Origin of the sequence: Butyrivibrio sp. VCB2001, assembly GCF_000423965.1 — a bacterium.
GTDB lineage: Bacteria > Bacillota > Clostridia > Lachnospirales > Lachnospiraceae > Butyrivibrio.
The window spans coordinates 57,672-115,342 of record NZ_AUIZ01000002.1; the positions used below are offsets into that span (position 1 = coordinate 57,672).

The window sequence follows — 57,671 nt, forward strand, 5'->3', positions numbered from 1 at the left end:
GTCCCCGAAGAGTTCGGTTGTGGGATGAATCGCTTTACTCGAACCTTTGTTCGTGATAGAATAAGCATATCGGACGTTGAAAACTGTATATATGAGGTTGCACCACGAATCTAATAAACCAAGAACCTGTGGTGCGTAAAATATACAAGGTGTTTAGTTCCCAAGCGCCACAAGCGCATATATAACACTTAAAGTATGCCGAAGGGATTTCCCGACGGAGTAGCGGCACCGTGAATGTGCCTTACTATACCGTAAGGTATTGTAGAAACCATTTCCGATAACATCGGTGATGGTAGTTCATTTAGTTAGTAAGCATACCACTTCTGAGCCTCTCGTGAATGGGAACATATCCACGGGAACAGCTCTTTTAACCTTGTATCCTCCCTTGGTAATGAGCTTAAGATCATTGGCCAGCGAATCCGGGCTGCAGGATATGTACACTACCTTCTTGGGAGAAAGAGCTATCAGCGACCTGATAAACTCCGGCGTAGATCCTGACCTTGGAGGATCCATGAACACGAGGTCGACTTTATCTCCGGATTCTGCCATCTGTTGCATAAATACAGTGGCATCATTCTGATAGAATGTAATGTTCTTTACTTCATTGATCTTAGCATTGAGGATTGCATCTTTTACTGCATCCTTGTTAAGTTCAACACTGATGACCTCTTTTACATGAGGACTTGCTATAAGGCCGATGGTTCCAACTCCGCTGTAGCAGTCCATGGCAACTTCATCACCTGATAGATCAGCCATTTCGATTGCAGTCTTGTACAGCACTTCCTGCTGAATAGGATTAACCTGGTAAAAAGACTTCGGTGATATCTTGAACTTCATACCACAGCAAATGTCATAGATGAATCCCGGTCCATAGATAGGCTTTTCCTTATCTCCAAGGATCATGCTGGTCTGCTTATCATTTACATTAAGAACGATCGTGGTGATCTCCGGATGCTCTTTTCTAAGAGCCTTAACAAAGTTATTCTTGGACGGGAATACAGGTGACACGGTAACCAGTACAACCATGATTTCTCCCGTGTTCTTACCTATCCTTATCAGCACATGGCGAAGAAGACCGTATCCGTTGTCCTCATCAAAAGTCTTGATCTTGAAGGACTTAAGCATTCCTCGTATAGTTGCAATGATCGCATCGGCTTTCTGGTCTTCCAAAAGGCAGCTATCAACAGGCACAACCTCGTGGGAGCCTTCTCTGTATATTCCGGTTATAGGATTGCCCTTTCTGTCATGGTCAAAGACCGCATGAACCTTGCACCTGTAGTGCTCGGGACTCTCCATGCCCATGAAGGACTCCACCTTGCAGTATGGCTTTAAAAGCTCCGCAACATGTGCATGCTTTTTACGAAGCTGTGTCTCATAAGGAGTGTCGATCATCTGACATGCTCCGCACTTCTTAAACACAGGGCATCTGCTCTTAGTTGTTTTTTTCTCTGCCATATTTTCTCCTTTACGCAAAGAATAAGCAGGAGAAATAAATCCCCTGCTCTATTTTAAAATTTCTCGTTATCTTCAGTATCGCCGATCTTGTTCTCGAATCTGAGCTCCGGCATTTCAAGACCTGTGCCCTCTTCCTTAACCGCTTCGCTTCTTCTGCGGATGCGCTCTGTATTCTTGAGTTCGCCGTAATCCTTGTACTTGATACCCTCGATTCCCTGAGAAAGCTCTTTGGCCCTCAAAAGGTCACCCTTATTGATCCTGAAGGTGCAGACTATCTTGCTGCCCTTTCTGTCGAAGAGCCTCTGAAGAATTGATTTGTCCTGCCACTCGATAAAGTAAGAGATACGATGTGCCAAAAACCTCTCTTCGAGCTGCTTCTTGCTCTCTACGCTATATACCCTGCAGAAGGGTACTTCATTATTAAAGACCTGATTGTTCTGGATAATAGAAGACATATAAACCTCACTTTATTTTCTAACTAATATTAGATTATAACCCAGAAAGCGCATTCTTTCAAGAAACACAAGCAGTTTATGCTATACTTATTTTATCAAAAACATGGAGAAAACCTTATGTTCACTTTTGAAAAAACACTTCCCGAAAATGTCGGGATGTCCTCTAAAGCCATAAAAAATGTTCTTGAAAGACTGGATCAGAAGGACGTTCCGATGCACAGCCTCCTTATCATGAAGGACGATAAGCTGATCTTTGAAAAGTACTATGCTCCTTATACAGCTGATACTCTTCACAGGCTCTTTTCCGTAAGTAAGAGTATAACAGCCATGGCGATAGCGCTACTGCAGGAGGAGGGCAAGCTTTCCTTCGATGCTTCAATAACGGACTATTTCCCCGAATATACGGACGAGAACACTCATCCCTGGATCAGGCAGACCACAATAAGGAACATGCTCCAGATGCGCACCTGCCACGCTTCCACCACCTACAAGGTTGATATGAAATCCGACTGGGTGGAGAGCTTTTTTAAAGTTGCACCGACGCATAAGCCCGGGACCATTTTCCACTACGACACCTCCGCAGCCCACACACTGTGCGCACTTACAGAGAAGCTCACGGGAATGCCCATGCTTGATTATCTGAAGGAAAAGGCTTTTAACTATCTTGATTTTTCCGCGGATTCTTATATGGTAAAAGACCCTTTTGGAGTATCCATGGGCGGAAGCGGCCTTATGGCAACTCCTATGGATCTTCTTAAGATCCTGTATCTGCTTCACAAAGGCGGAACTGTTGTATGTAGCGATGGCGTAACGAGATCTCTTTTGCCAAAAGAGTTTGCTCAGGAAGCCACTGCAAACATCAGCGATTCTCTTCCCACAGCGCCTATCCCAAGTGAAGCACAAGGCTATGGCATGCAGATCTGGCAGAATGAGAAGGGCGGATTTGTGCTCTACGGAATGGGCGGTCAGCTCGGCATCAGTCTTCCTAAAGAGAACATGCTGATCGTGACCACTGCCGACACTCAGGGAATGGCCGGTGGAAATCAGGTTATCTACGATGCGCTTTATGAGAATCTCCTTGGAAGCAGCGCCGTAACCGATGATGGTAAAAGAGCTTACGAAGACCTGTTATCTTACGCAGAGAGCCTTAGAATTGCGCCGCCAAGGCTTCCTGAAAACTACGGCTATACTCATACAGGAGAAGATGCTCCTGCTGGTTATGGCGATCTTAACAGGGTGTATAAGCTTGCAGAAAATCCTCAGGGATTTGATACCCTAGAGGTCAGCTTAAATTCGGATGGTCCTTCGTTCCTGACTTTTACTTACAAGGATAAAAAAAAGGCATCCTCGCTTCCCGAGAATGCCCTTAAGCTCTACTTTGGTATAAATGATATGGCAGATGGCACTTTCCCCATCTACGACTGCAAATACACAGCCGGAGCCTTATGGTTTAGAAGAAATGTCCTATATATCAGGTTCCACCTCATAGGAGAATCGGTGGGTTCTGTCCGCTTTGAACTTTACTTTGGAAATGACGACCTCACTGTCTTTATGAAAAAAGTTGAGGAGACATATTTCAAAGAATTCGATGGCCACCTCTACGGCTGCTGATCAGAATCCCATGTAGACGCCGGGGATGTCGTCTTCCGTCAGATGGAAGTCGCTTCTGCCGGTGTCATTATCTGCAGTTTCCATCTTAACTACGTTTACATATCCGTCGTTGATCATATCCACCATGAACGGGACAATGTTTGGATCAAACTGTGTTCCTGAACCTTGCTGGATTTCCTCTATTATCTCATCTTTGTTAAGGTGCCTTCTATATACTCTGTTACTGGACATGGCGTCATAGGAGTCTGCAACGCCGACAATCCTTGCATAAAGCGGAATGGTATCACCTTTTAGGCCCTCAGGATAACCGGTTCCGTCATATCTCTCGTGATGGTAAAGAGCTGTCTCTCTGATTCCTCGAAGCGATGACATCTGCTTAAGCATCTTTCCACCGGCCACAGTATGGTCTTGAATGAGCTTTCTCTCTTCGTCTGTGAGCTTTCCGGGCTTATTTAGCACTGCATCGGGAACGCTAAGTTTTCCTGCGTCGTGGAGGAGTCCTGCATAGTAAATGTTCTGTACTTCATCCTCAGACAGACGCATTCTCTTTGCGATCTCCGCAGCATACATGGCCACTCTTCTGGAATGTCCCCTGGTGTAAGGGTCTTTTGCATCAATGAAACTGATGAAGGTATTCATTGACTGAAGGATGATACGCACGTCATTCTTCTGCTTCTCGCGGTAGTTCTTAAGATTGAAGTTTGATACAAAGAATCCTACAAACAGAGCTGCCCAGATAATGAAAGCTCCATAGATTATCTTGCTGAATACACCTCCTGAATTTCCGCTCTTATAGCCCCTGAAGCTGATCTGTTCCGGATAAAAGCTCTTCTGGGTGTTTAGTACTACTCCAAAGCTTAAGCTGTCCCCCTTGGAAAAAGAGAGATTATAAAACTCAGGGGTAAATATGAGCCTTCCTTTTTCTATGTTGGCCTCAACTCCCCAGAAATTGGTTATCTCAGTGTCCTTTGGAACTGTTATGTATGCAGCCCAGTTGCTGATATTGACATTGCTATCGTTATGAATCTCAAACTCATACTTAGCGATATAGCGGTTTCTGGTTAGATTTTCCTCGGATTTGGCCACAGAAGCATAGACACCATCAGAAAGCCTTGCTCCCGTAAGGCTCATATCGATGGCGTACTCTGAAGATACATTATTGTCTGCACATACCTGTTCAACCAAATATGCAGTTATCAGCGTGACAAACACTGCAAGAAATACCAGCAGTGTCTCTGTAGTCTTGTCCAGTTTCATAAAAACCTCGCATTCTTCTGCATATTAAATTATACAAAAAAAGCGCCTCTGTGTGAAATACAGATGACGCTTTTTAATGTTTTTTTAATTTTTATTTTGATTATCTCTGGATACGTCCTGAGCCGTCTCCGCCTGCAAGCTTCTTAACCTCATCAACTGTTACAAGGTTGAAGTCGCCCTCGATGGAGTGCTTAAGAGCTGAAGCAGCTACAGCAAACTCGATTGTCTCCTGAGGTCCGAATCCGTTTACGCAGCTGTAGATAAGTCCGCCGCCGAAGGAATCTCCGCCACCTACACGGTCAACAATGTGAAGTGCATACTTCTTGGAGAAGTAAGCCTCTCCGTCTGTATAGAGCATTGCGCTCCAGTTGTTGTCATTAGCTGAGATGGACTCACGAAGTGTGATAGCAACCTTCTTGAAGCCGAATCTCTCTGTAAGCTTCTGAGCAACCTCGATATAGCCCTCTCTGTTGAGCTTACCTGTTGTAACATCTGTTGAAGAAGCTGCGATACCGAATACATCGTTAGCATCCTCTTCGTTAGCGATGCAAACATCTACATACTTGCAGAGCTCTCCCATAACCTTGCCTGCCTTCTCCTTGCTCCAGAGCTTACCTCTGTAGTTAAGGTCGCAGGATACTGTAAGGCCGTGCTCTTTAGCCTTCTTACAAGCCTCAAGTGTGATTGCTGCAAGGCTGTCGCTTACAGCGGGAGTGATACCTGTGAAGTGGAACCACTCTGCTCCGTCAAAGATCTCATCCCAGTTGAAGTCTGCAGGTACAGCCTCAGCAATTGCTGAATGTGCTCTGTCATAGATGCACTTTGAACCTCTCTGAGAAGCACCCTTCTCGTTGAAGTAGATACCTACTCTGTCACCGCCTCTTGTGATCTTGGATGTGTCAACGCCGTACTTTCTAAGAGAGTTAACAGCAGCCTGTCCAATCTCATGTTTAGGAAGCTTTGTAACATAAACTGAATCAAGTCCATAGTTTGCAAGAGAAACAGATACGTTTGCCTCTCCGCCTCCGAATGTAGCCTCCAGGTGATCAACCTGAACGAATCTTAAGTAATTATCGGGCTGCAGACGCAGCATGATCTCACCAAATGTAACAACTTTCTTTGCCATAGCTTATTCCTTTCATATATAACTGTGTAAATAAATTTTTTTATTGTTCACTTAAATCAGTCGTTCTTAGCAAGGTGAACAGCAAATCCGCCAAAGTCATCAGCAAGATATGCAACCTTAAGATGATTATCTGCATCGTATGAGAAAGATGTCTCATCAAACTTAACGCCCTGTCTTCCAAGGTGATATACTGCTCTGTCGATGTTGTTGCAGCCGATAGCGATATGTCCGCATGTTCCGCGGCCCTTTGACTTCATAACCTCTACTGCTGAACCTGCAAATACAGAGGAATTGCCAACCTTCTTGGTAAGACCAAAGAGTGCATCAAACTTATCTGCAACAGACTCAGCAGCCTCTGCGCTATCCTGGTTGATACCGATATGCTTAAGCTTAAAGCCAAGCATTGCATTTACAGCATCTCTTGTCATTGCCTCGATCTCATCGAACTTGCCGGCTGAGATAAGGTCTTTTTTAACCATCCAGCTTCCGCCGCAGCAGAATACCTTGCCAAAGCTGAGGTAGTCATTTAAGTTGTTCTTATTTACACCACCTGTAGGCATGAAGTGCATCTTGGTATAAGGTGCTGCCATAGCTTTGATCTTGGCAATTCCGCCATTCTGCTCAGCAGGGAAGAATTTTACGCAGTCAAGACCAAGCTCAATAGCCTGCTCAACCTCACCGGGTGTAGCTGTTCCGGGAACAACCGGTACACCGATTGACTGAATATATTCAACGTTTGCTCTGTTAAAGCCGGGGCTTACGATGAACTTAGCGCCTGCAGCCTTAGCTCTGTCAGCCTGCTCAGCATTGAGCACTGTACCTGCACCAACGATCATCTCAGGGAATTTTGTTGAAATGATCTTAATTGCTTCCTCAGCAGCAGCTGTGCGGAATGTAACCTCTGCTGCAGGAAGTCCTCCGTTAATAAGTGCCTGAGCAAGAGGCTCAGCGTCCTTAGCATCGTCAATTGCGATTACAGGAACAATACCAATCTTATAAAGTTCTTCACAAATCTTATCCATGTTCTTATGCCTTTCTTTTATAAAAAATAATTACTGTGCTGTGCTCTCGTCGATATCTGTGAACTTGGAAGGATCAAGGTTTCCTGGATCCTGTCCGATGTAAGCTGAGATACCGCCGTCGATATAAACAACCTGGCCGTTGATGAAATCAGAAGCAGGAGAAGCAAGGAATACTGCAAGTCCCATAAGGTCTTCTGTTCTGCCCCATCTCTGAGCAGGTGTCTTTGAACGAATGAATCTGTCGAATGGATGCATTGATCCATCAGGCTGTTTCTCACGAAGAGGAGCTGTCTGAGGTGTTGCAATGTAGCCGGGTCCAATAGCGTTGCACTGGATGTTGTACTGACCATACTCAGAGCAGATGTTTCTTGTGAGCATCTTAAGTCCGCCCTTGGCAGCTGCATAAGCAGATACTGTCTCACGTCCGAACTCAGACATCATTGAGCATGCATTGATGATCTTACCTGATTTCTTCTCCATCATTGCAGGAAGAACTGCCTTTGAGCAGATGAATGGACCTGTAAGGTCTACGTCGATAACCTGGTTCCACTGCTCAACGCTCATCTCATGCATAGGGATTCTCTTGATGATACCTGCGTTATTAACGAGAATGTCGATTGTTCCAACTTCCTTCTCTACAGCTGCAACAAATGCCTGAACCTGATCTTCCTTGGTTACATCACAAACCTTACCGAAAGCCTTGATTCCTCTCTTCTCGTACTCAGCAAGTCCCTTGTCAACAAGTTCCTGGTTGATATCGTTGAATACGATCTTAGCTCCGCTCTGTGCATAAGCTACTGCATATGCAAGTCCGAGGCCGTATGATGCGCCTGTGATCCACGCTACCTTACCCTCAAGTGAAAAGTTCTTTAAAAAGTCTGACATTATATATACCCTCCTAAATAATAATATTTTAAGTTAACAGTGATATTCGCATGTCTCCACTGCGTTCTCGACATGCTACATACATTCGGAAATCGATCCGCATAAAGACGCGCATCTTCTTTCCTCATGTATGTTCGGTCTTCAAGGTCATGCAAATTATCATGTAAACATGAAATTTTCATGACTTTGAATCCCTATATCACTTCAGATCCTGCATTGCGCAGTCATCCATATCGTCGAAATCCTGGTTCTCTCCTACCATTCCCCAAATAAATGTGTAGGCCTGTGTTCCGCATCCTGAGTGGATTGACCAGCTTGGGCTGATAACAGCCTGCTCGTTTCTCATGATGATGTGTCTTGTCTCTGTAGGTTCGCCCATAAAGTGCATAACAAGTGCATCCTCAGGGATATCGAAGTAGAGATAAACTTCCATTCTTCTGTCATGTGTATGGCATGGCATTGTGTTCCATACCGATCCGGGTTTAAGCTCTGTCATGCCCATCTCAAGCTGGCAGGTCTCAACCTGACCGGGAAGAATGTACTTGTTGATAACTCTGTGATTAGCCTGCTCGAGGCTTCCAAGCTCTTTCTTGTTTTCATCCTTGATGATAACAACGCCTTCTTCAGGTGTTCCCTCTCTCTTAATGAGAACTGTGGGATATGTCTTGTGAGCCGGTGCGCTGTTGATGTAGAACTTGGCAGGCTTTGCAGAATCCTTGCTGGCAAAAGAGATGTCTTTTGCTCCCATTCCGATGTACATGCCCTGCTTATAATCAACCTCGTACTTCTTGCCATCGATGGTGATCACTCCTGCGCCACCGATATTGATGACACCCATCTCACGTCTCTGAAGGAAATACTCAGCTCTGAGCTCATCTCCTGCTGTAAGCTTCAGCTCTTTGTTAACCGGTACTGCTGAACCTGTAATGATCCTGTCTATATGACTGTAAACAAGCTTGATATCATCAGGCTGAAACAGGTCATCGATCAGGAACTCGCTGCGAAGTCTGGCTGTGTCATAGTACTTCTCATCCTTGGGTGAACATGCTGTTCTAAGTTCCATATAACCCTCCCGTTACTACAATTTGGATTTATGTTATGTAAATTACATTATCATCATAATGTAAACAATATTCATTTTCACTTCATTATTTCATCAAAAAGTTGCAAATCTTGACCATATGTAAGTGCTTTCATATATTTTACATTTTAACATGTACTAATAAGTTTTACATTGCAAAAGTTGCAAAAAAGAAACTTTTTCTAAATATTCCGCATATTGTCTATACACATACAAAATATAGTGCTAGAATTCAAAACTATTGTAACTGATTATTTCTTGTGAGGAGGAGACATTATGAAAAACAACGTGATCAGAAGAATTGTAGTAGGTATTGTTGCAGCAACCATGTGCCTTTCACTGGCAGCATGCGGAAACAAAGACGTTAAGCAGGAAGTGGCAGAAACCACAGAGCAGGTTACTGAAGGTGCTGAAGAGGTCAACGAAACTGCCGAAGATGACGGCGGCATGATGAGTGTAGAGGACCAGATCGAAGCAGTTCAGGCAACACTCACTTATATGGGTGGTCTTAAGACAGCTGATGATGCAGCTAAAAAGATTGAACTCTGCATGTTCAGAAACGACAACGGAGATATCATTTATATTCTCTCAGATGAAGGAACTCTCGATTACGGTATGTGGACAACAGAGGATGCACAGACAGCAGACGGTCAGACCTATGTCAAGCTCATCGGTGGTATGTCTGAGTACGGCTACTACTTCAATGATGACCTTGTTACAGGAATCATCGTTGATCCCGAAGGAAATGTCTATGACGCTGTTGAGCTCGATGAAACAGCATCAAGAGAGTATGTAAGCAAAACACTTGGTGGCTGATATTAGCCTACCCCCGAACTTAAAATAGTGCAAATAAAAAGGTGCTATCCCTGTTATGGGATGGCACCTTTTTTAATCACTTCAGTAATTATGCATTAACGATCTTGCCGAAGTCAGGCTTAAGTGAAGCACCGCCGATGAGACCACCGTCGATGTTAGGCTTTGAAAGAAGCTCAGCAGCGTTGCCGGCGTTCATTGATCCGCCGTACTGGATACGAACTTCATCAGCTGTAGCCTGGTCATAGAGCTTAGCGATGAGCTCACGGATAAGTCCGCAAACTTCTTCAGCCTGATCAGCTGTTGCTGTCTCGCCTGTTCCGATAGCCCAGATAGGCTCGTAAGCGATAACAAGCTTCTTAACCTGATCAGCTGTTACTCCGCTAAGATCCCATGTGATCTGTCTCTCGATCCATTCCTTGTATGTGTCAGCCTTACGAAGTGCAAGGGACTCACCACAGCAAAGGATTGGTGTAAGGCCTGATGCAAATGCCTTCTTAACCTTCTGGTTGATAAGGATATCGTTCTCGCCGAAGATATCTCTTCTCTCTGAGTGTCCGATGATAACGTACTCAACACCTGCATCCTTAAGCATAGGAGCTGAAATCTCTCCTGTGAATGCACCGCTGTCTACGATGTAGAAGTTCTCAGCACCAACGTGTACGTTTGTGCCCTTAACTGCCTCTGCTACAGCACAGATATCGATAGCAGGTACGCAGTAAACAACGTCTACGTCATCATTCTTTACAAGATCTTTAAGCTCTGCACAAAGAGCTACTGCCTCGCTGGGAGTCTTGTTCATCTTCCAGTTACCGGCGATTATTCTTCTACGTGCCATTTTGTAATCCTCCAGTTTTTATTCATAAGGAAGTTCTGCTCTCGGGCCACAGGCCCTCGCCAGAACAGAGTTCACACTAAGTTCGACAAAACCTCACTAAGTGTTCACGCTTTATCGTCAGCTGCATATACGCCGGGAAGCTTCTTGCCCTCAAGGAACTCAAGAGAAGCTCCGCCACCTGTTGAGATGTGGCTCATCTTATCAGCGTAGCCAAGCTGGTTAACAGCTGCTGCACTGTCGCCGCCGCCGATGATTGTTGTTGCTGATGTCTCTGAAAGAGCCTTAGCAACTTCCTCTGTTCCGTTTGCAAGAACAGGGTTCTCGAATACGCCCATAGGTCCGTTCCAAACTACTGTCTTAGCAGACTTAACAGCCTCAGCGTAAAGAGCGATTGTCTTAGGTCCGATATCAGCACCCTCTTTGTCAGAAGGAATCTTGTCAGCATCTACAACTGTTGTTGCAATGTTAGGGTTGTCGATAGGATCAGGGAAAGAATCGATACATACTGTATCAACAGGAAGAAGAAGCTGCTTGCCGGCCTTCTCTGCCTTCTCCATCATTTCCTTACAGTAGTCAACCTTGGTCTCGTCAAGAAGTGACTTACCAACTTCGTATCCCTTAGCCTTAAGGAATGTGTAAGCCATACCACCACCGATGATAAGTGTGTCGCACTTGTCAAGAAGAGTGTTGATAACGTTGAGCTTATCAGCAACCTTAGCACCGCCAAGAATAGCAACGAAAGGTCTTACAGGGTTCTCAACTGCATTTCCGAGGAAGTCGATTTCCTTCTGCATAAGGTATCCAACGGCGTTGTTTCCGCCTTTTTCCTTGATGTACTTTGTAACAACTGCTACAGAAGCGTGTGCTCTGTGAGCTGATCCGAAAGCGTCGCATACATAGTCATCAGCAAGGTCAGCGAGCTCTTTTGCAAAAGCCTCACCAGCCTCTTCAGGCTTAGTCTCCTCTTTGCCTCTGAAACGGGTATTCTGAAGAAGGATTACATCTCCCTCATTCATAGCCTCTACAGCGCCTGTTGCTGTAGGACCTGTTACGTTGTAATCACTGATGAACTTAACGTCCTTGCCAAGCTTCTCTGAAAGTCTCTTAGCAACAGGTGCAAGAGATTCCCCCTCGTTAGGGCCATTCTTAACCTTACCAAGATGTGAGCAAAGGATAACCTTACCGCCATCCTTAACCAGCTTCTTGATTGTAGGAAGTGCTGCTACGATTCTTGTCTCGTCAGTGATCTCACCGTTCTTTAAAGGTACGTTGAAATCGCAACGAACAAGTACGCGACGTCCCTTAACATTGATGTCATCTACGGACTTTTTGTTGAGTGACATATTTTTTTCCTCCTGGATTTTTATTTAAAAGAAATTCTTTTATTTTAGAAGTTTGATAAAAAGAAATGAGGTCCGGCCCATATGGACCGGACCTCGTTAAAGTCTATTTCGTATTTGAGGTTAATCAGCCAAGCTCTGCAAAGTACTTGATTGTTCTAACCATCTGTGATGTGTATGAGTTCTCGTTGTCATACCATGAAACAACCTGTACTTCGTATGTATCATCATCAACCTTGTTAACAAGTGTCTGAGTTGCATCGAAGAGTGAACCGAATCTCATACCAACGATATCAGATGAAACGATCTCGTCTGTGTTGTATCCGAATGACTCTGTAGCTGCTGCCTTCATAGCTGCGTTTACAGCTTCCTTAGTAACGTCAGCCTTCTTAACTACTGCGAACAGAAGTGTTGTTGATCCTGTAGGTGTAGGAACACGCTGAGCAGCGCCGATAAGCTTGCCGTTAAGCTCAGGGATAACAAGGCCGATAGCCTTTGCAGCACCTGTTGAGTTAGGAACGATGTTAACAGCACCTGCACGTGATCTTCTGAGGTCGCCCTTTCTCTGAGGTCCGTCGAGGATCATCTGGTCACCTGTGTAAGCGTGGATTGTGCACATGATACCTGACTGGATAGGAGCGTAATCATTAAGAGCCTTAGCCATAGGTGCAAGGCAGTTTGTTGTGCAAGAAGCAGCTGAAATGATCTTGTCGTCCTTTGTAAGAGTTGTGTGGTTTACGTTGTAAACGATTGTAGGAAGATCGTTTCCTGCAGGAGCAGAGATAACTACCTTCTTAGCGCCGGCATTGATGTGTGCCTGTGCCTTCTCCTTAGATGTATAGAAGCCTGAGCACTCAAGAACTACGTCTACGCCAAGCTCACCCCAAGGGCAATTGTTAGCATCGGGCTCTTTGTAGATCTTGATTGTCTTACCCTTAACTGTGATTGTTCCAGCCTCGTCGTCAGCTGTTACGTCATCCTCGTGTCCGAGATCTACGTAACGTCCCTGTGATGAGTCATACTTCAACAGATGTGCAAGCATCTTAGGGCTTGTTAAATCGTTGATAGCTACAACTTCGTAACCTTCTGCACCAAACATCTGTCTGAATGCAAGACGACCGATACGGCCAAAACCATTGATTGCTACTTTTACTGCCATTTTAAGTTCCTCCTAAAATGAATTTTATATGAGTTGCTGTTTCATAAATTATCTATCTTGATAAATTTTTATCAGCACCTACAATTCTATCCGACTTTTGCCCATAAATCAAGTGAGAATATTAAATTTATGCTAGATTATATAATAAAAAATTAGTAAACTGACGATATGAATTAATTGGATCTTTTACACTCAAATTTACGGAGAATCAAAATGTCGATTTTAGCAGATTATCACATGCACACACACAACTCCGGAGACAGCGACGCTCTAATGGAGGACATGATCAAAAGCGCTATAGACAAAGGGCTTAAGGAGATTTGCTTCACAGAGCACCAGGACGAGGACTACCCTACCTGCTACGATCTTCCGGAGTTTCCCTTTATCCTTGACGTTGATTCCTACAGGGATGAGTTTCTTCATTACAAAGAGCTCTATGCGGATAAGATAAAAATGCATTTTGGCGTAGAAGTCGGGATGCAGACTCAGGTCGTAAAAGAGAACCTCGAATTTGTCAAAAAGGGCGTCTTTGATTTTGTCATCGCCTCAATCCACCTTGTTGATAAAAAGGATCCCTACTACCCTTCTTTTTGGGACGGGAATACTCCCGAGAACATCTATAAAAGAACCTTTGAGCAAACCCTGGAAAACATAAAGCTCTTTACTGACTTTGATGTTTTGGGACACCTTGACTATGTCTCGAGATATGCGCCAAAAGGTGATACCACTTATAGCTATGAGCGCTTTGCAGATCAGATCGATGAAATACTGCTCTACCTTATAAAGAATGACAAGGGTCTTGATTTTAATTCAAAGCTTTTGGGGAATGATATATCTCTTTTGCCAAATCCTGTTCCCGAGGTTCTAAAAAGATATAAAGAGCTGGGCGGCAGAATCATAACCATAGGGTCCGATGCACACACACCACAGAAGGTTGCCTGCGGTTTTGAAAAAATGTGCGAAATCGCAAAATCGTGCGGTTTTGACGAATATTTCACTTATGAAAAGAGAATTCCGACTCCTCATGCACTTTAAGAGTGCACATATTTATAGTACAATTATTCTATATGGAGGATTCAAATGAAGCCTGAATTTTATGACAAGAGTAAACGTACTAACGTATATAACAGTGTTTATGTATATAAGATGATTTCTCTGATCATACTTGCTATTCTTACCATAGTCCTGGCTTTTTTGTTTCACAGGGACAAGGAGATCTTTCATCAGATTTCGGATAAGTCGACCCCCGCTTTTTTTGTGGTCGGCGGAATCTGCCTTGTTCTGTATGTCTTTTCCATTCTGTTTGATTTCTATATTCTGACCAAGACTGCTTCTATAGGAAGGCACCTGAACAAGATGGCGTATCTTGACCACTTGACAGGCCTTCCCAACAGATACAGTTGTGATCTTCTGATTGAAAGTTTTAATAACCCTCAGCGCCTTCCAATGGCCGGATTCATGCTGATGAAGCTTGGAAACCTCGATTCCACCAATGATGAAAACGGACATGACAACGGCAACTGGCTTATCTCCGAATTCTCAACCATCCTCGAAGATGTAAGTGCGAATTTCGGATACGTCGGTAGAAACGGGGGAAACGAATTCATCATCCTTATTGAGAACTGCGACAGCACTGCTGCCGATATGTTTTTACTTGAACTCACAAAGAGGATCCATGGCTACAACGAAATGAAAGTCGGAACACCTATCGAAGTCATCTACACTAAAATCCTTAACTGCGATGAACATGCAGATAGTATTTCCGACCTTATTTCCCTTGGCTACAAGAGGATCCGCGAGATGCCTCTAACACTTTCTTAACGTATGAGAAGAGATTTTCTTAGGAAAAAGAAAAATCTAATATCCTGTTTGCTCATCCTAATATTGGGTATTGTCACTGTCCTTTCCGGATGCGGAGAAGCAGATGATCCGGTGGCTGAGTTTTCAAAGTCCTCCGATCAGGCCGCTCCCGCTCCCACTCCCGATGTGGAAGTTCCGGATACAGAGCGCGTAAAGGGAAGCCGTGACAACACCCCTGTTTGTCTTGTGCCCGAAGCACCGGGCGAAGTCGTCTATGAAAACGAATACGCCAAGGTGGATGCTTCCAATATTTCCGAGGGCTACATTGTTGTAACCTACCACGGAAACTCTCCAAAGGTAAAGCTCCAGATCACAGGTCCGAAAGAAGTGACCTACACCTATAACATCTCCAGCATTCCCAAAGAAGAAGTATTTCCTCTTCAGCAGGGTAACGGCGAATATATGGTAAATCTCTTCGAGAACATCGAAGGAACCCAGTATTCACAGGCCTACAGCCAGATGCTTGATGTAAATATAACCAACGAGTTTTCACCTTTCCTTTATCCCAATCAGTACGTAAATTTCACCGACTCCAACGAGGCAGTTGCTAAGAGCGAGTATCTCGCCTATGTCTGTAACTCGGACCTTGAAGTAGTATCTGAAGTTTACAACTACATAATAAGTAACATCACCTATGACCACGAGGAGGCTGAAACCGTCCAGAGCGGATACCTTCCGGATGTGGATGAAGTTCTTTATACCAAGACCGGAATCTGCCTCGACTATGCAGCCCTTATGACCACCATGCTAAGAAGCCAGAGAATCCCCACCAGAATGGAGATCGGCTACGCAGGAACTGCGTATCACGCATGGCTGTCCACCTATATCGAAGACGTAGGCTGGGTAAACGGTATGATCGAATTCGACGGAAACGAGTGGTCGCTGATGGATCCGACCTTTGCTTCAAACACAAAAGACAAGACTTTAAAAGAGTTCATCGGAGACGGTTCAAACTACTCCGTAAAATACATTTATTGACAAGAGTTCATGATGGAGGAACTTATGGGCACTACAGCAAAACTTGGCAAATTAAAAAGTTATGAGATCTCAAGCTTTTGCAGACAGATGTCTCTGCTGCTAAGAGCAGGAATTGCGCCGGCTGACGGTATAGATATCCTTGAGCAGGACACCAAGGATGCATCCGCCAAAAAGGTTTACAGCGCCATCAGCAATGTTCTCCACAGCGGCGAAAAATTCCATGTAGCCCTCAGTATGAGTGAGGTCTTTCCTGACTATGTTGTCCACATGGTCACCATCGGTGAGGAATCCGGAAACATGGATACCGTAATGGAATCCCTGGCGGACTACTACGAGAGAGAAGAAAATATCGAGTCAAGCATAAGAAGTGCCGTGAGCTATCCGCTTATCATGGTATTTATGATGCTGATCGTCGTACTGGTGCTTATAACAAAGGTACTTCCCATCTTCGAGCAGGTATTTGCCCAGCTCGGTACCAGCATGAGCGGCTTTGCACAGTCTCTTTTGTCCCTGGGAAATGCCCTCAACAAATACTCCATTATCCTTGTGGTCATCCTTGTGATATTCGCAGCGTGTTTCCTCTACTTCTCAAGTTCTGCGGGAAAAGAGAATTTCAAGAAGCTCATGAGAAAATTCGGCCCCACAAGAAAGCTGATGCACGACATCGAGCTCGAGAGATTTGCCAGCGGAATGGTGCTCACGCTCTCCAGTGGTATGGATACCTACGAAGGCCTGGGCCTGGTTAAAAAACTTACCGGCGATGATGACATGAAGAACAAGATCGACCAGTGTAAAGAGCTCCTTCTCGATGGAGACAGCTTCCCTGAAGCCCTTGAAAAGACTGAAATCTTTACATCCTTCTATGCACAGATGGTCTCAGTCGGATTCAAGTCAGGCTCCATGGATCAGGCCATGAAGCAGGTTTCCGAGAGAATCGAGAAAGATACCGAGCGCAGGATTTACTCTCTCATTTCGGTACTTGAACCCACTTTGGTAATCATTCTCTCTCTCATTGTCGGAATGATCCTTTTGTCAGTAATTCTCCCGCTTATGGGAATAATGACCACCATAGGTTAAAGAGGTCTTAAATGGCTAACAGATTTGATAACGAAAAACACATTTTCACACTCTCTCCTGCATTTTACAGGGTGATCTCAGTCGCAATATTTGCACTTATTGTGGCTTTCTTCCTGATGGCTGTTGAGTACTCCGGAAGAAGCACCATTGAAAAGCAGCAGGAATCTCTTGAGAACGCCATTTCAAGGGATATTGTCCAGTGCTATGCCATAGAGGGAATGTACCCTCCAAGCCTTGAATATATGGAACAGCACTATGGCCTTACCTATGACAAGAACACGTTTTTCGTAGACTATCAACCCATTGCAGCAAATCTTTATCCTGATTACACCGTTATCCTGAGGTAACAAAAGCTTATGGAACAAACGACATTAACACCAAAGAAAAAAGACAAACATGTAATAGATTCTGTCTTTGTCATATGCCTTATGCTGCTCTTTGTTTTGTGCGCATTGTCGGTTATTGCCATCGGCGCAAGCATTTACCAAAAGAATGTCTCTGCAATGGCAAGTAACAATTCCCACAGGATTGCCAGTGCCTACATTACAGAGAAGGTAAGACAGGCCGATATAAACGGAACAGTACGGGTAAAAGAGCTTTTTGGCGAGAATGTACTTGCCATGAGCAAGGAAGTAAACGGCGAGCTCTACACCACCTATATCTACGACTTTGACGGGCATCTGATGGAGCTTATGGCAAGAGATTCGCTGGAAGTTGTATATCCCCAGTCAGGCCAGAAGATCATGGATATAAAGTCCCTCAAGATAGAAGAAGTATCAGACAGGATGTTTAGTATTGAAGTAGTACTTGAAGACGGAACCGAAGACTTTTTATACATCACAAAAAGAAGTACGGAAGGTAACTAATGGATCAGAGGAGTAATTCGCGCTTAAGTCTGTTCCTCATGGAACTAATAGTGGCAATTATGTTTTTCTCCCTTTCTGCAGCAGTCTGCGTAAGGCTTTTTGCCTCTGCCCATTTAATGGCTGAAACAACTGAGAATTTGTCAAACGCCACCATTTGGACCCAGAATCTTGCAGAAGCTTTTGAGGGCAAAAAAGGACGACTGTCTGATATGGCAGAGCTCTTTCCTGATGCTGTCATAAGCTATACCACATCGGATTCTTCCATGAGCGACGGAAGCCTTGTTCTTCTCTTTGATGAAAAGTGGAATCAGGTAAACGGTCTTGCAGATGCCTCCTATGTTGCAAACATCAGCATCACCACGGAAGATGCAAGTAAGGTTTATTCGGATGTATCAGACTATGGAGCCTCTCTTATCGGAAAGGCTGCAGTAGGCGAAATTACAGTTATTGATATAAGAGGTTTGGAGGAACTTACTCCTGAAGTCCCTGTCGATTCTAAGAGGATCATAATGTCAGTAAGTGTTGACACTTACCTTGGAAAGGAGGGCAGATGATATGAATAAACCATCCGGCGGCTCTCACATAGGCAGTGCTTCCATCCTTCTGATATTTACCGTGCTCAGCATAATCTCTTTTGCCACTCTTACACTGGTAAATTCAAAAGCAGACTACAATTTAAGCAATAATCTTACCGAGAGACAAAAACTTTACTATGAAGCCTGTCATAAAGGAAATGCCTTTGTTGCAGCGGTAAATTCAGGCTACTCTTCAGGTGTAGAAGATGGTATAATGAAAGAAAGTGTACCAATAACCGATAATCAATCTCTGGATATCGCCATAGATGTAAATAGCGCAAACAACTCATCCAATTCAGACAATACGCTGTCTATTATCCAGTGGCAAATTGTAAATCACGGCGATTTCAATTATGACAGCACTCTGCCGGTACTGAAATAATGAATGTGATTTTCAAACAATTTTCTCAGAGACTTTATCAAATTTTAATTATTTGCATGACGATTTAACGCTCACAAACAGAATTACGTGGTACAATAGATTATGTACCAATAATAATTCTCAAAATGAATTTGCATTTTTCTTACGCAACTAAAAATACTTATTGGAGGTTCAATATGGGAAAAAGAATACTCATTACAGATGACGCCGCTTTCATGCGCATGATGCTCAAGGATATCCTCTCAAAGAATGGATATGAGATTGCCGGCGAAGCAGAGAACGGAAAAGTCGCAATCGAAAAGTATAATGAGTTAAAACCCGACCTTGTAACTCTTGATATCACAATGCCCGAGCTTGATGGTATCGGAGCCTTGAAGGGAATCAAGGCTGCAGATCCTAATGCAGTTTGTATCATGTGTTCTGCTATGGGACAGCAGGCAATGGTTATTGAATCTATTCAGGCAGGAGCCAAGGACTTCATCGTTAAGCCTTTCCAGGCTGACCGTGTTCTCGAGGCAGTTAAAAAAGCTATCGGCTAAATCCGCATAGCTCTGATAATCTATGATAAAATAAAGGAGCTGCAACTATTTGCTGCAGCTCCTCTTTTCATGACTAAATTTATCAAATCTAAGGTTAAGACATGGCACATATAAATGATTATATTCTCTGGAGAGGCGACCTTACCTTTTCCGAAAGAGAATTTAAAACTGAAGACAACCTCGTATTTTCCGAGCTCATTTATATAGACTTTAAGAGCGTTTTAACGGACGGGCGTTCCATGACCATTGAGCAGGCGGTAAACGAGCTGGACTCTAAAGGTCTTTTAAAAAGTACAAGAGCAGGCGCAGGAAAAGAAGATCTGGACTTTGCCAGATACTGTGCTGCTTGTGCAAGGTACAAAGACATTTGTCTCTATGATTTTCAGGATATCTATGACAGCCAGGACAAACAGTTCGCAGCTGTAACTTATAAAATCCCAAACGGCCCTACGATAATTGCCTTCAGGGGAACAGACTCCACCATCATCGGATGGAAGGAAGACTTCATGATAAGTTACACAAACGTTCCCTCTCAGGACCTGGCACTCTCCTACGCCACAAAGCATGTGGACGAAGCAGAGGGAAATGTTATAATCCTGGGCCATTCCAAGGGCGCTCATCTTGCGCTCTACGCTGCTGCCCATCTTGAAGGCTCGCAGCAGGATAAACTCCTTCATGTTTATATAAACGACGGTCCCGGTTTTTGTCCCGATATTCTGGACAAATCCCTTATCTACAGGATCCTTAGCAAGATCACCAAGATTACTCCCGAATACTCAATTATTGGTAGGATCTTTGAGCCCCCGGCAGGCGAGAGCGTAATCATAAAGAGCTCTGCCAATCCGCTGATCCAGCACAGCATACAGACCTGGGTCCTTGATTCAAACGGCCCTGTCATGTGCGATGACCATGCTCCGGAGAGCCATCTTTTAAACGATCTCATCGACAGATTTGTTGAGGGGATGGATATGTCCGCAAGAGAAAAATTCGTTGATACTCTCTTCGATTCCATGTCTGAGACAGGGGTCAGTACCATAAAAGAGTTCGCTTCCCTGGGCCCTTCGGCCTTTGAGGAGCTGATCATGAAGATGGCCGGAAATGACGCTCTAAACCTCAGAAACAAGGCCAGAAACATCAAGAAAGAGGATGATGACTCCAAGGGTCTTTTTGTCAGGATTTGGGGCCTTATAAACAGAAAACAGCTTATCAGGATCGGACTTTCCTTGTTCCTGTCCGCTCTTTGTTTTGCATTTCCTGATTTCGCCATGGAATCCGTGGTGTTTCTCGCACTTCTCATAGTCTGTGTCTATGAGCTGGTCCTTACCATCAAGCACCTTAGAGATTCAGGACTTGAATTTCGGAAAGAGCGGCCAAGAGTTATCATGTGTATCATACTGCTGGTTCTGACATCAGCCATCATGATAAAGCCCGATGCCCTATTTGTAATATCCAGCATGATAATCGGAGTTGTGCTCCTTACTCTTGCCTATCAGAACGTTATCAATTTCAGGAACCAGACCAAGGTATTTGACCGCTTCAGGTCATCGTTCGAAGGCATTGTAACGGTGTTCCTTGGAGGATATATTCTGGTAACTCCGGATATCAAAAACAGCTGGTACATGCTCTCTTGTGGCATGCTTCTTTTGATCGATGCGATATTTGAGATTCTGAAGATGCTTCGCGACAGACATAAGTGAAAGAATTTCAGTGAGTCACCGGGGACGGTTCAGTTTGACTCATTGCACGCAATGAGTCAATGGGGACGGTTCTCTTTGACTCCCTCCTTCATGACTCACAGCTTAGGAATTGTATGCCTTAGTAAATGAATATCAATGGCCTTTCGCGGCATATCCTCGCAAAATGCGTGCTGCGGTATTCCACGGTGCCATTGACATTCATTTACTAAGGCATTTTTTGTCACTAAGCGGGTCATGAAGAAAAGCGAGTCCCAAAACTTTTTGTCTGCCGATTTTTCTATACCATGCGATGAGTTTGCCTGATATATATAGAAAATAAATTTGCACAAAAACTTTGAATGCCTTTAATTCTATACCCCATGCTTACTTTTACTCATATATATAGAAATCTGCTCTGGCTCGCCAACGACTTTCCATACCCCAAGGCAACTTTTTAAGCTATATAGAGAAAAATCAAGAATCAAGCTTTTCGATCCTCTGCATTTTCCATACCCCAATCCAAGTTAGATTCACATATATAGAAAATCTCAGATTCAAAGATTTTCTACGCCCAGAACGTACTTTTCACAATATAGGTAGAAGGAATTTCCTGCAAAAAATAAAACACCTCTTTTTTTCTACGCCCAAGGACAACTTTTTGGGATATAAGTAGAAATCACCTCAGGGCATTCTACGCCCACAGGGTACTTTTGTACGTATAGGTAGAAAAATACCCCTTATGCAAGCCCCGCTTAGTGACCATGATGCACATAATAAAACCGGAGTCAAAGGACAGTACGCTGGGCGCCGCTTTTTGGCGCCCGGGCAGCCTTTGGCTCCGGTTTTATTATGTGCTACAATCCCTAGGCAGCGGGGCATAAATAACCTCTGCGAGGAGTCAACATAACCGTCCCCATGACTCCTCGGGAGTCAAAGAGAACCGTCCCCATTGACTCATTTTGCGTCAAAGTGAAACGTCCCCGGTGACTCAAATGAAAAGAAGGTCAGTGAGTCACTGACCTTCTTTTATTTAAGCTGTCTCGGATTTCATTCCGGTGTAGAGCTGGTAGTACTTCTGCTTCTTAGCAATAAGTTCATCATGTGTTCCCTGCTCTATTATGCGACCGTGCTCAAGAACTATGATACAGTCTGAGTTCTTGACTGTGGAGAGCCTGTGAGCGATGACAAAGGTTGTTCTTCCGCTCATAAGCTTGTCCATACCATCCTGTACAATCTTCTCTGTTCTGGTATCGATGGAGGAAGTAGCTTCATCCAGGATAAGAACCGGAGGATCTGCAATGGCTGCTCTTGCAATTGCAAGGAGCTGTCTCTGGCCCTGGGAGAGGTTTGCACCGTCTCCTGTGAGCATTGTGTTGTACCCGTCAGGGAGCCTCTTGATGAAGCTGTGGGCATTGGCAAGCTTGGCTGCTGCCTTGACCTCTTCGTCTGTGGCATCAAGTTTGCCATATCTAATGTTCTCCATAACGGTACCTGTGAAGAGGTGCGTATCCTGAAGAACTATTCCAAGCGACCTTCTAAGGTCTGCCTTTTTGATCTTGTTGATATTGATGTTATCGTATCTTATCTTACCATCCTGAATGTCGTAGAATCTGTTGATAAGGTTGGTAATGGTGGTCTTTCCTGCACCGGTCGAGCCTACAAAAGCGATCTTCTGTCCCGGCTTTGCATGAAGAACTATGTTGTGCAGAACCATCTTCTCATCTGTATATCCAAAGTCGACATCATTAAAGGTAACATCACCTTCCATGGGCTGATAGGTTGTTGTGTTATCAGCTTTGTGATAATGCTTCCAGGCCCAGTGTCCTGTGTGGTGATCGGCCTCGACGATCTGCCCGTCTTTCTTCTCTGAGTTGACAAGCATTACATAGCCGTCATCAGTCTCTCCCGGCTCATCAAGGAGCTTGAAGATTCTGTCTGCACCTGCCAGAGCCATGATGATTGAGTTAAACTGCATGCTGACCTGGTTGATGGGCATTGAAAAGCTCTTGTTAAAGGTAAGGAAGCTCGCCAGCATACCAACGGTAAATCCTACTGCCACGCTGTCTGAAAGGGCAATTGCAGCACCTATCATGGCGCAGAGTACATAGCTGGTATTACCGAGCTGAGCGTTAATAGGGCCAAGGGCTCCGGAATATGCATTAGCCTTAAATGCACTCTCACAGAGCTTCTCGTTTAATTCATCAAACTTTTCGATTGCTTCTGACTCGTGGTTGAAGACCTTAACAACCTTCTGTCCTGTCATCATCTCTTCAATGAAACCGTTCAGCTCACCTATGTTCTTCTGCTGAGCAACGAAGTTCTTACCTGAAGAAGCTGTCGCCTTAGCTGAGCAGAACAGCATGACTGCCACCATGAGAAGTGTAACTATGGTAAGCGGAATGCTGAGAACGATCATGGATGCCAGCACCGAAACAATGGTGATGGCACTGCTGAGGAGCTGAGGAATACTCTGGCTTATCATCTGCCTTAAGGCATCAATATCGTTTGTGTAGATCGACATGATATCGCCGTGGGCATGTGTATCAAAATACTTGATAGGAAGAGATTCCATATGAACGAACAGCTCTTCTCTGAGTCTTCTAAGTGTTCCCTGGTTTATATAGATCATTACCTTTGCCTGAACAAAGGCTGCAAGGACACCTATTGCGTAGAATATCGCAACCCTTCCCATAGCTCCAAGTAAAGGGCCATAGTCTGTGCTGTGATTATCAAGCATCGGCTGAATATAGGAATCGATCAGAGTCCTTGTAAAAAGAGTTCCCTGAACCGATGAAAATACTGTAAGCACAATGCAGACCACAATAGCCAGCATATGTATCGGATAAAATTTAAATACGTATCCCATAAGCCTTCCGAAGAGCTTACCGGGATTATCTATCTTGGGCCTTGGCATTCCGCGTCTTGCTCCGCCGCCCGGGCCTCCTTTAATTTCTTTTGTCTCTGCCATGTTCTACCTCCAATTACTGCCCGGAAGCTGAATCAAAATCAGCATCTCCGCTTACTCCGGTCTGTGACTCGTAAACTTCTCTGTAGATCTCGTTGGTCTTAAGAAGTTCATCATGGCTTGCAAAGCCGTTGATCTTACCGTCATCCATAACGATTATACGGTCACAATCCTGAACCGAACTGATACGCTGAGCAATTATAAGCTTGGTAGTACCGGGGATCATCGTAGCAAATGCTTTTCTGATCTTGGCATCCGTAGCAGTATCTACGGCACTTGTTGAATCGTCCAGAATTAGTATGCGAGGCTTCTTTAAAAGAGCTCTTGCAATACAGAGTCTTTGCCTTTGTCCGCCTGATACATTGGTTCCACCCTGCTCTATAACTGTGTTGTAGCCATCGGGCATCTTCTCAATAAACTCATCTGCACAGGCCATTTCACAGGCTCTTTTTGCATCTTCTTCAGTAGCATTCTTATCGCCCCACCTGAGGTTATCAAGAATAGTTCCGGAGAACAGGACGTTCTTTTGCAGAACCACAGATACCTGATCTCTTAAGGTCTCCATATCGTAGTCCCTTACATCAACTCCGCCGACCTTTACAGAGCCATCCGTAACATCATAGAGTCTGCTGATAAGGTTTATAAGAGATGACTTGGCTGAACCCGTTCCTCCGATGATACCTATCGTTTCACCGGACCTTATATCAAGAGTAATGTCTTTTAACACAGGTTCGTCAGAACTCTTATTGTACGAGAAATATACATGGTCAAAAGAGATGCTTCCATCCGCAACTTCCATTACAGGATTCTCGGGATTTGTAAGATCAGCCTTCTCTTCGATAACCTCTGCAATACGCTTTCCGCTTGCCTCAGCCATGGTCATCATTACAAATATGATAGCCAGCATCATAAGGCTCATAAGGATACTCATGCAGTATGTAAGAAGGCTCATAAGGCTTCCTGTCGAGAGGTTTCCGGCCACTATCATGTGTGCACCGAACCAGCTGATAAGAAGAATGCATACGTAAACGGTTCCTGTCATTAAAGGAGATACGTAAACCACATTTCCTTCTGCCTTGACGAACATATTGTAGATATTAAGGGCAGCTTTCTTGAACTTGGCGTTCTCATAATCTTCCCTTACATAAGCCTTAACAACTCTGATGGCTGATACATTTTCCTGTACGCTCTCATTGAGTTCGTCGTACTTTTCAAACACCTGCTTGAAGTATCTGGTAGCTCTTCTCATTAGAAGAACTGCAACAACAGCCAGGAATATTACGGCTCCCAGATAGATCCTTGCAAGCTCAGGGCTGATGATAAAGCTCATGACCATGGCAACGATCATAGATGCCGGTGCTCTCATAGCCATTCTGAGGATAACCATATATGCATTTTGAATGTTGGAAACATCGGTGGTAAGTCTTGTCACAAGACCTGAAGTTGAGAATTTATCGATGTTGGAAAAAGAAAAGGTCTGAATGTTATCAAACATGGCCTTTCTTAAGTTTTTGGCAAATCCGGTGGATGCCATGGAACCGTAATAGGCTCCCAAAAGTCCTGCCAGAAGTCCCAAAACAGCGATGACGATCATCTTTCCTCCGGTGGAAAAGATATATCCCATATTGTTACCGTAGATACCCTTATCCACTATTCCCGCCATGAGAACAGGAATGATCATCTCACAGATTACTTCGCCGATCATACACAGCGGAGTGAGAATGGATGCAAGTTTGTACTGCTTAACCTGCGATAGTAGTGTCTTTAACATTTATGTCTTCCCTTCTATAAGTAAATAGCTATACTATCATACACCCGAAAGCTCTTTTATTGTAAGTGCAAATGTATCATTAGGATCATCTGTCTTCAAAACAGCATCTGCGCCGAACTCTTTTGCCTGCGAAATGGTGTCATCGTTACTTACAACAGCAAGGACAGGAATTGACTTAAAGAACTCCCTCTCCTTTATATATCTGATCGCAAGCCCACCCATGAGGCTCTCATCATTTACTTCAACCACAACTATCTTAATATCGTTATGGTACTGGCTGATGTATCCGATAGCTTCATCGTTATCATTGCAGGAAAGAATATCGAATCTGTCTGATTCTTCCTTAAAAAGTATCAGTGCATTTTCTTCATCCAGTGATGTAAGGAAAACCATTACCGGCCGTGTAAACTTAGTATCCTTATCCACAACCCAGGAACTGCATTTGTTTTTGCCGCCTATCTTGGAATTATAGAGGGCATCATCCGCCATTCTGAACACTTCGTCACGGCTGTGTCCGCCTTTATCTACGATAGCTCCGATACTTAAGGTAAATGGACCTTTATTATCAATGGTAAAATTACTGAGCATCATCTGAAGAGATTTGCACCTGAATTCAACAAGAGAAATCTCTTTCATGTTAGGCATGAACACAACGAACTCATCTCCGCCGAATCTTCCGATGATATCAGAGGGTCTAAAGCTCTTTAAAAGAAGGTCTCCCACATGCTCAAGGAGTATATCTCCGCCTCCGTGTCCTATTCCGTCATTGACCTGCTTAAAATCATCCACATCAAAGATGCACATTGCACAGGGAATGTTTTCCCTTCTGTGATTGAAGTAGTTGTCTATTTCAGACACCAGCGCTCCCTTGTTGAGAACATTGGTAAGCTTGTCCACCTTGCTGAATCTTCTGACCTCAGCCATGGCAAGCCCTTCCTTACTTCTTACACCAAGGATGATTCTCCCAATTATCAAAGAAAGGACATAGGCAGCTATGATCATATACAGTTCATTTATAAACTGCGGGTATGCTTTTTTTTGGTATGAAATGACAGCATATATAACAACTGCGATAGTTTCTTCGATACCATACATAAAGAGCCTGTCAATGTAGATGACCGAATAGACCATTAGACACAAGGGCAGCCATAAAGCCGGCCTTGTAGTAAAGGACAGATCTACAGCTATCAGACAGATCAGCATCAGAGCATAATAACAAAGGCATATTGCTCTCGCCAAAGGCCCGACGATATCAGTCCTTTTTCTGGTATATGAATTGATGAACATATACACAACAAGCACCGGAATAATCGCAATGTGCCCGGGATTCATTTTAAATCCGGGCACAATCATAAAGGCCAAAGCAATCATGCCCAGGTATACCAGAGAAGTGTACATACACACTCTGCGTAACATGAACAGATTACGTTTGTCTATCTCATCGCTGCAAATATCGAAATACTCTCTGATCTCGCAAATTTCAGCATTATTAACTTGTATAAAGTTAAAGAGGGCATGGATCATATCACTTGTTCATAAATGTTCTGACATTGATACCATTGACCTCAATATGATCATCCACTTCAATAACAAGACACTGTCTTCCGTCAACAATCCTTGACTCAACAAGATCTGTTCTGTCGGGTTTAACCTTGATGACAACATCGGGGGTTTCAATGTCGAATTTCTTTGTATGAGCTATATTGCTTGCAAGCAGAGGATAGTCCTCATCTCCTGCACACTTGATATAGTTCTCGTCAAAATATCCCAAACGCTCCTGGGATACACCACTGTCTGAAAGGAGCTGCTTCACATCATTTTTGGTAAGCTCTAAAGGCTCCGCATCCTCTGCGTGATCCTCGATCATCTGATTGAGGTTATCATGGACATTCTTCATTATGTCATAGTCGGCATCATCACCTATGGTTTCCTGCACGACTGCATCAAAGATATCCTTCTGCTCGGGAGCTGATATCGGAGCTCTTCCGCCAAACATCGCCTCAACAAATTCGGGCTGAAGATCCTCAGGCTTTTTGGTGAAGTAAAGCATATTGTGAATATCTGTGTTTCTCTCTATAAATGCCGGGAAAAGAAATCCTTTCACCGGACCTTCAACAACCCAGTCTCTGTACCTTTCCTCGATCACGTTTTCGGATTCGTTATAGCCAAGGCCTGCCTTTGAACGCTTAACGGGACAGATACTGCAAAGGATGTAGTCATAAACATTATCCGAGGCATCTTCCATCTCTATGCCGTCCCTTGTAATACCCGGAACATCATAGGCTGCATGAACGAGGATAATGTAATAATTCTCGCCGTTGACATAGTTGGCGATGATCTTGTCATAGCACTCATCAACCAGTTCATCATCCTCAAGCTTTGAGTTTCTTAAGGTCAAAAGAAAGTCTTGAGTACCTCCAGGCATCTCCTGGTCAAGCGGAAACTCAAGACTTATTAGATTTTTGCCAAAGGTTCCTGTCAGAGTGTGCTGGAATATATCCAGATACTTGAAAGTCTCCTCCTCAGGCAGCTGGCCAAAGGCCTTCCTGAAGGATAGCTTCTTATTCTTTTCATGGTCCACATAGCATCCGCAAATGTGGTCGATAGTGCATCTCTCCTGTGTAAACTGTTTCTTGATCTCTAGTGTTTCTGCCTTATTCATTTGATACTTTATTTTCCTTTACTCATAAATTTGTTGCACATATCCACTGCAAAATCCACTGGATAAAGCTGGACCATAATGGAATCGATAAGATTTCCTATGGTCATCCTAAATGCTATTTTAACAAATTTATCGTAAGTAGTATCAAACATTTTTTCAAAAACTTTAATACTCTCTACATCTATCTGATTAACAATAGGTGTACTGATATCAGTAGCAACTCCCAGCATAGATGAAAGGCTGGTTGCAGAGGTTCCCATCATCTGGTTCATAGCTTCAGAGGCTGCTGAAAGATGAAGGTCTGTAATATCACCTGATGTATTTGTGCCGTCTCCGCCCATCATAAGGTCGGTCATAACCTTTACATCATGCTCCTTAAGGACAAGCACATTGTTGCCCTGAAGTCCCTTTACATAATGAATCTGAACAAAAATGCATGTCTTTTCATAGTCATCGAGAGCTTCGCTTCTCTTAATGACCTTAACATTGGGAGTAGTGATGTCTACCTTTCTATTGACCATCATACTAAGGGTTGTAGCTGAGTTACCCATACTGATATTTGCAATCTCACCGAGAATATCAATCTGTTCATTGTTCAGCATAAAATCTTCCAAAGTCAGTCACCTCCAATATGTCATTTGTACAGAATCCTCTTCTATTTTAGTTTATTTGGTGAGCTTTTGTAAAGGCAGATATACGGTTATAAGAAAAGCTTTATGCTTTTTTTAGAATATACCGTGCTTTCGAAAGTGACCGTTTGATGCTTTTTTGTTGATTGATTTTTATCATTTTATATTAATTTGTGATTATTTAATAAAAAGTTCATTGATTATTTGTGATTTATTTTGATTGATTTTGATTTTTTAAGGTGCTATCCTCAATCTATAAGATAGCTGACTTTTGTTTGGAGGGTTATATGCTCACTCAGGAACGCAGAGATCTGATAGTTTCATATATAAACGAAAAAAACGCCGTCACGGTAAACGAGCTCATGGATGAGTTTGATGCTTCGGCAGCCACCATCAGAAGAGACTTATCCGTCCTTCACGATGAACGAAAGATCTTAAAGGTCTTCGGAGGCGCCACATCTCTTTCAGCAAGTGATGTCAACACACTCGAGCCCACAGTATCAGCCAAGGCTACATTAAATGTTGAGGAAAAAGACCTCATAAGTAAGTACGCAGCTTCTCTGATAAATGATGACGACTTCGTTTACATTGACTCAGGTACCACCACTCTGGAGATGATCAAGTATATAGACAACACCAAGGCCAAATACATCACCAACGGTATTGTCCATGCCAAGAAGCTCCTTGAGAAGAGCCTGAACACCATGATAATCGGCGGAAGGTGCAAGGCAGCCACAGAGGCCATAATCGGCCCCGACTGTATCGAAGGCATCAGAAAGTATCACTTCACCAAGGCCTTCATGGGAACCAACGGTATCTCAATAAATGCAGGCTACACCACCCCGGACGTGGATGAAGCTCTTGTAAAAGAGGAAGCGGTAAAGCACGCTTATATCTCCTACATCCTTGCTGATCACAGCAAGTTTGGACAGATAAGTTCAGTTACTTTTGCAGACATTTCCAGTTGCTGCATTATCACCGACAAAGAAGTCGGCAAGAACTACCACAGTAAGACCATTATCAAGGTAGTTGAATAAAAAGGGAGGCACAAATGATTTATACGGTTACATTTAATCCTGCCATTGATTACATCGTAAGAATGAACGACAAGCTCCTTCCGGGGATGACCAATCGTTCAGATTCCGAAGACTGTTACTTTGGTGGCAAAGGCATTAATGTCTCAACAATTCTTAAAAACCTCGGTCTTGAGAGCACTGCTCTTGGATTCACTGCAGGCTTTACCGGTAAGGCTATTGAGGAAAGCGTTATCGGCAAAGGTATCATTGCAGATTTCATCCATCTGGATGAAGGAATCTCCAGGATCAATGTAAAGATCAAAGGCGAAGCCGAAACAGAGATAAATGCTCAGGGGCCCAAGATTCCTGAAGATGCCAGGAATAAGCTCTTTGACAAGGTCGCTGCACTTAAAGACGGTGACATGATCATTCTGGCCGGCAGCATTCCGAATTCTCTTCCAAACGATGTCTATGAAAAGCTCATCGCTCTGGTTGCAGATAAAAAAGTTGATGTCGTTGTGGATGCGACAAAGGATCTTTTAAAGAATGTCCTTAAATATCATCCATTCTTAATAAAGCCAAATAATCACGAGCTTGGTGAGATGTTTGGCACAGTGCTTAAGACTGATGACGAGATTGAATTCTACGCCAAAAAGCTCCAGGAGCTTGGTGCAAGAAATGTTCTTATCTCTATGGCAGGCGACGGAGCAATGCTCATAGCCGAGACCGGAGAAAAGTTCCGCATCGGAGTTCCAAAGGGCAAGGTTAAAAATTCCGTTGGCGCAGGAGATTCAATGGTAGCAGGCTTCATCGCAGGATACTTTAAGAATAAGAGTTATGAAGAAGCTCTTAAGATGGGTACTGCAGCAGGATCAGCTACTGCTTTCTCAGACGATCTCGCCACAGGAGAAGCAATTCTAGAGCTTTATAAAAATCTTTAAAGAGGAAAAGATTTTGTAAAGGGGATACTATGACGGCAAAAAGCCAAAAGGAGGGTCTATGAAAATCACAGATTTACTAAGAAAGGATGGCATTGCGCTCGGCGTAGATGCCGCTGACCAGAATGCAGCAATCGACAAGCTCATCGAGCTTCATTCAAAGGTTGGTAACTTAAAGGATGCGGAGGAGTTTAAGAAAGCAATCCTCGCAAGAGAAGAAAAGGGTTCAACAGCAGTTGGCATGGGAATCGCAGTTCCTCACGGAAAGTCAGCAGCTGTAGCAACAGCAGGCGTTACTGCTATGACAATTCCTGCAGGAATTGATTACAAGTCACTTGACGGAAACCCAAGCAAGCTCTTCTTCATGATAGCTGCACCTGATACAGCAGCAGACACACACCTTGAAGTGCTCTCAAAGCTGATGACACTTCTCATGGATCAGAGTTTTTCACAAAAGCTCATTGATGCTAAAACAGCTGATGAATTCCTTGCTATAATTGATAGTAAGGAAGCTGCAAAGGATGCTGAAGAAGCTCAGAAGAAAGCAGCCGCTGCTGCTCCTTCCATCAGAAAGCTCGTTGGTGTTACAGCATGTCCTACAGGAATTGCTCACACCTTCATGGCAGCTGAGGCTCTTGAGCTCAAGGCTAAAGAGATGGGCATTGACATCAAGGTAGAAAAAGACGGTTCAGGCGGAGCAAAGGATGTCCTTACAGCAGCAGAAATCGCTGATGCTGATGCTGTTATCGTAGCAGCTGACAAGAACATCGAAATGGGAAGATTCGATGGCAAGAAGGTTATCATCGCTTCTACCAAAGAAGCTATCCACGGTCCTGAAGATCTCATCAAGAAGGCTCAGGCAGGTGACGTAGCTGTTTACCATCACACAGGCGCAGTTACAAAGTCAGAGACAACATCAAATGAGAGTGCAGGAAGAAAAGCATACAAACACCTTATGAACGGTGTATCACATATGCTTCCATTCGTTATCGGTGGCGGTATCCTTATTGCTATCGCATTCCTTTTGGATGACTACTCAATCAATCCAAGTAACTTTGGTTCAAACACACCTGTAGCTGCATGGTTTAAGTCAATCGGCGGCGCTGCATTCGGATTCATGCTTCCTATTCTTGCAGGCTTTATTGCACAGAGTATTGCTGACCGTCCAGGTCTTGCAGTTGGTTTCGTAGGTGGTTATCTTGCTTCAACCGGTGCTACATTCGCAGCTCCCGGAGGCGACGTTCCTTCAGCTTTCCTTGGTGCTCTTGTAGCAGGTTTTGTAGGTGGTTACATTGTTCTTGGTCTTCGCAAGGTATGTGAGGTTCTTCCTCCTGCTCTTGAGGGAATCAAGCCTGTACTTATCTATCCGCTCATCGGAACACTTCTTATCGGTCTTGTTATGTGCCTCATCAATCCTGTTGTTGGTGCACTTAACGCTTGGATCTCCGGTGTTCTTACAGGAATGTCAAACGGATCGATCATCATCCTTGGTGCACTCCTTGGAGCAATGATGGCAACAGACATGGGTGGCCCTCTCAACAAGGCTGCTTACGCATTCGGTCTTGCTTCACTTGCTAACCAGAACGAGACAGGTTACATGATCATGGCAGCAATCATGGTAGGCGGAATGGTTCCTCCTATTGCCATCGCTCTTGCAACCATCTTCTTTAAGAAGAAATTTACTGCAGCTGAGAGAAAGTCCGGCCCTGTTAACTTCATTATGGGTCTCTCATTCATCACAGAGGGTGCTATCCCTTACGCAGCAGCTGATCCTCTCCATGTAATTCCTTCACTTCTTGTTGGATCAGGAGTTGCAGGTGCTCTCTCAATGGCCTTCAAGTGCACACTTATGGCACCTCACGGCGGAATCTTCGTATTCCCTGTAGTAGGAAACGTTGCAATGTACCTGGTAGCTCTTTTAGTAGGATCTGCAGTTGGATGTCTTCTTCTTGGTATTCTTAAAAAGAATGCTCAGGAAGCATAAAATAAACTAACAGCTTTATTATTGTCTGATTAACAGAAAGGAAAAAACAGATTATGGTATCACAGAAAATCACAGTAACAAACGAACAGGGAATGCACATGCGTCCGGCAAGTGTCTTTTCACAGGCTATGACTCCCTTTGCAAGTGATGTAAAGGTTGTCTTCAACGGAACAGCTTATGATGCAAAGAGCGTTATGATGCTTATGAGCGCTTGCATCAAGTGCGGCGCTGAGATTGAGATCCAGTGCGACGGCGCTGACGAACAGGATGCACTTAAGAAAGCAATTGAACTTGTTGAGAGTGGATTAGGAGACTGATATGTACAACGGAATCGCCGCATCCCGCGGAATCGGAATAGGCAGCATCTGTGTTATTACTGAGCACGAGCTCAAGTATGATGCTGTCAAAGTAGAAGACACAGAAAGCGAAAAAGCGCGCTTTGACAAAGCTGTTGAGCAGTTCAAAAAAGAAACTGCTGAAATGGCTGAGGATATCAGAAAGCGCATCGGTCCCAAAGAGGCTGAGATCCTTGAGGGACACCTTGTAATGATGTCTGACCCCTCCATGTCAGGAGAAATGGGTAAGATGATCGCCGCAGGTCAGTGCGCGGAGTCTGCTGTAGAAGCTGTCTGCGACATGTTCATCGGAATGTTCTCCAAAATGGATGATGACATGATGCGTCAGAGAGCTTCAGATATCAGCGATATCAAGGTCAGCCTTCTCAAGATCCTTCTTGGGATTGAAGACATTGATATCAGCAAGGTTGCACCGGGAACCATCCTGGTTGCAAGAGACCTGACTCCTTCCATGACTTCACAGATAGTCAAGGAAAACGTAGCAGGTATCATAACAGAGGTTGGAGGCAAGACCTCCCACTCCGCTATCCTTGCAAGGGCTCTGGAAATTCCCGCAGTACTCTCCGTCCCTGACATTACAACCCTTGTAAAAGACAAGGACACTGCTATTGTAGACGGAACAGAAGGAAATGTTTACATCAATCCTGAGGGAGACATTCTTTCACAGTACATCATTAAGCGTGAGGATTACATCAAGAAACAGGCTGAGCTCAAGGGCTTCCTTGGAAAAGAGACTGTGACTGCAGATGGAATTAATCTCGAACTCTTCTGCAACATCGGAACTCCAAAAGATGCCAAGAAGGCTGTTGAATGTGACGGTGAAGGTGTAGGTCTTTTCCGCTCAGAGTTCCTGTTCATGGACAACACCAAGATGCCCACAGAGGACGAGCAGTTTGCAGCTTATAAAGAAGCAGCTGAGACTCTTGGTGGCAAGCCTGTTATAATCAGAACTCTGGATGTTGGAGGAGACAAGGATATTCCTTACCTCAACATCAAGAAGGAAGAGAATCCTTTCCTCGGATACAGAGCTGTAAGGTACTGTCTCGGAAACAGAGACAACTACATGATCCAGCTTCGTGCTATTGTGAGAGCCAGCGCTTTCGGTAAGGTTAAGATCATGGTTCCTCTCGTAACCTGCGTAGAAGAAATCCGTGCAGTAAAAGAGATGGTTGCCGAGATCAAGAAGGACTTCGATGCAAACGGTATAGCCTATGACAAGGATATCGAGATAGGCTGCATGATTGAGACAGCTTCTGCTTCTCTCATCGCTGATCTTCTTGCAAAAGAGTCGGACTTCTTCTCAATCGGAACCAATGACTTGACCCAGTACACCATGAGCGTTGACAGAGGAAATGCAGATGTTGCATATCTCTACTCAACCTTCCAGCCATCGGTTCTTCGCTCCATCAAGCACATAATAGAGTGCGGTGTTGAAGCGGGAATACCTGTTGGAATGTGCGGAGAAGCAGCTGCAGATCCGCTTATGATACCTCTTCTCATCTCCTTTGGTCTTACTGAGTTTTCAGTTAATCCTGTTCTTGTTCTTACAGCGAGATGCATCATCTCCAAGTGGACCAAGAAGGATGCAGACGATCTTGCAGCCAAGGTTATGGCTCTTGATACAGAAGGTGAGATACAAAAGCTATTAAAAGAATCAGCTAAAGAATAATAAAGCATTAAATAAAAATCCTCCGGTAAGAAATTACCGGAGGATTTATTATTGTCGGTTAAATCAAATTGGAGGGTTATTTATTAAACAATACCCTGAGCCTTCATAGCTTCAGCAACCTTAAGGAAGCCTGCAATGTTAGCACCTGCAACATAGTTGCCTTCCATGCCGTACTTTCTTGCAGCATCATCAATGTTGTGATAGATGTTAACCATGATCTGCTTAAGCTTAGCATCAACCTCTTCGAAGGTCCATGAAAGTCTCTCGCTGTTCTGGCTCATCTCAAGAGCTGATGTTGCAACACCACCTGCGTTTGAAGCCTTACCACAAACAAAGAGAACCTTGTTGCTCTGAAGGTACTCAGTAGCCTCGATAGATGTAGGCATGTTAGCACCCTCACATACAGCCTGAACGCCGTTAGCAACCAGCTGCTTAGCATCGTCAAGAAGGAGCTCGTTCTGAGTTGCGCAAGGAAGAGCAACGTCACACTTAACTGACCAAACGCCCTTGCCCTCGTGGTACTCTGCTGAGCTTCTTGCAGCTGCATACTCTGTAAGTCTTGCTCTCTTAACTTCCTTAACTTCCTTAAGAAGAGCTACATCGATTCCTTCAGGATCATAGATCCAGCCTGTTGAATCTGAACATGTAACAACCTTAGCACCGAGCTGCTGAGCCTTCTCGATAGCGTAGATAGCAACGTTTCCTGCACCTGATACAACTACTGTCTTACCCTTGATGTCAGAGCCGTTGCACTTAAGAAGCTCCTCTGTGAGGTAAAGAAGGCCGTATCCTGTAGCCTGTGTACGAGCAAGTGATCCGCCGTATGTAAGTCCCTTACCTGTAAGAACACCCTCGTATGTATCTCTGATTCTCTTGTACTGTCCGTACATAAAGCCGATCTCACGTCCGCCTACACCGATATCTCCGGCAGGTACGTCTGTGTCAGCACCGATATGTCTGAAAAGCTCTGTCATAAAGCTCTGGCAGAATGCCATTACTTCTCTGTCAGACTTGCCCTTAGGATCGAAGTCAGATCCACCCTTACCACCGCCGATTGGAAGGCTTGTAAGTGAGTTCTTGAAAATCTGCTCAAAGCCAAGGAACTTGATGATACCAAGGTTTACTGAAGGATGGAAACGAAGTCCTCCCTTGTAAGGTCCGATTGCTGAATTGAACTGGATACGGAAACCGTTGTTAACCTGTACCTGTCCCTTGTCATCAACCCATGGTACTCTGAAAAGGATCTGTCTCTCAGGAGTTACAAGTCTCTCAAGGAGAGCGTCCTTACGATACTCCTCTTCATTAGCCTCAATAACAACACGAAGTGACTCAAGCACTTCCTTAACTGCCTGATGGAACTCAGGCTGAGCCGGGTTTTTCTCTACAACGTAGTTGTAGACTTCATCTACGTATGACATAGCTTTACTTCCTCCTATATTTCGTTAGCATCAATAATTGTATACAATTATACACTTTGATAGTTTAAAGCGCAAGAGTTTTTTATAAATATACCCCATTACAGTTTTTATGCTGTAATGGGGCTTGGCTTACCCTCCGTCTCCGGAACTTTCTTCACTGTTTTCTCCGCTATCCTCGCTATTTTCACTACTCTCGCTGCTCTCGCCGCCACCTTCTGAGGATTCGGAATTTTCCTGGTTTTCTGTGTTTTCTGTATTTTCAGTATTTTCACCGCCGCCATTGTCCTGATTTTCCTCAGGTGGTGCAGGGTCTTCCTGTGGCGTTTCCTCTGCAGGCGGATCATAGGTCTCCCAGCGATAAAAGAAGGCATGGTGACCTATCATTGTATAGTTCTTTATTCTGTAATAATCGGCCCAATATTGAGTCATAAAGAAAAGGTAGTCTCCGATACGGGCACCGGCCAAAACTTCCTGTGCTGCCCTTATACAGGTGGAATTTGGGCCATTTGCAATGATGAACTCAACCTTTCCCGATCTGTAGGGTGCAAACTGCATTGGCTGCGTAATAACTCCAATAACTGTATTTGGGAAAGCTGAACTCTTTACCCTGTTCATGATAACTGAGCCGACACCAAGTTTACCTGTGTAGGATTCGCCATCCGACTCTGCCTGAATGGTAGCTGCCAGCCAGATAAGCTCCTGTTCACTTGCATCATAGGAACCGCCCAGGTTTTCCTTGGAAAGGGCAAGACGCTCTGCCAATTGCTGAGCCAGCTTTGCCTGAGCTGCTGCTGTCTGAGCTTCGAGATCCTTCATTTTCTTATCAAGCTCTTTTAGCTGATCTTCATAACTTGAAAGCTTGTTCTTCTCACTCGAAAGTGAATTCTTGGTTGAAGAGAGCTGTCCCTTTACTTCATCGGTGAGGTTCGACAGTTCCGTATGCTTCTCATCAAGCTGTTCCTGATAAGCATCCAGTTCTGCTTCCTTTTCCTCAACAACTCTTTTCTGCTCCTCAATCTGAGCCTGAAGCCCCTGATATTCAGCTATTTTTGTGCGATCATATCTGACAATTGCATTTAGATACTCAAACTTGGTCAGAAGTTCACCAATAGACCCGGATTCAAGTAGAACACGGATAAGTCCTGATGAACCGCCACTTTCGTAGGTAGATTGCAGCCGTTTTTTAAGAAGTGCGTATCTGTCTGCCTCCTGCTTCTGAGCCTCTGCAAGCTCATTATTCAGGCGGACAATTTCAGAAGAGACTACAGCCATTGCTGCCTCAGCCTCGTCAATTTCGTTGTTAAGCGTCTCAAGCTTACTGGAATAACCATTTATGGTGCTCTGAAGAGAGCTCTTCTGGCTTTCCAGATTGCTTACGCTTTGCTTTGTTTGCTCTTTTTGACCTTCAAGGGCACTGATTGCTTCCTTTGTTTCCTTGGTCTGCTTCTGAAGATTGGAGATGGCTGCCTGTGTTTCGGCCTCCCTCTCCCTCATCTCAGAAATAGCATCATCAGTTTCATCTGCGAAACTGACAAAAGAAAACTGATTAATTGTCAGTGCCAGAAGTATCATCCCCAGAATTAACTTCTTCTTCATACTCTCCCTGCTCCGCTGCTTCTGAAATTTCTTCAGAAGGCTCAGCCTCTGTTTCCGGTATAATTTCACTCACCTGTGTAGCTTCATAGGTGCTCTCTGCGGGTGTCTCGATAGCTTCACTAATATCGTTTTCACCCGGGAATACGATGTGGTTATTGTTTCTGATAAAGTCCATCATGTTAAGGATCTTCAAAGTCTCGGCATGAGGAATATCCGGGCATTCAAGCCACCCTTCTCCGATAGCCTTAACGCAGGCTTCAATCTCATACTCATAGCCGGTCTTCTGCTTGGGTCTCTTGTAATAGGCAGTCTTGTTGTAGTTGTTGTCATATACAGCAATAGCCTCAGGATTGTTGATGTTCTCCACCACGATAAAGCCCTTGCTTCCGTAGATGACACCGTTTCTGTCTCCCGTTGAAAGAACGGTAGCATTTAAAACAGCCATCTTGCCATCAGCATATCTAAGCGTGATGCTGTCCTGCATATCCATTCCGAGATTGTTAAAGGTACAGATAGATGCAATGTCTTTTACATCATTTCCGAATACCATGGATGCAAAATGAAGGCAATAAACACCCAGATCCAAAAGAGCACCTCCACCGAGCTCGGGCTTTTGAATCCTCTCTTTATAAGCGATATTGTAACTGAGATTAGCTGTGAGCATAGTGGGCTCACCGATGACATTGCTGGCAAGGATCTCCATGAGTTTGGTCCTCATGGGCATATATCTTGTCCAGATAGCTTCTGTGACAAGAACCTTCTTCTCCTCAGCAAATTCAAAGATCTTTTTTGCCTGCTTTTCATTGAGCATGAAAGCTTTTTCGCAGATAACGTTTCTGCCTGCGGAAATAGCAAGCTTAACATTCTCATAATGCTCCGAATGCGGAGTTGCGACATAGATAAGATCGACTTTCGGATCTGTAACAAGCTCCGCATAAGAACCGTAGGCCTTTTTAAAGCCATAGTCCTTTGCAAATTTCTCGGCATTTTCTAATGTTCGTGATCCAACTGCATAACACGTAACACCTTTGGTTTCCTTAAGTGTCTCTGCCATTGTTCCGGCAATCTTGCCGGTTCCCATGATAGCAACTTTCAAACGTCCAAACATAGATGTTACCTCCTTGGAAGGAATATGTATTTATCAGTCTTTGAGGAACTCGGATTTAATATATCCTGTCTTATTATTATACTCTATTTTAGCCCATCCGCTGGCATATTGCTCGATAACATTTACAGTTGATCCGGCATAAATTGTAGTAATAGCCTCACTGTCAGTGCTCTGTCCCTTACGGAACTTAACAGAATCTGTAACTGTCATCTTACCGGTCTTGGCTGATGAAACCTTGGTTGAGCTCTCTGTTGAAGCAGCAGCTGATGAATCCGTTGATGCTGCTGAAGAAGCAGCTGCAGCAGATGCATTGTCAGCCTCTTCTGTATTCTCTTCACTGTTATCAACTACTGTTGTCTCCTCAGATACAACCTCGAAGAACTCAGTCTTTACATAGGCTTCCTTGCCCTTATACTCAACCTTACTCCAGCCGTTTGCAAGAGCTTCAAGTTCTTTAAACTCCTGACCCTGTGTAGTCTTATCCAAAATATCTGCAGTCTCTGAATCGGAGCTTCTGATATTGATAACATCTGTAGCCTTGATGATCCTGGTTGTAATGGTTGTCTTGCCGGGCTCTGTCTCTTCTGTAGATGATTCCTCAACTGCGCTCTCATCAGGAGTTGTTGCCTCTGATGTAGCAAGAGCTTCTCCTACGGAAACCTGAACTCCTGAACGCATCTTGGTAAGAAGCTCTGCAAGAGCCTCGTCGCCGCTGACCATCTCGTTATAGCGTGATGCAACCTTGTTATTGAGGTCAATAACGTCTGCCTGTACACTTATCTGCTTAATGTAATCAAGCTCTCCTGCATCTGCAATATCACCGTTGATGTAGAGATTTCCGTTCTCGTCTGTGCAGATATACAACGTCTCAAGACCGGGTACCTTGCCCTCATAGTCAAAGAGCTTAACCTCATTGTATACATAAGCAACGTAGCTTCCCTCAACAGGACCGGGCTTGGTATACACTGTAATATTATCGATCTTGTCGATGTACTCCGAAGTAGCAACAGCCTTAAGGATCTCTGTCTCGTCAAGGCCTTTGTAAATCTCAGCAAGAGCTTCTGCATCTCCTGCAGCGGAAGCCGCGTAGTATCTCTCTACCAAAGCATTGACCTCAGGATAAGCATTCTCTTCCATTGTTGCTTCTGTTACTTCAAAGGTAGTAGATTCTGCCTCAGTGGCAGTGTTGGCTGCAATCTCTGTTGCTCTGTGATTGGCACTTACTGCGATGACCACTGTAATTACTACTGCTACGAGAAGTATTGCCGGCATCAGGAATTTCTTATTATCACCAAGGATAGCAAATATATCCTTCTTTTCATTTCTCCAATTTGTTACACTGTTCTTCTTTTTTCTCATAAAATAAAACCTCGAAATTTTGGTTTGGCGCAAACCACCAAAATGATTTTATAGGGAAACCCAGGTCAAGTCAAGTTTGAGGGCTCTATTGTGCTAAGCGTCACTAGTGACGCGCCTTCATTTGTGTGGTATCATAATCTATGTTGCACCCGTAGTCTAATGGATAAAACGTAGGCCTCCGACGCCTTTGTTGCTGGTTCGAGTCCAGTCGGGTGCATTTTTCATGCCTCTTTTACGATAAAGAGTCTGTCGCTGTCCCTGTCGTATTTGTAGAGATTATCGCTAAGGATTTCCTCATCAGCCACAGTAGTTACATTGACTTCATGAATTATTCTTCTAAGATATTCCACATCAAGTCCAAGGAACGTATCAGGGATCACAATGCACTCATGGATTGATGAGGGTATAACAAAAATATCGCTCTCAAAGTCCTCAGAAAGGTCTTTAAGTACGTCGGGATAAAAGATAGTGGCAGCCCCCAGGCACTCTTCTTTATTTGATATCACATATATGCCACAGAGTTCATCCCCTCCGCCAGGCATCGGAGCAGGCATCCCGGTCATTTTCTCAAGTACATCCATGATTCCCTTTATCTTGACCTGCTGAAATCCGGGCGCATTTTCAATTACATTCTCCCATAGCTCCTCTTCTGTAATCTCCCATATATCAAGATGTGAATTCTCAATCATTATTGTGCCCGATCCCAGGCTTGGATGCTCAAACAGTGCAAGGGGAACCAGCGCCAGGTCCAATACTCTCTTTATAGGCACATTCTCAAGCTTTTTCTCATTTTTCTTATAATTCACCGCTTTGAAGAAAAGATGCTTTGAAACCACTGAAAAATCATCAAAAAAGTCCACTTTTGTATCTGCAGCCGGCGCACACTGGTTATACATACCTACCACGTCATCAACCAGCGACATGAGCATAGTTCCTCTGTTGTACTTCTCAAGCATATGATCGATGTAGATCGTGGGAGCAACGTTCTGTCCCTGCTTTCTGATTGTAAGAGCGTGGTACACAACTCCGTTATTCTTTAAAACCTCAGTGCACTCAATCTGAACACCCTCACCTAATTTATCGCTTACTTCTCTTGCCATTACACGGCTAAATTCCTTAATTTCCATATCTGTATAATCTCCTTTAAAATCAATTTTTTTGCAAAAGAAAAAGACAATAGTCCCTCGGCGCTTAATGCCGAAAATCCTATTGTCTTAATTAGTTTCTATTAAAATATGACCTTTACTGCGTCAGATATGGTTACGTATTATCAAACTCTGGAGAGGTACTCACCAGTTCTTGTGTCGATCTTGATAACGTCTCCCTCGTTAACGAAAAGAGGAACTGATACGTTAGCACCTGTCTCAACAGTAGCAGGCTTAGTAGCACCTGTAGCTGTATCACCCTTAAATCCAGGCTCTGTCTCTGTGATTGTAAGCTCTACAAACATAGGTGGCTCAACTGCGAATACGTTGCCGTTGTAAGACATAACCTTGCAGGTCTCGTTCTCCTTAACAAACTTGAGAGAATCGCCGATCTGATCTTTAGTAAGACCAATCTGCTCATAAGTCTCTGAATCCATGAAATTGAAGATGTCGCCATCCTGATAGAGATACTGCATATCCTTCTTATCAATACGAGCTGCAGGGAACTTCTCAGTAGGACGGAAGGTTGTCTCCTTAACACCGCCATTGATGATATCCTTGAGCTTGGTTCTTACGAAAGCAGCGCCCTTACCAGGCTTAACATGCTGAAATTCAATAATCTGACATACGTTGCCATCGATCTCGATGGTTACACCATTTCTGAAATCACTTGCAGAAATCATAAATATTCCTCCTAAAATACATAACTCAAACAACTAAGATAGTATAAACTATCCTTAATCATTTTTCAACTGTTTTTGACAAGTAATCCTTCATGTTGTCAAAAATAATCTCATAAGCCTCGGGCCACATATGAATTCCGTCAGTTGAAAGCTCACGCTTTAGCTCTCCCGCGTCATCATAAAGACCTTCATTTACATCTATATACTCATAGCAATATTCTGCCGCGAGCTTTTTTACAACATCATTGGCCCCGGGAAGACGCTCTTTGCGAAGTCTCGCTGCCTCTGCTGCCTCAGGCCAGGCTTGAATTTCCTTGGCAAGAGCCGGATTTACCGGATAGTACGCCATCATATAAACTAAAGCCAAAGGGAGTCTTTCTTTTATCTGAGAAAGAACTTCCTTATAATCCCTGTACAGATCCTCCTTGGTCTCCTCAGGTCTGCTGATATCATTGGTACCGATATTAATAAAGATGACAGAAGGCTCAAGGTCAAAGATCTGCTCATTCATGGACTCAAGAAGCTCAGGGATTGTGTATCCGCTTATGCCTCTGTTGTAGATTGCTAGGTCAAGTCCTCTGTTTACCAGAATCTCATTTATAGGAAAATGCTCCATAAGAGATGAACCCACAAACAGAGTCTGTCCTTTCCTTATGCCCCTATTCAGATGCCTGTATTTTTCAACCATATAAGTATTCATAATTCTTTTATACCACAGTAGTTATGTTTTCCTCAATCAGAACAGACAATTCTTTTTCCGCTTTCTGTGCACCGGCCCTATCATCTCCCGGAACCGAGAGATATATCTTGATCTTGGGCTCTGTGCCTGAGGGTCTTACGACTATGCCTGCACCTGTTTCAAGAGAGAACTTAAGGACATCTGACTTTGGAAGATTATCTACTCCATCAAGATAATCAAGGGTCAGGGCGACTTTTTGGCCGCACAGCTCTCCTTTAAGGCTTCTGAACTTCTCCATGATATTCTTCATTTTCTCCTGTCCTTTGGGACCTTCAAACTCAAAGCTATAGAGTGTATTCAGATAGTAGCCGTATCTTTCATAGAGCTCATCAAGTACATGGACAAGGCTCTTACCCATCTTTCTATAATATGCAAACATCTCGCAAATAAGGAGAGACGCGTTAACTCCGTCCTTGTCCCTTGCATGAGTGCCCGAAAGATATCCGCAGCTCTCCTCAAATCCAAAGACATAATCATCTTTTCTGCCCTGTGATTCCAAAAGACCTATCTGCTCTCCGATGAACTTGAATCCCGTAAGGACATTGACGGTCTTTACGCCGTAGTGATCAGCAATCTTTTCACCGAGATCACTGGTGACAATGGTCTTGACCATAACAGGATTTTTCGGCATTGTATCCAACTTAACTCTGCGCTCACATACGTAGTTCAGCAAAAGACATCCCACCTGATTTCCGGTGAGCAAGACAAAATCTTCTTTATCTCTTACCGCAACTCCAACTCTGTCGCAGTCGGGATCAGTCGCCAAAAGAAGATCTGCTCCAATCTGCTTTGCACAGTTCATTCCAAGCTTCATAGCCTCCGGAATCTCCGGATTTGGATACGGACAGGTAGGAAAATTCCCGTCAGGCTTTTCCTGCTCCTTCACCACATTAACGTCCATGAATCCTGCTCTTTTAAGCACATCTGTAACAGGCTTTCTTCCGGTTCCGTTTAGAGGAGTATAGACTATCTTCGCACTTTTATCGCCATCTTCTTCGCCGATCAACGAGAGTCCTAACACCTCATTGATAAAAGATTCATAGACTTCATCAGGTACAAAAGAAATCCTTTCATCACTCTCACTGACCATTCTCACATCAAGTGCATCTGTTTTATCAATATACCCCTGAATTTTTTCTGCAGCCTCGGTGGTTATCTGGCATCCATCAGAGCCGTATACCTTGTAACCGTTATATTTGGCAGGGTTGTGGGAGGCCGTGATCATGACTCCGGCTTTGCACCCAAGTTTTCTTACTGCAAAAGACAAGCAGGGCGTTGGCATAAGCTCTTTATATATGTACACATCGATTCCGCATCCGGCAAAGACTTTCGCAGCTGTATTTGCAAAGAGCTCCGACTTTATCCTTGAGTCAAAAGAGATAGCGATGCTCTTTTTCTCATCACCAAATTCGTCGTTTAAATAATCAGCTATTCCCTTGCTGGCCTTTATAACAGTATGGACATTCATTCGATTTGTGCCGGCGCCTATAACGCCTCTTAGCCCACCCGTTCCAAAGGCCAGATTCTTATAAAATGCATCCTCCTTCTCTGCTTCATTTTCTTCCATAGCATTAAGTTCAGCCACAAGATCATCATCAAGAAGATTTGCTTCTTTCCATCTTCTGAATTCATCTCTGTAATCTCTTTTCATCCTATTCTCCTTTGTTCCTTCTGTCCCGGCGTTGAAGCTATGATCTTCATGCTGCCTTTAAAGCACGCCTTCTCATATCCCTCTGGTATGATAAAGCTATCTCCCTTTGAGATGGCGCATCCATCCACTTCACCGTATCCTTCCACAACACTTACCAGCATGAATTCAGACAGTCCAGTGATCCGTGCCCGTCCTTCAACCTTCATCTCATAGACGTGGTAATGCTCACATCCATAAATACTGTGAAGAGTGTTTGCTCTTCTGTCCCTTTTGCACGCAGGAACCAGGCATTCTTCTATGGGTCTTGCCGGAGTCATGATGACGTCCTTACTCTGCTCAAGATGAAGCTCTCTCTTCTTCCCGTCTTCAAGTCTGTCGTAATCATATACGCGATAGGTGATATCACTGTTTTCCTGAGTCTCCAGGATAAGGCAGCCCTTCGTAAGCGCATGCACTGTTCCCGGATCTATCTGCAAAAAATCCCCTTTCTTTACGGGAACTCTTTTTATAAGCTGTCCCCATCTGCCCTGATCTATAAGCTCATCCAGCTCTACTTTATCTCTGGCGCTGTGCCCGAGAACAAGACTTGCCTCAGGCGGACAGTCAAGGACATACCAGCATTCGGTCTTTCCAAGAGCCCCGTGTTCATGTTCTGCAGCATACCCGTCATCGGGATGCACCTGTATGCTGAGGTCGTCTCTGGCATCAATGATCTTGACAAGGAGTGGGAACACATCACCTTCCTCATCTCCAAAAAGCTCTCTGTGCTTCTCCCATAGCTCAGATAAATGCATGCCCTTATACTTTCCATTTTTCACCGTTACATCACCGCTTGGATGGGCCGATATTCCCCACAGCTCTCCTATATCGTTTCCTTCTTCATTGCATCCAAACTCATCCTTCAGCCTTGTACCACCCCAGATGGTGTGCTTACAGACAGGCTCCAAAAATAGTATCTCAAGATTGTTTTCTTTCATTCTCTCCTCCAATTTTGGGCAACAAAAAAACAGCGATTGCAAAACCGCAAATTCAATCGCTGTTTACTTGGTCAATCCGTCCTGTTTCCGTCTTCGTCAAACCCGCGAACATAGTCCACGAGGTCTTTTAAATTAACCTTTGCTATGCCGATCTTCTGATCTGCTGCCCCATAGCCCATGATCAGTTCATCGCCAATCGTTACCGCTCCGGTTGTAAAAATGCAGGGGCATGGGAATTTATCGGGAAGCTCCCACTTCTGCCTCGCATAAATCAGCCTTTCAGACATACGGTGTTTTATCTCAGGAAAGTCACCGTCTCTTTCCTTAAGTATCATGAAGGACTGAGTGTAGCCATAATTCGGAAGTTCTTTTCCGTGATAGGATACAAGCCACTCTCCATCCCCGATATCTATTGGAGGAAAGCTTGCTCCAACTCTCTCCTGTTCCCAGTCAAACTCACTTTTGGCAAGCAGTCTGTGAGTAGCGCTTTTAGTAGCAAAATCCTCAAACTCATCTGCTGCCGAGAGGAAAATCGCAGGCGTCATAACACCTTCACCCGTTGGAAACTCGTAGCTTCTCTCAGGCCTGTGGAGCATAACGAGCCTTTGTGCTCCTCCTACATTCATTCTCTTTGGGAAAAAGAAAACGTCCCTGTTATCACTAAGATTCCCATCCGTAAGCGGTCCTACATAAGAGAATGCTTCTTCGTATTTTCCTTCTTTTAGCTTATTAAGATTGACTTTATAAAGAACCGTGACAGTATCATTTCTCCTGGCAAGAACGCCCACCGGAGAGTCCGGATCCATAACCCAGTCAGGCAGGTTGTCTTTTCTCTTATCCCCTTCCCAGTAAGGTCCCGGAGGAAAGAGTCTGCAGGCAACGGTCAGATAGAGCTGCGCTCCTATGTAAAAGAGCCTTGGATCTTCTATGCACCCGTTGGCATAGTTAATGACTTTCTCTCCCTTATCATTTATCACGTACATATCCTGCTCATCATAGGCAAGCTTCGGGGCAAGAGCAGGTCTTTCAAAGTCAGCTGTAAAGCTCTCTCCCATATCGGTACTCTTTGCATATCCAAGGAATATCGGATATGGATCGGACTTCCCTTTAAGATTAGCCTCCGGCCAGGGACCTGTTGCCCGAAATAGCATGTGAATGGTCTTTCCGTCTTCATCAAGAACCAGCGCAGGATTCAGCACCATCGTATCCGCCCAGGCACAGCCCTCTTTGGGCTCCAGCACAGGCTCTTTTGAATAAGTGATGATTGGTTTTTCTCTCATCGCTCAAATCACCGCCTTCCGATCTCACGGTCCGTCTCGGAAGTTTTACTGTGCTCCTTAATATAGTCAATGATCTCATCGGTATAACCAAATGCAAGGCCAACATAGCTGTCGGCAGCTCCGTAATAGATGGCGATCTGACCTGTTTCCCTGTTCTGTACTGTTGCGCATGGGAAGCATACATTGGGCACAAAGCCTCTCTCCTCATACCACTCCTGTGGAGTCAAAAGAAATGTCTCACACCTGTACTTAACTACAGAAGGATTGTCTATATCCAGGATTGCTCCTCCTATGGAATACACATATCCGTTGCAGGTTCCGGTAACACCGTGGTAGAACAAAAGCCAGCCTTCGCTTGTCTCAATCGGAGTTGCTCCTCCGCCTATCTTAAGCGATTCCCACCAGTTCTCGTTTGGTCCCATGACATGTCTGTGCTTTCCCCAGTAAGTCATATCAGGGCTCTCACTTATAAAGATATCTCCGAAGGGAGTGTGACCTGAGTCTGAAGGTCTTGAGAGCAGCATATAATTTCCGTTTATTTTTCTTGGAAAAAGAACTGCATTCCTGTTAAAGGGAATAAAAGGATTCTCAATTCTCACAAACTTCTTAAAGTCTCTTGTCTTTGCTATTCCTATGGATGCTCCGTAAAAATCCTGGCACCAGATGATATAGTAATCATCCTCAACCTTTACAAGACGCGGATCGTATGCATACTGTGGCATGAAGGGATTTCCCTCTTCATCCGTAAAAGGAATCTTCTCACTATCAATATCCCACTTAATTCCATCTGCGCTTCTGCCCATGTAGATAGCAGGAATTCCGTTTGTCTGCTCTCCTCTGAAAACTCCTATGAATCCGCCCTCATAGGGCATTACTGCGCTGTTAAATATTCTTGCAACTCCCTCCACAGGATTTCTGTCAATTATGGGATTGGCATTGTATCTCCAGATAGGAGCTCCCTTAAGTCCCTCAGGCTTATCCTGCCAGGGCATGCGCTCTGTTCCGGGTCCGAAAATCTCGTACTTCATTAGTTTTCTCTCCTTAATAGTTCAAGGTTTCTGTTTATCAAATCGTCTCTTTGTCTTACACACAGGACCGACCTGCCGGGATCCTGCGGGGTTTTGAAACAGTAGTCAAGAAGCTTGTCCACTGTGGTTGTTGCAACATGCATTCGTGTATCTGATGATGCATAATAGATAAACACCTCTTCTTTCTCATTAACTATCGCTCCGTTCGTGAACACAACATTGGAGACATCCCCTACTCTCTCATCACCTCTGGGTCCTATTAAAAGACCTGACGGCTCAGCGATCACTTTGGACGGGTCCTTTAGATCTGTCACAAAGCAGTAGAGAACGTATCTGAGCCCTGCTGCTGTATTTCTGACTCCGTGAGCTATATGTATCCATCCTCTTGCTGTCTTTATAGGCACGGCACCGGCTCCGTTCTTAGCCTCGGTGATGGTGTGATACTTACGAAGGCTCGTCATCTTCTCTTCGTCAATCACTGCCTGAGTGATATCACTGCAAAGTCCAAATCCGATTCCACTGCCACTTCCTGTCTCAATAAAATCATCCATCGGTCTTGTATAGAAGGCATATTTGCCATCAACAAATTCAGGATGAAGAACAACGTTTCTCTGCTGGGGGCTTCTCAAGGTGACAAGATTTGGAAGTCTCTCCCAGTTCTTTAGATCCTTTGTCCTTACAATTCCTGCCGAAGCCACTGCTGCAGAGAGGTCACTTACAGATGTATCCTTACTCTCCGAGCAGAAAACTCCGTAGATATATCCGTCTTCATGCTGGGTAAGTCTCATGTCATAAACATTTGTCTCTTCCTTGCAGGTATCCTCCAACAGAACCGGATGATCCCAAAATCTGAATCCATCTATTCCATTCTCACTCTCTGCAACTCCAAAGAATGACTTCCTGTCATTTCCCTCAATTCGTGCAACAAGGTAATATTTCCCGTTCAGATAGATAGCTCCCGAATTCATGACTGCATTTACGCCAAGTCTCTCCATGAAGTAGGGATTTTCGTCTTTATCAAGATCGTATCTCCAGGTAAGCGGAATATGTTCTCTTGTAAGAACAGGATATTTATATCTGTTATACAGACCGTTATAAAAATCAGACGGCTCATTCTTCCTTGTAATAAGCCTCTCCTGCTTTTCAAGCTCCTCGTAATACTTTTCGTGAATCATCTGCTGCTCCTTTTTTAAGTCTGTTTATCATTTCAAAGCACATTCTGCCGTTGTGGTAGGGACACTTCCAGGGCTCTACTATAGGTTTTTTGCCCGGATTTCCATTTTCATCAACCTGCCAGAACCACTCCGAGCCCTCTCTCTTGTCGATGATATGGCTCTTTGTGTACTGCCATATGCTCTTTGCAGCCTGCAAATACTCAGGCTTTCCGCTTCTTAGGTAGCCATTTACAAACCCTACCATGGCCTCCGACTGCACCCACCAGATTCTGGTATCATCCCTTACTCCGGCTTCGCATTCATTTACAAAAGATCCATCAACCATGGCTTTTTTATAGGTGTTCTCCACCATATCAAGGGTCATACTCCGGATCTCCTCTGCATCTTTTGCTCTTAGGTACTCACCGCCAAGAGTATCGAGCGCAAGGTCGATAAGCCAGGAGCTTTCAATATCATGGCCGAAGCTGTGAAGGTCTATCAGAGAGTTGTAGTTTATGTCAAAGAAGACCTCCTGCCTGTGCTTCTTTTTGTTGTAGATCCTGTCCTTAAAGATAAGGAGCAAGTCTGAGAGTTTCTTTCCTATACACTTTTTGATGCCAAGGTCATCTGTCACATCATATAAGAGCGTGTAGGCTTCAAGCACGTGAAGCGCTGTATTCATGGTTCTTTCAGCCATAACTCCGTTCTCAGAGAGCTTGTCGTTGGGAAGAAGATTAAAGTCTTCATCAAAAGCCTCGAGGTAGCCGTCATTGTCCCTGCACATCTCCTCTATCAGGAAAAAGAGCTTGTGCGCCAGATTAAGCGCCTCCGGTTCAGCCGTAGCTCTGTAGTATTCCGATAAAGCATATATGGCAAATGCCTGATTGTAAGTATGTCTTGTACTGTCGAGAACCTTGCCGTCATAGGTAACGGACCAACAGATTCCCTTTGTTCCATCACCGGCAAGTTTCTCTTTTAAAAACCTGTAGGCGTGGTCTGCTTCTTCAAGAAGCGATATGTCTTTTAACTCGTTAAATGCCCTTGAAAAGAACCAGAGAATGCGGCTGTTCAGTATTGCGCCTTTCTCAGCTTTTTTATCTACCTTCAGATCAAAATCCATAAGGCCGTAGTAGCCGCCGTATTCATCATCTCTAAGTCCCTTCCAGAAGGGTATGATATGTTCCGTTAATTCTTTTTGTATTTCCTGTAACATTTCAAAACCTCAAAAACTCTTTTATCCCTTAACTGCACCCTGCGTTATTCCGCTGTAAATCTGCTTCTGGCAAAGGATAAATACTAAAAACGCCGGGAAGATCGAAATAAGGACACCTGCGCAGATCAGGTTGTACTGGCTTCCCATAGGACCAACAAAGGTATAAAGGGAAGTGGACATGGTTCGTATCTCCTTGTCCATAAGATAAAGATTGGCGCAGTAGTACTCGTTATAGACCGATACTCCTTTTAATATGCACGCTGTAACAACCGCCGGCTTAAGAAGCGGAAGGATTATTTTCCAGTAAACCGTCCAGTAGGAAGCACCGTCTATGATTGCCGACTCATCCACTGAATTTGATATATTCTCCATAAACTGAATGAAGATATAAATGGAGATGACGTCAGTTCCGCACATCATGATGATGTAGCCGTAGAGGTGATTTACAAATCCCAAGGTACTCATGATCTTGTACACCGTAACCTGCATGGCAATTGACGGAAGGAGTGATGCAAACAAAAACAGATTTCTTATGAGGGTATTTCCTAAAAACTCAAAGCGGTTCAGTACATAAGCAAGCTGCGTTCCGACTACGACAGAGACAACGAGAACAACCACCATTACTATGAGAGAGTTCATAAATGCCCTGCCCATGTTTGCTGTCTGAAAGGCCTTGACGAAGTTATTGAAGTATAACCAGTTTGAGGGAGGTGTAATTACATTTGTTGTCTGATACTCCTCCGATGTCTTGAAAGCCGTAAATATGCAGGATACTACAGGTACCACAGCTGCAAACGCAAAGAATACAAGGATCAGGTATTTAATTATGTTTATGAATAGCTTTCTTATCTTCATGCGTCTGCCTCTCTGAAAACATATTTAAAGAACAGTTTCTGCAATATGGTGACTATGAATATGATCACCAGAAGTACCACAGCCATGGCACTTGCAAGTCCTACTTTCTGCGTGACATGTGCAATCTCGTTCATGATAACGAAGTAGGTTCCTGTTCCGTTAGCACCTCCCGTTATTACAAACGGAGGTTCAAAAGCACTTAAGGATCCGGTTATTGATAGGATCACGTTTAAGGTGACAATGGTCTTGATACTCGGAAGAATTATGTGAAAGAACTGTTGGAAGCGATTTGCTCCGTCAAGGGAAGCTGCCTCATAGAGTTCAGCATCCACCGACATGATTGCTCCGATAAAAAGGACCATGTTCTGTCCGAAGTAGCGCCATACAGAGGTCGCCACCAGGGACCAGTTATTTACACTCTGATCTTTTAACCAGTAGGGAAGAATGTCCTTGTTCACTCCAATGATCCCCAATATTGAATCAAGGACGAATCCTCTTGTGTAAAAGAACTTGAAGATAAAACCGATAGCAATTCCGCTTATGAGGTAAGGAAAGAACATCATTCCTTTAAAGATGTTTCCGCCCTTTACCCCAAAGCTTAAGATCGTTGCCAGAAACAGTGCCAGTGCCAGCTGAAACAGTGCACCGGCGCAGTAATAGAAACTGAGCTTTAATGCCTTGAAACAATCGTCTCTGGTAAACACATCAATATAGTTTTTCCATCCCACAAAAACTCTTTTGTCCGGTGGTGTAAGATATTTCATTTTGTAAAAGCTAAACTGTACCATCTGCGCAAAGGGCAGGTAGGTAAAGATAGCAAGAAGAAGTAATGGGACAGTGATAAAGCTGATTATTATTACAGTCTGTTGTCCCTTTCTACTTTTAAGCCATTTCATTGCCCCATCCTCCTTGGTTTTAACAGTTACTCATTTACTGATACGCCGAGAACTTCCTGAGCCTGTGTCCACTTCTCGTTCCACTCGTTCATGATGTCATCAAATTCCATATCGCCCATTGATGCATGCTCGATGATGAGCTGGATTCTTCTGTCGCCACCTGCTCTGTAGTTGAGCTCTGACTCAGAGTTGAGCTCGTTGAGAAGATCCTCTTCTCCCTCTGCTGCTGGTGCTTCCTGAAGGAATTCAACGTTGTCAAATGAGAGCTTTGTCTCAGTGCTTCCTGCCTTGATTGGAAGACCATCTTCGTTGTATACGAAACCTGACTGCTCAGTCATCCACTTTACAAAGATGATTCCTGCCTGCTTTTCATCATCGGGAGCATTCTTGTTGATACCATAGCAGTAGTCAGGACCTGCAAGAGCGTACTGCTTGCCATTTACTGTTACAGGGAATGGCATGTATCCGATATCTGCTGCGTTATCTCCGGCAGCTTCCATCTGAGGATAAGCCCATGATCCAAGGACCATGCATCCGATCTCGCCTCTGTTGATCATGCCCTTGCAGCCTTCCCAGTCGGTTGTTGAGTAGTCATCCTCTGTAAGTCCCTGTGCAACTGCATCATAGAGAATCTTGTATACAGCGTAAGGATGTGTAGAATCACCGTAATCTCTGAAAGGATCCTTCTCATGAAGAAGTGTTCCGTTGGTGTAGTTTACATCACCTGTTGCACTGATTCCTGTGTAATCATCCCAGCTTCCCATTGTCCATCCTGCTGCGTAGTTGGTGTAGAGAGGAATAATGGAAGGATCATGGTCCTTGATCTTCTTAAGAGCAGCAATGAAATCCTCAGGAGTCTTGGGAAGTTCTGTTACGCCTGCCTCCTCAAACACTCTCTTGTTGTACACGATACCCTGAGCTGTTGCTGTTGAAGGTACTCCGTAAACCTCACCCTGGTACTCCCAGTGATCTGCGTAGTTGATCTGTCCGTTCATAACATCAAGAGTTCCGAATGACTCAAAGTATGAAGAAAGGTCTGCCTTGTCAATTGCAGGGATGAGGATTACTGTCTCATAATCTCCTGACTGAAGATGTGTCTTGGCATCCTCTGCGTAGTTTGTATCTGTGATCACGTTTACTGTGATATCAGGATAAACTTCATTGAAGGCCTCAATGTATTCCTTCCATGTAACTCCGCCATAATCCTCTGAATCAAGGTCTGTTCTGTTGCTGAAGAAAGAGATCTCTGTATTAAGATCAGTAAAGTCTTCACCGAGAACAAGATCGGCATAAGGCTTAACTCCTTCTGCATCAGATACAGGAGCATCTGCTGTAGCTACCTGCTCGTCTTCTGCCTGTGCTACTGCACCTGTATCTGCGCCTGTCTCCTGGCCGCTTTCAGATACAGTTGTCTCCCCGCAGGCAACCGCACCTGCTGCCATGATTGTAATAAGTGTAACCGCTAAAGCTCTTTTCAATTTCATATTCATCCTCCTTTTAACGAGCTCTGTTTCATTTACTGATTGAAGAATACATTATTTACTTTTTTTAATCATCTATTATTCTTGCGTTTTATAGCTCATTCTTGCGTTAGTGGATTTATCTTTCAATTTATTAGCTTTTTACTCATTTATTTAGCTTATTTTGCCTAACTAACTTAAACGTTTTAGTTAATTTTAGGTTGATATTTCCTTTTTTACTTACTATAATGGTCCCATAAACAGGAGTAATATCATGACACCGGCAAAATACACCACGATCGATGAACTGAATAATATCTTCCGTTTCCACAGACTCTTCGGTAGTGGTACGTCTTTTACCGATGTCCTTGACACCAAGAGATTCATGGCCTGTGGCTGCGAGTCATTGGATCCTCTTATCCTCAGAGCAGTCTTTGGAGGAGCTATTACCTACGGTATCCCAACCACCTTTGAATGTATCGATAATCCATTCTATTTATTATTATATATCGAAAAAGGGGATGCCTTGATAAAGACAAAAGACAGCATAACGATGCCCGAAAGAAGCATGATACTATTAAAGCCCTACGAGAATTTCCGCTTTGACACCAAGAGTACTCCATGCTATTTTCATCTGTTCTTGTTATCAGGGGAATCCTTAAGACTATACACAGAACATTCATCTAAGGTTATAGAATTTAAAGAAAAACATATCGGAACGCAGCTCTCCTACCTGCAAAGGCTGCTGCTGAGGCAGGGAACGGACTCAGAGCTTCTAAGAGCCAGAATACTGACCGACATTCTCACAGAAGGTTATCTTGCAGGTTCAAAGGCCCTTGCCCCTTCAACAACTCCCGGTATACCCGGTTATATCCAGGAGATGAAGTCCATACTTGATCAGGAATACAACACCTTTATTACTCTGGATAACCTTGAGCAGAGGCTCCTTATAAGTAAATACAGGCTCTGCCGTGAGTTTAAAAACTACTACGGACACTCGCCACTCCAATATCTCAACAATGTCAGGATCCAGCAGGCCAAGACACTTCTTGAGCAGACAGATATAACGATAAATGCCGTGGGGTACGACGTCGGCATCGCCAACACCAGTCATTTTATCAAGCTCTTTAAGAGAGAAACCTCGCAGACACCTGCTGAATACAGAAAAAACAAAAGCTCTTAGCATCAGCTAAGAGCTTTTACACTGTCTTTTTCTATGAGATGTCCCGTAATAATGTGCGTTCCCATTTTCACATCCTCTCCCTTTAAAAGAGATGTCAGATAGGAAACAGCCTTCTGCACCATAACAGGCATATCTACTTCATAAGTGGTTATCTCCACGTCGCATACTCCCGGGAAGATAAAATTATCATATCCTACAACCGAGAAATCATCGGGGACCTTGTACCCCTCTTTTTCCAGCCTCTTGATAAGTACTCCTGCTGTAAGATCACAGTTACATACAAATGCTGTCGGAAGTTCCAATGGAAGCGGGAGCTTATCAGGTTCAAAGATGATTCCGGTATTCTTATCTCTGTCTTCAATCTGCCAGTCAGGTCTTACCTGAATTCCATGCTCCATCATGGACTTTACATATCCCAAATATCTGTCGGTAATGGATGTTGTCTGCAAAAGAGATCCCACAAAGGCTATATCTCTGTGACCTTTGTCAAACAGATAATTGGTCATATAGTATGAGCCATAGAAGCTGTCTGATATAACAGACACTTCATCTCTGGACTCATCGCAGAAATCCAGATATACCAAAGGAATATCTCCTGCTACGCTCTTTATGAACTCGCAGTACTGCCTTGAAAATTCGCCCTGCATCACAAGAGCATCTATCTTGTTTTCACGTAGCAGATTCGGAGCCGTCAGCTCTTTTTCCATGTCATGGGTTATAAGCTCTAAGATAGTGAAATCTCCCTGAGCACCAAGCCGGCTTGTGAGCATCTGATACATCTGCAGATAGAATGAATTGTATTTACTAAAGTACTTGTCGTGAATGATAATGCCTATGTTATGGCCCTTTGTTTCACTGCGGATAGCAGCGGAGGGCTGAACGTATCCCATCTCATCAGCAAGCCTTAAGATCTGCTGACGGGTACTCTCACTGACACCCTTCTGTCCTGTGAGGGCTTTGGATACTGTGACAACACTCACTCCAACTTTTTTGGCTATATCTGCCATCTTAACTGTCTTTGCCATGTAAGTAGTCCTTTGGTGGTTTATTTAAGCGCTTCGTGTATATAGTCCATAGCCTCAAGATAGCCGTTAAGGCCATGTCCGTAAATCTGTTTATCGCAGGCAGGAGCTGTTACTGAAACCTTACGAAACTCCTCCCTGGACTGGATATCCGAGATGTGGATCTCAACCTTGATGATATTTTCAAGGCTCTTAAGTGCATCATGGATAGCATAACTGTAATGGGTATATGCTCCGGGATTTATGACAATTCCTACTGTGCCATCGCTGTAAGCCTCCTGAAGCCTGTCGATAATGGCTCCCTCATGGTTTGACTGATAGCACTCCACCTCATCTCCGTCGGCTGCTGCCTTGTCTTTTATCATATTGCACAGGTAATTATAGTCCTGATTACCGTAGACTGCCTTTTCCCTGATTCCCAGGAAATTCAGGTTTGGTCCGTTGATCACAAGTATCTTCATATCCAGCTCACCTTTAAGTTTTTGTACAGCGCTACCGTCCCCGGAAGCTGGCCAAGGCCCATGTTGCCTCCTGTCAGGATGTCGCCGAGAGTAATTCCGTCGTCGTGATAATGTAAGAGTTCAAGATTGTCTATTCCGTAGAACACGTCTTTTCCGCGCTTTACTGTAGAGAGGTGATACCACTCATCCTCTCCGGCGCCTGCCATGGGGTCTGCACCTCTATAAACCAGGTTTTCGTATCCGTTCTTGTACAGTGCACAGGTGTGAAAAGACCTCTCCCTCTCCGACTCTCTGTTGTAGTAAGAGAGCAAAAACTCCGAGATCCTGTCCCCTGCATTCTTGGCAGCAAAGTGAAGCTGCGCTCTTCCGACATCCGAAAGAGGCTTAAACTCAAAATCTATTCTCACGTCCGCAGGAAGGGGCTTGGTATACCAAAGTACTGCTTCTCCCAAAGAGCTGATGCACATTGCGTCTTTGGAAAAAGAAATATCGGCGTCCCCTTCAAGTACTAAATCCTTGATATCCGATTCACCACTTAGAGCATTCTCATAAATAACTCTAGGCATAAAGATTTGTATCTCCAATCAGATTTTTATAAGTCTATTAAATCATATCTTACTTATATCAACCAGTTCAAGACCTTCTTCACCCACTGCGCACTCAAGGCTTGTAACCAGGGCTCTTGCAGTATCAAGGGCAGTGATAACATTAACACCTGTCTCAATGGCTGTTCTTCTGATCATGAAGCCGTCTCTCGTCTTGTCTCTTCCCTGGGTAGGGGTGTCGATAACAAGGTCAATCTTGTGTCCCAGGATAAGGTCGATGACTGTAGGAGATTCCTGGCTGATACGATTTATCTTTCTCGCCTTGACGCCGTTTTCGTTGAGGGTCTGGGCTGTGGATCTTGTTGCATAAATGATGTAACCCAGCTTCTCATAGCGCCTTGCGATCTCGATAACCTCACCCTTGTCAGCATCCTTGACGGTGATGATCATCTGCTTATGCTTAGGAAGATTTACTCCTGCTCCAAGGAAAGCCTTGTAGAGAGCCTCGTTGAAGCTCTTACTGATTCCAAGACACTCACCGGTACTCTTCATCTCAGGCCCGAGGCTGATCTCAGCTCCTCTGATCTTTTCAAAGGAAAATACAGGCATCTTGATGGCGATGTGGTCTGCTTCCTTCTGAAGTCCGGGCTCATATCCAAGGTCTTTTAGCTTCTTACCCAGCATAACCTGAGTTGCAAGATCAACGATCGGAATACCTGTGACCTTACTGATGTAAGGAACGGTACGTGATGATCTCGGGTTAGCCTCGATGATATATACCTCATCTCCTACTGCGATGAACTGAATGTTGATAAGGCCTATTACATGAAGTGCCTTTGCAAGCCTTCTTGTGTATTCCGCAATAGTGTCTTTTACCTTCTGTGAAAGAGACTGTGCTGGATATACAGAGATT

General features: G+C 44.1%; 53 protein-coding genes and 1 tRNA gene (1 of these 54 only partly in view). 19 read left to right on the forward strand and 35 right to left on the reverse strand.

The genetic code is table 11. The features are described 5' to 3' along the window. Positions 1 to 297: 297 nt before the first annotated feature. On the reverse strand, positions 298 to 1,455 hold the full coding sequence (gene rlmD / locus G589_RS18675) for a 23S rRNA (uracil(1939)-C(5))-methyltransferase RlmD (RefSeq protein ID WP_051192142.1): 1,158 nt from the start codon (positions 1,453 to 1,455) through the stop codon (positions 298 to 300). Between the two features lie 53 nt (positions 1,456 to 1,508). Next, complete coding sequence (locus tag G589_RS0103040; RefSeq protein WP_026521061.1) at positions 1,509 to 1,910, reverse strand: hypothetical protein; 402 nt, start codon at positions 1,908 to 1,910, stop codon at positions 1,509 to 1,511. 117 nt (positions 1,911 to 2,027) lie between these two features. On the opposite strand from G589_RS0103040, the gene G589_RS0103045 reads away from it, so the two are divergent. Continuing rightward, complete coding sequence (locus tag G589_RS0103045; RefSeq protein WP_026521062.1) at positions 2,028 to 3,521, forward strand: serine hydrolase domain-containing protein; 1,494 nt, start codon at positions 2,028 to 2,030, stop codon at positions 3,519 to 3,521. On the opposite strand, the gene G589_RS20875 is transcribed toward G589_RS0103045, so the two are convergent. From G589_RS20875 to kduI, 5 genes are all read right to left on the reverse strand, one after another. Beyond that, positions 3,522 to 4,778: an HD domain-containing phosphohydrolase gene (locus tag G589_RS20875; RefSeq protein ID WP_051192143.1), complete on the reverse strand. Its 1,257-nt coding sequence runs from the start codon at positions 4,776 to 4,778 to the stop codon at positions 3,522 to 3,524. Between the two features lie 100 nt (positions 4,779 to 4,878). Further along, positions 4,879 to 5,904 carry a sugar kinase gene (locus tag G589_RS0103055; protein ID WP_026521063.1) on the reverse strand — a complete coding sequence of 342 codons (1,026 nt, stop codon included), beginning with the start codon at positions 5,902 to 5,904 and terminating at the stop codon, positions 4,879 to 4,881. Between the two features lie 56 nt (positions 5,905 to 5,960). Further along, on the reverse strand, positions 5,961 to 6,926 hold the full coding sequence (locus G589_RS0103060; protein ID WP_022769543.1) for a bifunctional 4-hydroxy-2-oxoglutarate aldolase/2-dehydro-3-deoxy-phosphogluconate aldolase: 966 nt from the start codon (positions 6,924 to 6,926) through the stop codon (positions 5,961 to 5,963). 30 nt (positions 6,927 to 6,956) lie between these two features. Continuing rightward, positions 6,957 to 7,811, reverse strand: a complete 855-nt coding sequence (locus G589_RS0103065) for a gluconate 5-dehydrogenase (RefSeq protein WP_026521064.1) — start codon at positions 7,809 to 7,811, stop codon at positions 6,957 to 6,959. 199 nt (positions 7,812 to 8,010) lie between these two features. Beyond that, positions 8,011 to 8,874, reverse strand: coding sequence for a 5-dehydro-4-deoxy-D-glucuronate isomerase (kduI, locus tag G589_RS0103070; RefSeq protein WP_022769540.1), 864 nt, complete (start codon positions 8,872 to 8,874; stop codon positions 8,011 to 8,013). A 294-nt stretch (positions 8,875 to 9,168) separates the two neighbouring features. Here kduI and G589_RS0103075 point away from each other — a divergent pair, with 294 nt between their 5' ends. Continuing rightward, positions 9,169 to 9,708, forward strand: coding sequence for a hypothetical protein (locus tag G589_RS0103075; RefSeq protein WP_026521065.1), 540 nt, complete (start codon positions 9,169 to 9,171; stop codon positions 9,706 to 9,708). 88 nt (positions 9,709 to 9,796) lie between these two features. Here G589_RS0103075 and tpiA read toward each other — a convergent pair whose 3' ends face one another. From tpiA to gap, 3 genes are all read right to left on the reverse strand, one after another. Continuing rightward, positions 9,797 to 10,543: a triose-phosphate isomerase gene (gene tpiA, locus G589_RS0103080; protein WP_026519619.1), complete on the reverse strand. Its 747-nt coding sequence runs from the start codon at positions 10,541 to 10,543 to the stop codon at positions 9,797 to 9,799. 104 nt (positions 10,544 to 10,647) lie between these two features. Further along, complete coding sequence (locus G589_RS0103085; RefSeq protein WP_026521066.1) at positions 10,648 to 11,886, reverse strand: phosphoglycerate kinase; 1,239 nt, start codon at positions 11,884 to 11,886, stop codon at positions 10,648 to 10,650. Between the two features lie 124 nt (positions 11,887 to 12,010). Further along, positions 12,011 to 13,042 carry a type I glyceraldehyde-3-phosphate dehydrogenase gene (gap, locus tag G589_RS0103090; protein WP_026521067.1) on the reverse strand — a complete coding sequence of 344 codons (1,032 nt, stop codon included), beginning with the start codon at positions 13,040 to 13,042 and terminating at the stop codon, positions 12,011 to 12,013. A gap of 213 nt (positions 13,043 to 13,255) precedes the next feature. Between gap and G589_RS0103095 the strand changes: the two genes are divergently transcribed. The 10 genes from G589_RS0103095 to G589_RS0103140 all read left to right on the forward strand — a co-directional run bounded on the left by G589_RS0103095 (position 13,256) and on the right by G589_RS0103140 (position 21,016). Then, on the forward strand, positions 13,256 to 14,077 hold the full coding sequence (locus tag G589_RS0103095) for a histidinol-phosphatase HisJ family protein (protein WP_035775245.1): 822 nt from the start codon (positions 13,256 to 13,258) through the stop codon (positions 14,075 to 14,077). 45 nt (positions 14,078 to 14,122) lie between these two features. Beyond that, the gene (locus G589_RS0103100; RefSeq protein WP_026521069.1) at positions 14,123 to 14,863 is read left to right on the forward strand and encodes a GGDEF domain-containing protein; all 741 of its coding nucleotides are present in this window, start codon (positions 14,123 to 14,125) and stop codon (positions 14,861 to 14,863) included. Positions 14,864 to 14,974: 111 nt separating this feature from the next. Further along, positions 14,975 to 15,880 carry a transglutaminase domain-containing protein gene (locus G589_RS0103105; protein ID WP_242826407.1) on the forward strand — a complete coding sequence of 302 codons (906 nt, stop codon included), beginning with the start codon at positions 14,975 to 14,977 and terminating at the stop codon, positions 15,878 to 15,880. 24 nt (positions 15,881 to 15,904) lie between these two features. Beyond that, on the forward strand, positions 15,905 to 16,957 hold the full coding sequence (locus G589_RS0103110; RefSeq protein ID WP_026521071.1) for a type II secretion system F family protein: 1,053 nt from the start codon (positions 15,905 to 15,907) through the stop codon (positions 16,955 to 16,957). Between the two features lie 11 nt (positions 16,958 to 16,968). After that, positions 16,969 to 17,304 carry a hypothetical protein gene (locus tag G589_RS0103115; RefSeq protein WP_026521072.1) on the forward strand — a complete coding sequence of 112 codons (336 nt, stop codon included), beginning with the start codon at positions 16,969 to 16,971 and terminating at the stop codon, positions 17,302 to 17,304. Positions 17,305 to 17,313: 9 nt separating this feature from the next. After that, positions 17,314 to 17,823 carry a DUF4860 domain-containing protein gene (locus G589_RS0103120; RefSeq protein ID WP_026521073.1) on the forward strand — a complete coding sequence of 170 codons (510 nt, stop codon included), beginning with the start codon at positions 17,314 to 17,316 and terminating at the stop codon, positions 17,821 to 17,823. Continuing rightward, a complete protein-coding gene (locus G589_RS18685; protein ID WP_035775248.1) occupies positions 17,823 to 18,377 on the forward strand; it encodes a hypothetical protein in 555 nt (184 codons plus the stop codon). Before G589_RS0103120 ends, G589_RS18685 begins: the two co-directional genes overlap by 1 nt. A gap of 1 nt (position 18,378) precedes the next feature. After that, complete coding sequence (locus G589_RS20880) at positions 18,379 to 18,780, forward strand: hypothetical protein (RefSeq protein WP_026521074.1); 402 nt, start codon at positions 18,379 to 18,381, stop codon at positions 18,778 to 18,780. A gap of 176 nt (positions 18,781 to 18,956) precedes the next feature. Beyond that, positions 18,957 to 19,319 carry a response regulator gene (locus G589_RS0103135; RefSeq protein ID WP_022764589.1) on the forward strand — a complete coding sequence of 121 codons (363 nt, stop codon included), beginning with the start codon at positions 18,957 to 18,959 and terminating at the stop codon, positions 19,317 to 19,319. Positions 19,320 to 19,420: 101 nt separating this feature from the next. Further along, positions 19,421 to 21,016: an Mbeg1-like protein gene (locus tag G589_RS0103140; RefSeq protein WP_026521075.1), complete on the forward strand. Its 1,596-nt coding sequence runs from the start codon at positions 19,421 to 19,423 to the stop codon at positions 21,014 to 21,016. A 1,009-nt stretch (positions 21,017 to 22,025) separates the two neighbouring features. Here the strand turns inward: G589_RS0103140 and G589_RS0103145 are convergent. The 5 genes from G589_RS0103145 to fliY all read right to left on the reverse strand — a co-directional run bounded on the left by G589_RS0103145 (position 22,026) and on the right by fliY (position 29,007). After that, a complete protein-coding gene (locus G589_RS0103145; RefSeq protein WP_035775250.1) occupies positions 22,026 to 23,963 on the reverse strand; it encodes an ABC transporter ATP-binding protein in 1,938 nt (645 codons plus the stop codon). A gap of 13 nt (positions 23,964 to 23,976) precedes the next feature. Beyond that, the gene (locus tag G589_RS0103150; protein WP_026521077.1) at positions 23,977 to 25,731 is read right to left on the reverse strand and encodes an ABC transporter ATP-binding protein; all 1,755 of its coding nucleotides are present in this window, start codon (positions 25,729 to 25,731) and stop codon (positions 23,977 to 23,979) included. A 36-nt stretch (positions 25,732 to 25,767) separates the two neighbouring features. After that, complete coding sequence (locus G589_RS0103155; RefSeq protein ID WP_196811840.1) at positions 25,768 to 27,129, reverse strand: GGDEF domain-containing protein; 1,362 nt, start codon at positions 27,127 to 27,129, stop codon at positions 25,768 to 25,770. A gap of 127 nt (positions 27,130 to 27,256) precedes the next feature. Then, a complete protein-coding gene (locus G589_RS0103160) occupies positions 27,257 to 28,393 on the reverse strand; it encodes a DUF4317 domain-containing protein (protein WP_026521079.1) in 1,137 nt (378 codons plus the stop codon). Between the two features lie 8 nt (positions 28,394 to 28,401). Further along, positions 28,402 to 29,007 carry a flagellar motor switch phosphatase FliY gene (gene fliY, locus G589_RS0103165; protein ID WP_022769516.1) on the reverse strand — a complete coding sequence of 202 codons (606 nt, stop codon included), beginning with the start codon at positions 29,005 to 29,007 and terminating at the stop codon, positions 28,402 to 28,404. 302 nt (positions 29,008 to 29,309) lie between these two features. Between fliY and G589_RS0103170 the strand changes: the two genes are divergently transcribed. The 5 genes from G589_RS0103170 to ptsP are packed head-to-tail and all read left to right on the forward strand — an operon-like array spanning position 29,310 to position 34,985. Then, positions 29,310 to 30,059 carry a DeoR/GlpR family DNA-binding transcription regulator gene (locus G589_RS0103170; RefSeq protein WP_026521080.1) on the forward strand — a complete coding sequence of 250 codons (750 nt, stop codon included), beginning with the start codon at positions 29,310 to 29,312 and terminating at the stop codon, positions 30,057 to 30,059. 14 nt (positions 30,060 to 30,073) lie between these two features. Next, positions 30,074 to 30,979 (forward strand): 1-phosphofructokinase, encoded by a 906-nt coding sequence (pfkB, locus tag G589_RS0103175; RefSeq protein ID WP_026521081.1) that lies wholly within the window; start codon positions 30,074 to 30,076, stop codon positions 30,977 to 30,979. 58 nt (positions 30,980 to 31,037) lie between these two features. Beyond that, a complete protein-coding gene (locus tag G589_RS0103180; RefSeq protein WP_026521082.1) occupies positions 31,038 to 32,960 on the forward strand; it encodes a PTS fructose transporter subunit IIABC in 1,923 nt (640 codons plus the stop codon). A gap of 53 nt (positions 32,961 to 33,013) precedes the next feature. Further along, positions 33,014 to 33,277, forward strand: a complete 264-nt coding sequence (locus G589_RS0103185) for an HPr family phosphocarrier protein (RefSeq protein ID WP_022769511.1) — start codon at positions 33,014 to 33,016, stop codon at positions 33,275 to 33,277. Between the two features lies 1 nt (position 33,278). Beyond that, positions 33,279 to 34,985, forward strand: a complete 1,707-nt coding sequence (gene ptsP, locus G589_RS0103190; RefSeq protein WP_026521083.1) for a phosphoenolpyruvate--protein phosphotransferase — start codon at positions 33,279 to 33,281, stop codon at positions 34,983 to 34,985. 83 nt (positions 34,986 to 35,068) lie between these two features. Here the strand turns inward: ptsP and gdhA are convergent, their stop codons facing one another. The 4 genes from gdhA to G589_RS0103210 form a co-directional block, all read right to left on the reverse strand. Continuing rightward, positions 35,069 to 36,403 carry an NADP-specific glutamate dehydrogenase gene (gdhA, locus tag G589_RS0103195; protein ID WP_022769508.1) on the reverse strand — a complete coding sequence of 445 codons (1,335 nt, stop codon included), beginning with the start codon at positions 36,401 to 36,403 and terminating at the stop codon, positions 35,069 to 35,071. Positions 36,404 to 36,532: 129 nt separating this feature from the next. Beyond that, positions 36,533 to 37,999 (reverse strand): cell wall hydrolase, encoded by a 1,467-nt coding sequence (locus G589_RS0103200; RefSeq protein WP_026521084.1) that lies wholly within the window; start codon positions 37,997 to 37,999, stop codon positions 36,533 to 36,535. Continuing rightward, the gene (locus tag G589_RS18695) at positions 37,950 to 39,095 is read right to left on the reverse strand and encodes a Gfo/Idh/MocA family protein (RefSeq protein WP_081668930.1); all 1,146 of its coding nucleotides are present in this window, start codon (positions 39,093 to 39,095) and stop codon (positions 37,950 to 37,952) included. The genes G589_RS0103200 and G589_RS18695 overlap by 50 nt, the downstream gene beginning before the upstream one ends. Before the next feature lie 45 nt (positions 39,096 to 39,140). Continuing rightward, positions 39,141 to 40,466 carry an SH3 domain-containing protein gene (locus G589_RS0103210; protein WP_026521085.1) on the reverse strand — a complete coding sequence of 442 codons (1,326 nt, stop codon included), beginning with the start codon at positions 40,464 to 40,466 and terminating at the stop codon, positions 39,141 to 39,143. Positions 40,467 to 40,611: 145 nt separating this feature from the next. Between G589_RS0103210 and G589_RS0103215 the strand changes: the two genes are divergently transcribed. After that, positions 40,612 to 40,683, forward strand: a tRNA-Arg gene (locus G589_RS0103215). A 4-nt stretch (positions 40,684 to 40,687) separates the two neighbouring features. Here G589_RS0103215 and G589_RS0103220 read toward each other — a convergent pair. The 12 genes from G589_RS0103220 to G589_RS0103275 all read right to left on the reverse strand — a co-directional run bounded on the left by G589_RS0103220 (position 40,688) and on the right by G589_RS0103275 (position 53,571). Beyond that, positions 40,688 to 41,593, reverse strand: coding sequence for a DUF5688 family protein (locus tag G589_RS0103220; RefSeq protein WP_026521086.1), 906 nt, complete (start codon positions 41,591 to 41,593; stop codon positions 40,688 to 40,690). 143 nt (positions 41,594 to 41,736) lie between these two features. Continuing rightward, positions 41,737 to 42,294, reverse strand: a complete 558-nt coding sequence (efp, locus tag G589_RS0103225; RefSeq protein WP_022769501.1) for an elongation factor P — start codon at positions 42,292 to 42,294, stop codon at positions 41,737 to 41,739. 58 nt (positions 42,295 to 42,352) lie between these two features. After that, a complete protein-coding gene (locus G589_RS0103230) occupies positions 42,353 to 42,982 on the reverse strand; it encodes a GDSL-type esterase/lipase family protein (RefSeq protein WP_242826408.1) in 630 nt (209 codons plus the stop codon). 19 nt (positions 42,983 to 43,001) lie between these two features. Then, positions 43,002 to 44,684, reverse strand: a complete 1,683-nt coding sequence (locus G589_RS0103235) for a phospho-sugar mutase (RefSeq protein ID WP_026521088.1) — start codon at positions 44,682 to 44,684, stop codon at positions 43,002 to 43,004. Next, a complete protein-coding gene (locus G589_RS18700) occupies positions 44,681 to 45,661 on the reverse strand; it encodes a type I phosphomannose isomerase catalytic subunit (RefSeq protein WP_035775254.1) in 981 nt (326 codons plus the stop codon). Before G589_RS18700 ends, G589_RS0103235 begins: the two co-directional genes overlap by 4 nt. A 71-nt stretch (positions 45,662 to 45,732) precedes the next feature. Beyond that, positions 45,733 to 46,941, reverse strand: a complete 1,209-nt coding sequence (locus G589_RS0103245; protein ID WP_035775257.1) for a hypothetical protein — start codon at positions 46,939 to 46,941, stop codon at positions 45,733 to 45,735. Between the two features lie 8 nt (positions 46,942 to 46,949). Beyond that, positions 46,950 to 47,969, reverse strand: a complete 1,020-nt coding sequence (locus tag G589_RS0103250) for a glycoside hydrolase family 130 protein (RefSeq protein ID WP_051192146.1) — start codon at positions 47,967 to 47,969, stop codon at positions 46,950 to 46,952. Beyond that, positions 47,969 to 49,144, reverse strand: a complete 1,176-nt coding sequence (locus tag G589_RS0103255; RefSeq protein WP_026521091.1) for a glycoside hydrolase family 130 protein — start codon at positions 49,142 to 49,144, stop codon at positions 47,969 to 47,971. Before G589_RS0103255 ends, G589_RS0103250 begins: the two co-directional genes overlap by 1 nt. Next, positions 49,113 to 50,336: an AGE family epimerase/isomerase gene (locus tag G589_RS18705; protein ID WP_051192147.1), complete on the reverse strand. Its 1,224-nt coding sequence runs from the start codon at positions 50,334 to 50,336 to the stop codon at positions 49,113 to 49,115. Before G589_RS18705 ends, G589_RS0103255 begins: the two co-directional genes overlap by 32 nt. Positions 50,337 to 50,357: 21 nt before the next feature. Beyond that, entirely contained in the window at positions 50,358 to 51,191 is an 834-nt protein-coding gene (locus tag G589_RS0103265; RefSeq protein ID WP_026521092.1) for a carbohydrate ABC transporter permease, read from the reverse strand. Beyond that, positions 51,188 to 52,087 carry a carbohydrate ABC transporter permease gene (locus G589_RS18710; protein ID WP_022764539.1) on the reverse strand — a complete coding sequence of 300 codons (900 nt, stop codon included), beginning with the start codon at positions 52,085 to 52,087 and terminating at the stop codon, positions 51,188 to 51,190. Before G589_RS18710 ends, G589_RS0103265 begins: the two co-directional genes overlap by 4 nt. Before the next feature lie 26 nt (positions 52,088 to 52,113). Next, positions 52,114 to 53,571, reverse strand: coding sequence for an ABC transporter substrate-binding protein (locus G589_RS0103275; protein ID WP_026521093.1), 1,458 nt, complete (start codon positions 53,569 to 53,571; stop codon positions 52,114 to 52,116). 250 nt (positions 53,572 to 53,821) lie between these two features. On the opposite strand from G589_RS0103275, the gene G589_RS20885 reads away from it, so the two are divergent. Next, a complete protein-coding gene (locus tag G589_RS20885; protein WP_026521094.1) occupies positions 53,822 to 54,730 on the forward strand; it encodes a helix-turn-helix domain-containing protein in 909 nt (302 codons plus the stop codon). A gap of 2 nt (positions 54,731 to 54,732) precedes the next feature. On the opposite strand, the gene G589_RS0103285 is transcribed toward G589_RS20885, so the two are convergent. The 4 genes in view from G589_RS0103285 to carB are tightly spaced (at most 42 nt apart) and all read right to left on the reverse strand, a layout consistent with a single transcriptional unit that may run on beyond the window. Further along, positions 54,733 to 55,755, reverse strand: a complete 1,023-nt coding sequence (locus tag G589_RS0103285; protein WP_026521095.1) for a LacI family DNA-binding transcriptional regulator — start codon at positions 55,753 to 55,755, stop codon at positions 54,733 to 54,735. A 20-nt stretch (positions 55,756 to 55,775) separates the two neighbouring features. Next, positions 55,776 to 56,213: a type II 3-dehydroquinate dehydratase gene (locus tag G589_RS0103290; protein WP_026521096.1), complete on the reverse strand. Its 438-nt coding sequence runs from the start codon at positions 56,211 to 56,213 to the stop codon at positions 55,776 to 55,778. Next, positions 56,210 to 56,779, reverse strand: coding sequence for a DUF1961 family protein (locus G589_RS0103295; RefSeq protein ID WP_026521097.1), 570 nt, complete (start codon positions 56,777 to 56,779; stop codon positions 56,210 to 56,212). Before G589_RS0103295 ends, G589_RS0103290 begins: the two co-directional genes overlap by 4 nt. 42 nt (positions 56,780 to 56,821) lie before the next feature. Then, a protein-coding gene (carB, locus tag G589_RS0103300) for a carbamoyl-phosphate synthase large subunit (RefSeq protein ID WP_026521098.1) crosses the window boundary here: on the reverse strand, positions 56,822 to 57,671 show its final stretch. Its footprint extends 2,414 nt past the window's final position; only the last 850 of its 3,264 coding nucleotides appear in the window; the start codon falls outside the window, past its right edge; the stop codon is at positions 56,822 to 56,824.

Coding starts and splice junctions, on each gene's coding strand:
- G589_RS0103210 (WP_026521085.1), bottom strand. CDS start 40,466: ATGAGAAAAAAGAAGAACAGTGTAACAAATTGGAGAAATGAAAAGAAG.
- tpiA (WP_026519619.1), bottom strand. CDS start 10,543: ATGGCACGTAGAAGAATAATCGCCGGTAACTGGAAGATGAACAAGACT.
- G589_RS0103180 (WP_026521082.1), top strand. CDS start 31,038: ATGAAAATCACAGATTTACTAAGAAAGGATGGCATTGCGCTCGGCGTA.
- G589_RS18705 (WP_051192147.1), bottom strand. CDS start 50,336: ATGTTACAGGAAATACAAAAAGAATTAACGGAACATATCATACCCTTC.
- G589_RS0103170 (WP_026521080.1), top strand. CDS start 29,310: ATGCTCACTCAGGAACGCAGAGATCTGATAGTTTCATATATAAACGAA.
- G589_RS20875 (WP_051192143.1), bottom strand. CDS start 4,778: ATGAAACTGGACAAGACTACAGAGACACTGCTGGTATTTCTTGCAGTG.
- G589_RS0103145 (WP_035775250.1), bottom strand. CDS start 23,963: ATGGCAGAGACAAAAGAAATTAAAGGAGGCCCGGGCGGCGGAGCAAGA.
- rlmD (WP_051192142.1), bottom strand. CDS start 1,455: ATGGCAGAGAAAAAAACAACTAAGAGCAGATGCCCTGTGTTTAAGAAG.
- G589_RS0103160 (WP_026521079.1), bottom strand. CDS start 28,393: ATGAATAAGGCAGAAACACTAGAGATCAAGAAACAGTTTACACAGGAG.
- G589_RS0103040 (WP_026521061.1), bottom strand. CDS start 1,910: ATGTCTTCTATTATCCAGAACAATCAGGTCTTTAATAATGAAGTACCC.
- G589_RS0103220 (WP_026521086.1), bottom strand. CDS start 41,593: ATGGAAATTAAGGAATTTAGCCGTGTAATGGCAAGAGAAGTAAGCGAT.
- G589_RS0103155 (WP_196811840.1), bottom strand. CDS start 27,129: ATGTACACTTCTCTGGTATACCTGGGCATGATTGCTTTGGCCTTTATG.
- pfkB (WP_026521081.1), top strand. CDS start 30,074: ATGATTTATACGGTTACATTTAATCCTGCCATTGATTACATCGTAAGA.
- G589_RS0103290 (WP_026521096.1), bottom strand. CDS start 56,213: ATGAAGATACTTGTGATCAACGGACCAAACCTGAATTTCCTGGGAATC.
- G589_RS0103250 (WP_051192146.1), bottom strand. CDS start 47,969: ATGAAGTACGAGATTTTCGGACCCGGAACAGAGCGCATGCCCTGGCAG.
- G589_RS0103060 (WP_022769543.1), bottom strand. CDS start 6,926: ATGGATAAGATTTGTGAAGAACTTTATAAGATTGGTATTGTTCCTGTA.
- G589_RS0103065 (WP_026521064.1), bottom strand. CDS start 7,811: ATGTCAGACTTTTTAAAGAACTTTTCACTTGAGGGTAAGGTAGCGTGG.
- G589_RS0103075 (WP_026521065.1), top strand. CDS start 9,169: ATGAAAAACAACGTGATCAGAAGAATTGTAGTAGGTATTGTTGCAGCA.
- G589_RS0103295 (WP_026521097.1), bottom strand. CDS start 56,779: ATGCCTAGAGTTATTTATGAGAATGCTCTAAGTGGTGAATCGGATATC.
- G589_RS0103230 (WP_242826408.1), bottom strand. CDS start 42,982: ATGGTTGAAAAATACAGGCATCTGAATAGGGGCATAAGGAAAGGACAG.
- G589_RS0103135 (WP_022764589.1), top strand. CDS start 18,957: ATGGGAAAAAGAATACTCATTACAGATGACGCCGCTTTCATGCGCATG.
- G589_RS0103115 (WP_026521072.1), top strand. CDS start 16,969: ATGGCTAACAGATTTGATAACGAAAAACACATTTTCACACTCTCTCCT.
- G589_RS0103110 (WP_026521071.1), top strand. CDS start 15,905: ATGGGCACTACAGCAAAACTTGGCAAATTAAAAAGTTATGAGATCTCA.
- G589_RS0103265 (WP_026521092.1), bottom strand. CDS start 51,191: ATGAAGATAAGAAAGCTATTCATAAACATAATTAAATACCTGATCCTT.
- G589_RS20880 (WP_026521074.1), top strand. CDS start 18,379: ATGAATAAACCATCCGGCGGCTCTCACATAGGCAGTGCTTCCATCCTT.
- G589_RS0103245 (WP_035775257.1), bottom strand. CDS start 46,941: ATGAGAGAAAAACCAATCATCACTTATTCAAAAGAGCCTGTGCTGGAG.
- G589_RS0103150 (WP_026521077.1), bottom strand. CDS start 25,731: ATGTTAAAGACACTACTATCGCAGGTTAAGCAGTACAAACTTGCATCC.
- G589_RS0103200 (WP_026521084.1), bottom strand. CDS start 37,999: ATGAAGAAGAAGTTAATTCTGGGGATGATACTTCTGGCACTGACAATT.
- G589_RS0103120 (WP_026521073.1), top strand. CDS start 17,314: ATGGAACAAACGACATTAACACCAAAGAAAAAAGACAAACATGTAATA.
- G589_RS0103255 (WP_026521091.1), bottom strand. CDS start 49,144: ATGATTCACGAAAAGTATTACGAGGAGCTTGAAAAGCAGGAGAGGCTT.
- G589_RS18685 (WP_035775248.1), top strand. CDS start 17,823: ATGGATCAGAGGAGTAATTCGCGCTTAAGTCTGTTCCTCATGGAACTA.
- G589_RS0103095 (WP_035775245.1), top strand. CDS start 13,256: ATGTCGATTTTAGCAGATTATCACATGCACACACACAACTCCGGAGAC.
- G589_RS18710 (WP_022764539.1), bottom strand. CDS start 52,087: ATGAAATGGCTTAAAAGTAGAAAGGGACAACAGACTGTAATAATAATC.
- G589_RS20885 (WP_026521094.1), top strand. CDS start 53,822: ATGACACCGGCAAAATACACCACGATCGATGAACTGAATAATATCTTC.
- gdhA (WP_022769508.1), bottom strand. CDS start 36,403: ATGTCATACGTAGATGAAGTCTACAACTACGTTGTAGAGAAAAACCCG.
- G589_RS18700 (WP_035775254.1), bottom strand. CDS start 45,661: ATGAAAGAAAACAATCTTGAGATACTATTTTTGGAGCCTGTCTGTAAG.
- G589_RS0103185 (WP_022769511.1), top strand. CDS start 33,014: ATGGTATCACAGAAAATCACAGTAACAAACGAACAGGGAATGCACATG.
- G589_RS0103285 (WP_026521095.1), bottom strand. CDS start 55,755: ATGGCAAAGACAGTTAAGATGGCAGATATAGCCAAAAAAGTTGGAGTG.
- ptsP (WP_026521083.1), top strand. CDS start 33,279: ATGTACAACGGAATCGCCGCATCCCGCGGAATCGGAATAGGCAGCATC.
- gap (WP_026521067.1), bottom strand. CDS start 13,042: ATGGCAGTAAAAGTAGCAATCAATGGTTTTGGCCGTATCGGTCGTCTT.
- G589_RS0103100 (WP_026521069.1), top strand. CDS start 14,123: ATGAAGCCTGAATTTTATGACAAGAGTAAACGTACTAACGTATATAAC.
- G589_RS0103085 (WP_026521066.1), bottom strand. CDS start 11,886: ATGTCACTCAACAAAAAGTCCGTAGATGACATCAATGTTAAGGGACGT.
- kduI (WP_022769540.1), bottom strand. CDS start 8,874: ATGGAACTTAGAACAGCATGTTCACCCAAGGATGAGAAGTACTATGAC.
- G589_RS0103045 (WP_026521062.1), top strand. CDS start 2,028: ATGTTCACTTTTGAAAAAACACTTCCCGAAAATGTCGGGATGTCCTCT.
- G589_RS0103055 (WP_026521063.1), bottom strand. CDS start 5,904: ATGGCAAAGAAAGTTGTTACATTTGGTGAGATCATGCTGCGTCTGCAG.
- G589_RS0103235 (WP_026521088.1), bottom strand. CDS start 44,684: ATGAAAAGAGATTACAGAGATGAATTCAGAAGATGGAAAGAAGCAAAT.
- G589_RS0103140 (WP_026521075.1), top strand. CDS start 19,421: ATGGCACATATAAATGATTATATTCTCTGGAGAGGCGACCTTACCTTT.
- efp (WP_022769501.1), bottom strand. CDS start 42,294: ATGATTTCTGCAAGTGATTTCAGAAATGGTGTAACCATCGAGATCGAT.
- G589_RS0103275 (WP_026521093.1), bottom strand. CDS start 53,571: ATGAAATTGAAAAGAGCTTTAGCGGTTACACTTATTACAATCATGGCA.